This is a genomic window from Streptomyces africanus, from assembly GCF_002150735.1.
Taxonomy (GTDB): domain Bacteria; phylum Actinomycetota; class Actinomycetes; order Streptomycetales; family Streptomycetaceae; genus Streptomyces; species Streptomyces africanus.
In genome coordinates this window covers 1-49624 of record NZ_MUKA01000027.1, presented here as the reverse complement: position 1 = coordinate 49624, position 49624 = coordinate 1, and the positions used below count along the sequence as shown (strand labels likewise).

Genomic DNA, 49624 nt, shown 5'->3' with positions numbered 1-49624 from the left:
GCCGCCCGGCGCGCCTTCGACCAGGGGGACTGGGCCGACGCCGGCTCCCGTCACCGCGCCGACGTCCTGCTGCGCGTCCGTGACCTGCTGCTGCGCGACCAGGAGGACATCGCCCGCACCGAGACCCTCGACACCGGCAAGACGCTGGCCGAGGCCCGCATCGACGTCGAGGACGTGGCGAACGCCTTCCGCTACTACGCCGAACTCGCGGGCCAGGACGGCGGCCGGGTCGTCGACGTCGGCCCGGGCGTCCTCAGCCGCGTCGTCTACCAGCCGGTCGGGGTCTGCGCGCTCATCGCCCCCTGGAACTACCCGCTGCTCCAGGCCTCCTGGAAGGTCGCCCCGGCGCTGGCCGCCGGCAACACCTTCGTCCTCAAGCCCAGCGAGACCACCCCGCTCACCACGATCGCCATGATCCGGCTCATCGAGGAGGCCGGCGCACCGCCCGGCGTCGCCAACCTGGTGCTGGGCTCAGGGGCGACCGTCGGCGCGGCCCTGACCAGCCACCCGGAGGTCGACCTGGTGTCCTTCACCGGCGGCCTGACCACCGGACGGTCCATCATGGCGAGCGCCGCCGAGGGACCGCGGAACATCGCCCTCGAACTCGGCGGCAAGAACCCCAACATCGTCTTCGCGGACGCCGACTTCGACGCCGCCGTCGACTACGCGCTGGACGCCGCCTTCCTGCACTCCGGTCAGGTCTGCTCGGCCGGTTCGCGCCTGCTCGTCGAGGACGCGCTGCACGACCGGTTCGTCGATGCCTACGCCGAGCGCGCCCGGGCGATCCGGCTCGGCAACGGCCTGGAGGAGGGCACCGAGAGCGGCCCGCTCAGCTCCGCCGAGCACCGCGAGAAGGTCGAGCACTACATCGCCGTCGCCCAGCAGGAGGGCGCCCGGCTCGTCACCGGCGGCACCCGCCCCGACGACCCCGCCCTCAGCCGCGGCTTCTTCCTGCTGCCGACGATCTTCGCCGACTGCGACCGGTCCATGCGCATCGTCCAGGAGGAGGTCTTCGGCCCGGTCGTCACGGTCGAGCGCTTCCGCACCGAGGACGAGGCGGTGGACCTGGCCAACGACACGCGCTACGGCCTGGCCGGCGGGGTGTGGACCTCCGACGCGAGCCGCGCCCAGCGCGTCGCCCAGCGGCTGCGGCACGGCACCGTCTGGATCAACGACTTCCACCCCTACGTGCCGCAGGCCGAGTGGGGCGGCTTCGGCCGCTCCGGCGTCGGACGCGAACTCGGCCCCACCGGGCTGCGCGAGTACCAGGAGGCCAAGCACATCTACCAGAACCTCGCGCCCGCCCCCTCCGGCTGGTTCAAGGGCTGAACGACACAGAAAGCAGGACACCGCATGGCCCCCACACCCGCGCACGGCGCCGAATCCGCCTACGACTACGTCATCGTCGGCGGCGGCACCGCCGGCTGCGTGCTCGCCGCCCGCCTGAGCGAGGACCCCGACTGCCGCGTCTGCGTCGTCGAGGGCGGCCCCAGCGATGTCGGCGACGAGCGCATCCTGCGCCTGCGCAACTGGATCAACCTGCTCGGCTCGGAGTTCGACTACGGCTACACCACCGTCGAGCAGCCGCGCGGCAACTCCCACATCCTGCACTCACGGGCCCGCGTCCTCGGCGGCTGCTCCTCGCACAACACGCTGATCAGCTTCCTGCCGCTGCCGCAGGACCTCGACGACTGGGTGAGCCGGGGCTGCGCCGGCTGGGACCCGGCGACGATCCTGCCCTACCGCGACCGGCTGCTCACCGAGATCGTCCCGGTCGCCGAGGCCGACCGCAATCCCATCGCCGTGGACTTCGTCACCGCGGCCTCCCGCGCCCTCGGCGTCCCCGTCGTCGACGACTTCAACGCCGAGCCCTTCGCCGACGGCACCGGCTTCTTCTCGCTGGCCTACCAGCCCGAGGGCAACCTGCGCTCCTCCGCGTCCGTCGCCTACCTCCACCCCGTCCTGAACCGGCCCAACCTCACGCTCCTGCTGGAGACCTGGGCGCACCGGCTGATCCCGGACGAGTCGGGCCGGCTGACCCGCGTCGCCGTCCGGGGCGCCGACGGGGAACCCGCCACCGTGCGTGCCGAACGCGAACTCCTGCTGTGCGCGGGCGCCATCGACACCCCGCGCCTGCTGATGCTCTCCGGCATCGGCCCGGCCGACGACCTGCGGGCCCTGGGCATCGGCGTACGGGCCGACCTGCCCGGCGTGGGCGAGAACCTGCTGGACCACCCCGAGTCCGTGATCGTCTGGGAGACCGCGGGGCCGCTGCCGCCCAACTCCGCGATGGACTCCGACGCCGGCCTGTTCCTGCGCCGCGACAAGGACCAGCCGCGCCCGGACCTGATGTTCCACTTCTACCAGGTGCCGTTCACCGTCAACACCGAGCGCCTGGGCTACCCCGTGCCGGCGCACGGGGTGTGCATGACGCCGAACGTGCCGCGCGCCCGCTCCACCGGCCGCATGTGGCTGCGCAGCAACAACCCCGCCGAGCATCCCGCCCTGGACTTCCGGTACTTCACCGACCCCGAGGGCCACGACGAGCGCACCATCGTGGACGGGCTGAAGGTCGCCCGGGAGGTCGCCGCCACCGACCCGCTGCGCGACTGGCTCGTCCGCGAGGTCGCGCCCGGCCCGGACGTCGTCTCCGACGCCGGCCTGTCCGAGTACGGCCGCCGCGCGGCGCACACCGTCTACCACCCGGCGGGCACCTGCCGCATGGGCGCCCCGGACGACCGGATGGCCGTCCTTGACCCGGAGTTGAGACTGCTCGGTGCCGAGGGGGTACGGATCGTCGACGCGTCGGTGTTCCCGACGATGCCCACCATCAACCCGATGGTGACCGTCCTGCTCGCCGCCGAACGCGCCGCCGACCTGATCCTCGACCGACCCGGCCCCGCGGAACAGTCGAAACAGGAGGCCCGCCAGTGACCGGTCAACAGCCCCCCGCACCGGCGGCCGGGCCCCCCTCGGCCGAGCCCGGCTCGGAGTTCCGCAAGGACATGGGCCCCTGGGCCAACTTCGCCCTCGGCTTCACCTACCTCTCCCCGGTGGTGAGCACCTACACCCTCTTCGGCACCGCGATCGTCGAGGGCGGGCCGCCGATGATCTGGGCGTTCCTGCTCGCAGGCTGCGGCCAGTTCCTCGTCGCGCTGATCTTCGGCGAGATCGTCGCCCAGTACCCCATCGCGGGCGGTGTCTATCCCTGGGCCCGGCGGCTGTGGGGCAAGCGCTGGGCGTGGATGACCGGCTGGGTGTACATGTGGGCGCTGCTGGTGACCATCACCTCCGTCGCCTACGGCGCCGGCCCCTACATCGCCATCCTCTTCGGCTTCGACGCCACTGTGCACACCACCGTGCTGTGCACCGCCGTGCTCATCGTCGTCGCCATCCTCATCAACTACATGGGCACCAAGGCGCTCTCGCTGGCGGCCATCATCGGTTTCACCGGCGAGCTCATCGGTGCCCTCGTCGTCGGGATCTACCTGCTGGCCACCCACCGTCACCACGGCCTCGGCGTCATCTTCGACTCCTACGGCGCCGGGGGAGACGGCTCCTACCTGCCGGCGTTCCTGGCAGCCGCCATCATCGGCCTCTACCAGTACTACGGCTTCGAGGCGTGCGGCGACACCGCCGAGGAGGTCGCGCACCCGGGCCGTGTCATCCCGCGCGCGATGCGCCGCACCATCTACATCGGCGGTGCCGCGGCCACGTTCACCTGTATGTCGCTGCTGCTGTCGGTCACGGACTTCAACGCGATCATCTCCGGCGAGCAGGCCGACCCGGTGGTGGCCGTGCTGTACGACGCCATGGGGGAGACCGGGGCGCGGCTGGTGATGGCCGTGGTGCTGATCTCCTTCCTGTCCTGCACGATCAGCCTCCAGGCCGCCGCCGGGCGGCTCATCTACTCCTACGCCCGGGACGAGATGATCGTCGGACACCGGCTGCTGCGGCGGTTCGCCCACGCCCGCGCGGTGCCCGGCTACGCGCTGTTCGTGTCCGCGGCGGTGCCGCTGCTCATCGCCTTCGCCTCATTGTTCTCCGAAGACGCCCTCACCAACATCGTCTCGTTCGCGATCCTCGGCATCTACGGCTCGTTCCAGATGGTGGTGCTGGCCGCGCTGCGCGCCCGGCTCAAGGGCTGGCGTCCGGCGGGGGAGTTCACCCTGGGCCGCTGGGGTCTCGCGGTGAACGTCGCTGCGTTGGTCTACGGCATTCTCGCCATCATCAACATCTCCTGGGCCCGCACCCCAGAGAAGTCCTGGTGGGAGAACTGGATCGTCCTGCTGTGCGGTGCGGTGGTGGTGGGCGCCGGCGTGCTGTACATGTTCACGACCCACCACTACGGCCGTGGCGACGCGGCTGCCGGTGACGCCGTGCCGAAGGAGCGGGCCGAGGCGGCGCCGAAGCGCTGAGGGGCGATCCCCGCGTCAACGCCGGAGCAGAGCCTTCCGGGTGGCGCGGGCCAGCCGGCGGACCGGGCGTCGCGAGCGCGGCGCCGGTCCCGACCGCTCCAGCCACCACTCCCGCAGCTCTCGCCGCGCCGCCGCGTCCCCGGGCCGCCCGGCGGACAGCAGGTGCTCGGCGAAGGTGAGCGCGTCGAGCCGGTAGCCGCCGGTCATCGGCTGCGTCTGGGCGTACGCGAGGAAGGCCGTACGGTAGTCCGCCCCGAGGATCTCCGGCAGTTCGGGCGCGACCTTCGCCACGACGTCCGCCCGCTTCGCGGCGAGCGCCCGGGCCTGTACGCCGACCCGCACCCGGTCGAACCCCTCGGGCACGGGCGTCCCCGCGACCAGCGCCGACAGCAGCGCGGCCTGAGCGACCCCGAGCCGCTGGCGGGCCTCGTCGACGCCCCTGTGTTCGGGCCGGCCGGAGGCGCCCCGTGTCGCCCCGGCCGCCCCGGTCTCATGGCCCCGCGGCGTTCCGGCTGCCGCGAGCGGCTCGCGCTGCCCGCCCCGGGACCGCGCACCGGGCAGGTCCGGCGCCGGCGTGCCGACGGCCCCCGGCCGCCGGGTGGCGACCGCGTGGCCCGCCGCGCGTACCTGCGCCTTCACCCGCTCGACGGCCCCCGCCTCCACGGCCCGCCGGATCGAGGCCAGTTCGGCCTCCAGCTCCGCCGGTGCCGGGAAGTTCTCGTCGCGCTCCAGCAGGACCCCCGCAGGGGACACGCGGGAGGCGAGGTCGGTCAGGATGTCGAGGACCGGCCGGGGGACGGGGTGGGCGTGGCTGTCGTGCCAGACGCCGTCGCGTTCGAAACCGCCGGCGACATGGACGTAGGCGATGGCCTCCAGGGGCAGCTCGGCCAGGGCCTTGGCCGGGTCCTCGGCGCGGTTGACGTTGTTGGTGTGCAGGTTGGCCACGTCGATGAGGAGCCGGACGCCCGTGCGGTCGGCGAGCTCGTACAGGAACTGGCCCTCCGTCATCTCCTCGCCCGGCCAGGAGATCAGTGCGGCGATGTTCTCGACGGCCAGCGGCACCGGCAGCGCCTGCTGCGCGATGCGCACGTTCTCGCACAGCACGTCCAGCGCGTCCCGGGTCCGGGGGACGGGCAGCAGATGGCCCGCCTCCAGGTGCGGCGTCGCCGTCAGGGAACCACCGGCCCGTACGAACGCGATGTGCTCGGTGACCAGCGGTGAGCCGAGTGCCTCCACCCGCTCGGCCAGCGCGGCCAGACGGCCCTCGTCGGGCCGGTCCGCACCGCCGAGACCGAGCGAGACGCCGTGCGGCACCACGGTGACGCCGCGCTCGCGCAGCCGCCGCAGCGACTCGGGCAGATGCCCGGGGCAGACGTTCTCGGCCACGGTCTCGACCCAGTCGATGCCCGGCATGCGCTCCACGGCGTCCGCGATCTCCGGTCGCCAGCCGATGCCCGTCCCCAGTCGCTCCATCGTCCCCTCCTCCGCACAGCCGGTTCCTCGAACGTGAGGGAGGTATGGCCCAGCCGCCCGCCCTCGAACCCCGCCACGGGCGCCTTCAGAGGAATATTTGAGGTTCGGCCCCCGACGGTCCCGGCCCCACCGACGGAGGCACCAAAGTCGCGCCACCCCCCCGACAGGTCGTAGACCGGACGTATGCGCGATGGCAGCGAGCGGTGGGTGTGGGCCGCCGCCGGGGGACTGGTGGTCGCCGTCGGCACGGCCTATTTCCTGCTCCCGCTGGAGGGGCTCGGCGAGGACCGCGCCTGGCTGGGCTGGCCGCTGTTCGCCCTGTGCCTGGGGCTGCTGGCCGCGCTGCTGCTGCGCCAGGTGCGCGACGTCGTGCTGGAGAAGCCGCACACCCGGCCGGGCGTCATGATCCCGCTGCTGATGTGCCTGGCCGTGCTGGTCTTCTCGTCGGGGTACTACGCCCTCGCCCAGCGGCCGGGCCAGTTCACCGGTCTGAACACCCGTGTCGACGCGCTGTACTTCACCGTCGTCACGCTCGCGACGGTCGGCTACGGGGACATCACCCCGAGCGGGCAGGAGGCCCGCCTGGTCGCGGTCGCCCAGATCCTGTACACGTTCGTCTTCCTCACGGCGGCGGCCACCGCGCTCTCGCGCCGGCTGCACGCGGTGGTCGCCGCACGCGACCGGCGCCCGCCACCCTCCTGACCCGGAGGGCGTGTCACGCCGCGCGGGTGGAGCGACCCGGCCGTGACCGGCGCGCCTGCGGCTACTCCGAACGGGTGGCCGCCGGGCCGCCCGCCGCGTACGGCTCCCGGCGCAGCGCCGGGTGGTCCGCGACCACCGTGCACGAGCCGGGCGCGATCTCCGTGAACCCCGCGTCGCGGACCAACGGCAGTCCGCTGCCCGTCAGTCCGGGCCAGCGGGCCGGGTCGGCCGTCCGTACGGCGAGCGGGAAGCCCGCGTCGTGCCAGGCGGCCCGCTCCTCGTCGGGCAGCTCCCACCAGGCCAGTTGCGCGGCGTGTCCGGCCTGGGCCATCGCCTTGCCGGCCGACATGCCGAGGTCGGGGTTGAGCCACAGCACGGGAGCGGCCGGGTCCGCCGCCACCGGCGGTTCCGGGTCGTCCAGATCGGTGCCGGAGACCTGGAGGCGGGCCAGGTCCTTGGGCCAGCCGTCCAGCGGGACCGGCGGGAAGACGCGTACCTCGGCCGCCTTGCCCGTGACCGTGATGCCGGGCAGGGCCTCCGCCCGCCGCCACTCGGCGCCGCGCGCCCGCCGCACCACCTTGCGGATCCGCGCGTCCTGCCAGTCCCGCACCGCCTGTGCCCACGGGCCGTCGCCGGCCGACCGCTCGTCGCTGAGGATCGTCAGCACGGCCCGCGCCGCCGTCTCCAGCGCGTCCGTACGCGCCGGCGGGTCCGTCCGCTCGATGCGCACGACCAGCGGCAGCACGAACTGCGGTGCCGTGTCGCGGTCCGAGGGCTCGGAACGGAAGGGGCTGTCACTCACGGGCGTCGGGTCTTCGCTCACGAATCCCAGTGTGCCAGCCGGAAGATCGTGGAGGATGGGGCCCATGCGACCCGACCTGTGCCTGGAGAACGCGGGCCGCCGCTACGGCCTGCGCGGCCCCTGGGTGCTGCGCGGCGTCCATCTGACGGTGGCCCCGGGCCGGCTCGTCCGCGTCGAGGGCGCCAACGGCACCGGCAAGTCGACCCTGCTGCGGCTGCTCGCCGGCATCGACGCCCCCAGCGAGGGCCGGATCACCGGCCGCCCGCGCACCGCCTATGTCCCGGAGCGGTTCCCGCCGGCCCTGCCGTTCACCGCCGGCGGCTACCTCACCCACCTCGGCGCCGTGCACGGCCTGACCCGCGCGGCGGCCGCCCGTGCCGCCGCCGAGTGGCTGGAGCGCCTCGGGGCCGCCGCGTACGCCGATACGCCGATGGCCCGGCTGTCGAAGGGCAGCAGCCAGAAGGTCGCGGTCGCCCAGGCCCTTCTGGGGGAACCGGAGCTACTGGTGCTGGACGAGGCGTGGACGGGCCTGGACACCGACGCCCGCGCCGCGTTGGAGCGGGCGGTCGCCGAGCGCACGGCGGCCGGCGGATCCGTGGTGTTCGTCGACCACGACCCGCGCCGCCTGGCCGGACTGCCCGACGCGACGTACACCGTGCGCGACGGGAGCCTTGTCGAGCGGGCCGTGCCGGGACCGTCGCCGTCCGGACCGCAGGTCACCGTCGAGGTCCAGGGCCCGCCGGACGGACGGCTTCCCGACGACGTGCGGCGGACCGTCACCTCCGCCGAGGAGACCGCGCCGGGCAGCCACCGCCTCACCGTCCCCGCCCCGCACTCCGACGTCCTGCTCCGCGCCCTGCTCACGGCCCGCCCGCCCTGGCACGTGGTGCGTGTGGAGCGGCAGCCGGACACCCCCGGGAGCCTCCCATGACCGCCCTCCTGCGCTACCACGCCGCCCTGTTGCTGCGCTCCCAGCGCTGGCTGCCGCCGTTCCTGCTGTACGCCGCCTTCCTCGCGATCAGCGTCCAGGCCGGGCAGCCGGTGCTCGACTCGCTCGGCTACACGGCCGCCGCGCTGCTGCCCGTCACCGCCTGGCTGGCGCGGATCTGCGTCACGGCGGAGCCGCAGGCCGCGCGTGGCTGTGTGGCGGCGGCCGCCGGGCCCGCGCGCGCCCATGTGGCCTGCCTGCTGGTGGCGTTGTCCGGCGCGACGACCCTGGGCACGGTCGCGACCCTCGCCGTGACGCTGCTGAGCGCTCCGGTCGCCTCGGACCACCGCACCCCGGTGCCGCTCGCCCCCGCCTGCGGGGCAGGGCTGCTCGCCGCCGCGGCCTGCGCGCTGCTCGGCACGGCCGTCGGCGCGCTCACCAGCCGGCCGCTGCTGCGGTCGCGGGGCCGTGCCGTCCCGGCCCTGCTGCTCGCGGCGCTGCTGTCCCTCGTGGCCACCGGCTCTCCGGCCCAGGCGGCGGTGCAGGGCCTCGTCACCGGCTCGCGGTCGGGGACCGTCCCGCTGCCGCTGCTCCCCCTGGCCGCGGCAGCCCTGGTCACGGCCGCCGCGCTGGCCCTGGCCGGTGCGCTCGCCGCCCGCAGATCACCCTGAGCAGGCGGTGCGCTGCGCCTCCTGCCACTCGCAGACCGGGCAGAGGGTGATGCCCTTGTACGACTCCGGGTACTCCGTCGGCTCCCGGCACAGCACGCACTCCGCGTACGGCGGCCCCTCCGCCCTGGGAGGCCTGGTCGCGTCGATCAGGCAGTAGTCGTCCTCGCTCATACGTCCAGCGTAGGCCCGGGCGTCACCCGGCCGTCAGAGGTCCCGCTGCTCCAGCGGCTTGGTCGCCGGGCCCTGGATCACCTTGCCGTCGATGTCGAAGCGGGAGCCGTGGCAGGGGCACTCCCAGGCACGTTCGGCCGAGTTGAAGGCGACCAGGCAGCCCAGATGGGTGCAGCGGGCGGAGACGGAGTGCAGGTTCCCGTCGTCGTCCCGGTAGACGGCGAGGCGGTGGTGCCCGTCGGCGCGGACCACGGCACCCTCGCCGGGCGGCAGGGATTCCACCGGCGGCGAGGGCCGCAGCCGGTCCCCGACGAAGTGGCCGGCGACCTTGGCCTGGGTCTTCAGGAACGCCGGCGCCTCCCGCACGGCGGGCTTCAGCCGGCGCGGGTCGTACAGCCCGCTCCACTCGCGCTCCTCGCCGGTGATCTGCGCGGCGAGGAGGCTGCCCGCCATGATGCCGCCGGTCATGCCCCAGCCGCCGAAGCCCGTGGCCACATAGGCGTGCCGGGCGCCGGGGTGCAGGGGGCCGACCATCGGCACGGTGTCGGTCGGGGTGTTGTCCTGCGTGGCCCACCGGTTGGTGACGTCCAGGTCCGGGAAGTGCTCGACGGCCCAGGCGGTGAGGCGTTCGAAAGCGGCCCGCGGGTCGCCCGTGCCCGGTGTGAAGTGCTCACCGGTGACGATGAGCAGCCGCCGGTCCCCTTCGTACGGTGCCGTGCGCACCGAGCGGGTGTTCTCGTCCGGCGTGATGAACATGCCGTCCGGGTCCTGGTCCGCGGGGATCGTCCCGGCCACGACCAGTTCGCGCTTGGGCGTCAGCCGGGCGAACAGCAGGGCCCGGTCGAAGATCGGGTAGTGCGTCGCGACGACGACGTCCCGGGCCCGCACCGTCGCCCCGGTCGTGGTCGACAGCCGGCACGGCTCGCCCTCGTCCAAACCGAGGACCGTGGTGTCCTCGAAGATCCGCCCGCCGCGCTCGACCAGGTCGGCGGCGAGGGCCAGCAGGTACTTGCGGGGGTGGAACTGGGCCTGGCCGGTGACCCTGACCGCGCCCGCCACCGGGAAGGGCAGCCCGGTCTCCGTCACGAACGAGGCGGGCAATCCGGCCTCGGCGGCCGCCCGGGCCTCGGCGCGCAGTTCCTCCACCCGGCCCGCGTCGCAGGCGTACGTGTAGGCGCTCCGGGTCTCCCAGTCGCAGTCGATGCGCAGTTCCCCGGCGATCCCGGCCGCACGCTCGATCGCCTCGGCCTGCGAACGGGCGTACAGCCGCGCGCCCTCGGGGCCGCGGGTGCGGCGCAGCTTGTCGTAGACGAGCGTGTGCAGGGCGGTGACCTTGGCGGTGGTGTGCCCGGTGACCCCGGCCGCGACCTGCCCGGCCTCCAGTACCGCCACGCTGCGCCCGGCCCGCGTCAGCTCCCACGCCGTGCTCAGTCCGGCGATCCCGGCGCCGATCACCGCCACGTCGACGTCCAGGTCCTCCGTCAGGGCCGGATGGCGGCCGTCGGGTGCCGTCTCCATCCAGTACGAGCTGCTGACCTGCTGCTTCTCGCTCATGAGCCACCGAGTACCCCCGACTGCCCGCTTCAGTGTCCGGTGTGTCGCTTTACAGAAGGGGCCGGCAGGACTAACGTACAACCAAATGGTTGTAGAAGTTGATGAGCTGAACGACGAGACGGTGGACCGGCTGTTCCACGCCCTGGCGGACACCACCCGCCGGGACATACTGCGCCGCTGCGTGCGCGGGGAACTGTCGGTCTCCCGGCTGGCCGAGGCCTATCCGATGAGCTTCGCGGCAGTGCAGAAGCACGTCGCGGTGCTGGAACGGGCCGGCCTCGTGGCCAAGCAGCGCAGCGGACGGGAGCAGCTCGTGCGCACCGACCCCGACGCGGTGGGCCGCGCCCGCCAGGCCCTCGACGAGCTCGAGTCGGCATGGCGCGGGCGCGTGGACCGGATGGCCTGCCTGCTCGCGGAGGACCCCGGTAGCGAAGAGAACGACACCCCGGAAGGAACCGAGAGATGAGCGTCACCAGTGTCGACAAGGACCTCGACCACCTCACCCTCACGCTGATCGCCGACTTCGCCGCCCCGGTGGAGCGGGTGTGGCGGCTGTGGGCCGACCCCCGGCAGCTGGAGCGCTGGTGGGGCCCGCCGTCCTACCCGGCGACCGTGGAGGAGCACGACCTGACCCCCGGCGGAGAGGTCACGTACTTCATGACCGGCCCGGAGGGCGACCGGCACCGCGGCTGGTGGCGGGTCTCCTCGGTCACCGAGCCGACGGCCCTGGAGTTCACCGACGGCTTCGCCGACGACGACGGAAAGCCCAAGGACGACATGCCGACCATGTCCGTGACGGTGCGGCTCACCGAGCACGGCGGCGGCACCCGGATGGAGATGCGCTCCCTCTTCGACTCCCGTGAGCAGATGGAGCAGCTGGTCTCCATGGGCATGGAGGAGGGCCTGAAGGAGGCCGTCGGCCAGATCGACGCCCTGCTGGCCGCCTGACCTCCCCGATCAGGGCCGACCGCCCCGGATCAGGGCTGGCGCAGCAGCCGCTTCCGGCTCTCCGCCACATCGAAGTCCGGCTCCGGATACCGCGGATCCAGCTCCCGCAGGTGCTCCAGGAGCAGCGTGCTGACCGCCCAGTTGCGGTACCACTTGTGGTCGGCCGGGACCAGGTACCAGGGTGCGTACGAGGTGCCGCAGCGCTCCAGGGCCCTCTCGTACGCGTCCTGGTACGCGGGCCACAGGGCGCGGTCGTCGATGTCCGACGGGGCGAACTTCCAGCGCTTCTCCGGCTTGTCGAGGCGCCTGAGCAGACGGCGGCGCTGTTCGTCGTAGGAGAGGTGCAGGAAGCACTTGACCAGGGTCACGCCGTCGTCGGCGAGGGACCGCTCGAAACGGTTGATCCGCTCGTAGCGGCTTTCGATCACGGCGCGTGGCGCGAGGTCCCGGACGCGGGCGACCAGGACGTCCTCGTAGTGCGAGCGGTCGAAGATGCCCAGTTCGCCGGGGAGCGGGAGCGCCTTCTCCACACGCCACAGGAAGGAGTGCGCGCGCTCCTCGGCGGTCGGTGCCCCGAACGCCGTGATCCGGCAGCCGGCCGGGTTGAGCAGCCCGATGACGTGCTTGACCGTGCCGCCCTTGCCGCTGGTGTCCATGCCCTGCAGCACCAGCAGGACGCGGCGCCGGTCGCCCGCGGTGCTCGCCGCCCACAGCCGTTCCTGAAGTCCGGCGAGCCGCTCGCCGATCCGGGCCGTGGCGGCCTTGCCCGCGGCCTTGCCGTCCGGACCGCCGGGGGTGGCGGCGGCGTCGTGACGGGCCAGGTCGACCGGCTCGCCGCCGGTCAGGCGCAGCCGCTCCCGCAGCGAGGCCCCGCGCTCGTCCCCGTCCTGCTTCTTCTTGTCCTTCGCCGTCACCGGGCCCCCTTCCGGTCCTGTGCCTCGATCGTCCGCCGGGGCGCCGGGTCGCGCATCCGGCGCCCCGGACGGGAGCGGAGCGTGCCTACCGGCGCCAGGGGCCCGTCACCGCGAACGTGGTGCCGGGGGTGTAGCAGTTGACGTACATCGTGTCGCCGTCGGGCGAGAAGGTCACCCCGGCGAACTCGCCCCACTCGGGCTCCTCCGGGGAGCCGATGTTCTGCCTGCCGCGGGCCATCGCGTACACCTCGCCGCGCCGGGTCACGCCGAAGACGTGCTGGGCGCCGTTGCCGTCCTCGCAGACCATGAGGCCGCCGCTGGGCGCGAGGCAGATGTTGTCCGGCGACTCTCCCGGCAGCTGGACGTCGGTGTCCGGGCCGAAGACGATCACCAGGGTCAGCCGTCGCCGGTCCGGGTCGTAGCGCCAGATCTGCCCGAAGTGGTCGGCCGCCGACCCGTCCGCGCTGCGGGCGAACGACGACACGAAGTACACCGACCGGCCACCCCAGTAGCAGCCCTCCAGCTTCTGCGCGTGCGTGATGCCCCCGCGGCCGAAGTCCTGGAACCGGATCGGCGTCTGCGCCGCCTGCGGGTCCGGTACGTCCACCCACTCGATGCCGTCGAACTCCGCGCCGGTGTCCTGGATCGTGGACAGGTCCGGCACGCCGGGCACGCGCATGGCCTGGAGCCGGCCGCCCGCGCGCAGCGAACCCCGCCCGCCGAGCGGCCGGTTCGGCAGGAAGCGGTAGAACAGGCCGAAGGGCTTCTGGAAGGCGTCCTCCGTCTCGTACACCACGCCCCGCCGGGGATCGACGGCGATCGCCTCGTGCTGGAAGCGGCCCATGGCGGTCAGCGGTACCGCTCCCGTGCGGTGCGGGTCGACCGGGTCGACCTCGAAGATGAAGCCGTGGTCCTTGGTGTAGCCGTTGGTGCCCGCCCTGTCCTCGGTCTCCTCGCAGGTCAGCCAGGTGCCCCAGGGGGTGGGGCCGCCCGCGCAGTTCACGGCCGTGCCGGCGATCGCGACGCGTTCCGACAGGACGTTGTTGCGGGAGTCCAGCGTCAGGGCCGTGCAGCCGCCCTTGCCCGCCGGGTCGTAGGTGAGGCCCTCGACCGTCGGGACCGGGACCCTGCCGTCGGCGCGGTTCTCGTGGTTGCGGACCAGATGGACCCGGCCGCCTCTGCCCGCGAAGGCCGACATGCCGTCGTGGTTCGAGGGGACCTTGCCCTCGCCGGAGCGCAGCGGGTCTCCCTCGCGGGACAGGACCCGGTAGCGGAAGCCCTCCGGCAGGTCGAGGAGGCCCTTCGGGTCGGGGACGAGCGGGCCGTAGCCGCCGCCGTGGCCGAGGTCCTGGGCGGCGGCGGTGCCGGCGAAGAGTTCGGACAGGGCGCCGGAGAACGCGATCCCGGCGCCCAGGGCGCCCGTCCCGGCGAGCATCTGACGTCGTGTGGCGATACGACCGGATGTGGACATGCGGAAACCTTCCTGCTGGCGGACAGGAACTGTGATCCCGCTGTGTCTATCACCTGGTGCGGGTCGCGGGAACCACGCGCGTAGCGTGGCTCACTGCTCTACCGCCCGCCGCAGCTCGTCGATGGCCTGTTCGGCCGTGTCGACAGGGTGGTCCGCAGATGCCGGTGCCGGCCGGTCCCCTTCCTGATGAGCCCCTTCGGCCCCCTCTTGGTGACCCCTCTCCAGGAACCGCAGGAGCTCCACCGGGATGGGCAGCACCAGCGTGGAGTTCTTCTCCGCCGCCACGGCCATGACCGTCTGGAGCAGGCGGAGCTGGAGCGCCGAGGGCGTGTCGGCCATCTGCTGGGCGGCCTGGGACAGCTTCTTCGAGGCCTGGTACTCGGCGTCGGCGTTGATCACCCGGGCCCGCCGCTCGCGGTCGGCCTCGGCCTGGCGGGCCATGGAACGCTTCATCGTGTCCGGCAGGGACACGTCCTTGATCTCCACGCGGTCGATGGTCACGCCCCACTCCACGGCCGGGCTGTCGATCATCAGTTCCAGGCCCTGGTTGAGCTTCTCCCGGTTGGACAGGAGGTCGTCCAGTTCGCTCTTGCCGATGATCGAGCGCAGGGAGGTCTGTGCCATCTGGGAGACCGCGAAACGGTAGTCCTCGACGTTGACGACCGCGGCCGCCGGGTCCACGACCTTGAAGTACACGACCGCGTCGACCCGCACGGTCACGTTGTCGCGGGTGATGCCCTCCTGGGCGGGCACCGGCATGGTCACGATCTGCAGGTTGACCTTACGCATCCGCTCCGCCACGGGGAGGATGAGGTTGAACCCGGGCCGCCGCACCTCCCCGTGCAGCCGTCCGAGCCGGAACACGACCCCGCGCTCGTACTGCTTGACGACCCGCGCCGCCGAGGCCAGATACACCAGCCCCGCGGCTCCGGCCGCCGCCACCGCCCCGATCAGCTCTTCGACCATGCCGACCTCCCCGTCCAGAGGTCCGATTCGTCTGCTGATGTAACGATATGCCTTCAATCGGGGTCGGGGCCATGCCCAGGGAGCCGGGCCGGACACGCGAAGGTCCGGAGCGCGCCGCTGAGGCGCGCCCCGGACCAGTTGGCGCCGGACTTGGTTCCGGCTACGTCACTACGCGGCCGTGACCTTCTCGGTCTCCCGCGCCGGCTGCGGCTCCGTGAGCTTCACCGGCTCCGTGCCTGTCGCGCTGTGGCGTTCGGCCCAGCTCTCCAGGGCCGTGCGGCAGGCGTGGTCGAGGTGGTGCAGACCCGAGAGGTCCAGCTCGACCGGGCGGTCCTGGGGCAGGCTCTCCAGGCTGTCGAGGATCTTCGGCAGCCGCAGGAACGTCGCGTTGCCCGACAGGTACGCCTGGATCGGACCGGCGCCCTTGTCGATGACCTCCAGCTTGACGTGCGAGGCCTCCCAGGCGGTCTTGACGACCGACAGGGCCAGACCGATCAGGACGCCCTCGAACATGTTCACCGCGACGATCGACACAGCGGTGACGACGAGGATCAGCGCCTCGCCCTTGTGAGCCCGCCACAGGGCCACGACCTGGCGGAACGGGATCAGCTTCCAGCCCGCGTGCACCAGGATGCCGGCGAGGGCGGGCAGCGGGATCAGGGCCAGGGCCCACGGCATCGCGGCGGCGAACAGCAGCAGCCACACGCCGTGCAGCACCCGGGACGCCTTGGTCTTCGCACCCGCGTTGACATTCGCCGAGCTGCGGACGATCACCGCGGTCATGGGCAGCGCGCCGAGCAGACCGCACACGGTGTTGCCCGCGCCCTGGGCGATCATCTCCTTGTTGTACTGGGTGCGCGGACCGTCGTGCAGCCGGTCCACGGCCGCCGCGCTGAACAGGCTCTCCGCGGAGGCGATCAGCGCGAAGGCGATGATCGTGCCCCAGATGGCCGGGCCGGCCAGCTCACCGAGGGCCTCGGTGCCGGGCGGCTGGATGACGCCGAGGAGGCCCTCCACCTCGACCGTGGCGACCGGCAGGTTGAAGGCGAGTGTGGCGAGCGTGGCCAGGACCACCGCGGCGAGGGCGCCCGGCACGGACTGCACGGCCTTCGGCAGCTTCTTCCACAGCACGATGACGGCGATGGCGCCCGCGCCGATCGCGAGCGACGTCATGGCCTCGGTGCTGCCCAGGGCGTCGGTGAACGCCCCCGGCAGCCCCGCGATCTTGCCGATGCCGGACTCCGGCGCCTTCAGGCCCGCCGCCGCGTAGATCTGCCCGGCGATGATCACCAGGCCGATGCCGCAGAGCATGCCCTCGACGACGGAGACGGATATCGCCCTGAACCAGCGGCCTATCCCCAGGAAGCCCATGGCGAGCTGGAGCAGACCGGCCATCAGCACGATCACACCGAGTGAGGCCACCCCGAACTCACTGACCGCCTCGAAGACCAGCACGGTCATACCGGCGGCAGGCCCGGACACCTGGAGGCTGCTGCCGCGCATGAGGCCGGTGACGAGGCCGCCCACGATGCCGGTGATCAGGCCGAGTTCGGCCGGGACACCGGAGGCGACGGCCACGCCGATGCAGAGCGGCACGGCGACGAGGAAGACGACGATGGAGGCGAGGAAGTCCTGCCTCAGGTAAGGGAACTTGGTCATGGTGTCCCTCACAGGGTCTCGAAGGTGTCGGTCTCCGCGTGGTGCTGCCACACGGTTCCGGTGTGCACTTCGTAGAACCAGGCGTGCAGGCCGAGCCGGCCCTCCGCCAGCCGGCGCTCGACGCACGGGTACGACCGCAGCCGCAGCACCTGGGTGAGGACGTGGTTCTGCACGGCTTCGGCGACCGTCGGGTCGGCCGGGTCCTCGCACTTGGGCTCTTCGGCGGCGTGCGCGAGCCAGTCGCGCACCGCCGGTACGGCGGCGAGGTCGTCGCCCCGGACCACCGCGCCCACGGCACCGCAGTGCGAGTGGCCGCAGACCACGATGTCCTTGACGCCGAGCACTTCCACGGCGTACTCGATGGTGGCCGCCTCGGACGTGGGGTGCTCCAAGGCGTACGGGGGGACGATGTTGCCCGCGGTGCGCAGCTCGAAGAGCTCGCCGGGCCGGGCGCCCGTGATCAGGGCCGGTACGACCCTGGAGTCGGAACAGGTGATGAACAGGACGTCGGGGGACTGGCCCTCGGCGAGGCGGGCGAACTCCTCAGGGCGCTGTCCGAACGTGCGGGCGTTGTCGATGAGGGGTTGCATAAGCGGTGATTCCTCCTGGCGCGCAGTGGGGGCGCGTCGGACGGGCATGACAGAGGTGGGGGATGGAACTGCTCTGTTCCTCAGCAGCGGAAGACCTGAAGCGCTGCCGGAGTATGGGACGCCGAGGATCTCGACGTGCGTTCGTGCGCGACGCCGGGGGTGACCCGGTCCGCTGCTGCCGGCGGGATGTGCCTCAGCAGGTGCCGATCGGGCGCCGAGGGCGCCGAGTCGGTGCCGTGGAACCGGTCGCGGGTCCGCAGGGGGCCGGTCGGGCCCCCGTGGTGTCCGGCGCGGCAGGTCGCGATCTCATCGCGCAGAGCCTTCCCGGAGAACTTGGCTCCGGCGCGGGAAGACATGCCGGAAGGTTCAGTCCCGGGTTGAGCCTTGGCCTCAACTTCACTGGGCGTGTGCGCGGATGCGAAGGACGCCGTAGGTGCGAAGAACTGGAGGGCGAGCAGGACGGCGGCGAGGATCGAAACCACGGTCCGTGCCGTCGTACCTCGGTACATGCGCCCCCCTTCAGGTGATTCGCACATCTAGCGTTGACCATCACTTGGTCAATGGCTGGTCAAGAAACACGTTAACCCTGCAAAGTCATTTGCAGGGTTAACTTAACGTTTCAAGCTGAAGAGAGCCTGAAAATCGTAGGTGCGCTGGCTTGAACCAGGCCTGATTACCGAGGGTTTGTCAGGTTGCCCGCGTCGCGGGCCAGGGCGGTGAGCCGGGAGATGGCCCGGAAGTACTTCTTGCGGTAGCCGCCGTTCAGCATCTCCTCGCTGAAGAGCTGGTCGAAGGGCACGCCGGAGGCCAGTACGGGCACTTCACGGTCGTAGAGCCGGTCCGCGAGGACGACGAGCCGGAGGGCCGTCGACTGGTCGGGAACCGGCAGCACGCCGGTGAGGCAGACGGCCTTGATCCCGTCGGTCAGGGCGCCGTACCGGCTGGGGTGGACCCGGGCCAGGTGTTCCAGTAGGGGCGGGAACGCGTCGAGGGACGCGCCCTCGGTGGCGTGCGCCGCCTTGGTCACCTGTTCGTCGGAGTGCGGCGGCGGTGCCTCGGGCAGGCCGCGGTGGCGGTAGTCCTCGCCGTCGATGCGCAGGGCGCGGAAGTGGGCCGACAGGCCCTGGATCTCGCGCAGGAAGTCGGCCGCGGCGAACCGGCCCTCACCGAGCTTGCCGGGCAGTGTGTTGGACGTGGCGGCGAGCGCGACGCCCGCGTCGACGAGCTTGCCGAGCAGGGTGGAGACCAGGACGGTGTCCCCGGGGTCGTCGAGCTCGAACTCGTCGATGCACAGCAGGCGGTGGCCGGACAGGGTCTGGACGGTCTGCTGGAACCCGAGGGCGCCGACCAGGTTGGTCAGCTCCACGAAGGTGCCGAACGCCTTGAGCGCGGGCTCGGCCGGGGTGGCGTGCCAGAGGGACGCCAGCAGATGGGTCTTGCCGACGCCGTAACCGCCGTCGAGGTAGACACCGCGCGGGCCGGCCGGGGCCTTCTTCGGCGCCCTGCCGAATCCGAACAGCCGCCGCCTGCCCGAGTCGGCCGTCCCGCCCAGCCCCGCCGCGAAGCCCTCCAGGACCCGGACGGCCTCCGTCTGGCTGGGCTGGTTCGGGTCCGGGATGTACGTGCTGAACCGCACGGAGTCGAACCGCGGCGGCGGCACCATCTCGGCCACCAGCCGATCCGCGGGCACGTGCGGCTCACGGGCGCACAGGGAGAGCGGGGCCGCGTCGGTTATCGGGCCGGTTCCGGAAGGGGCGGGAGAAGGAGACACGGTTCACCATGCTAGAGCCTGTCCGGCGGACCAAGNNNNCTTGGTCCGCCGGACAGGCTCGCAGGCGCGTGGAACACTGCACGGCATGCGACGTCTGTTCCCTGTGACCGATGAAACAGCAGTTCCGGACTCGGGTGAGAGGCCCGGGGAAGAGGATCGCGGCGCGGCCGGGCGGGAGTGGAGTCTGGCCGAGCTGGCCGCCGCGTACGCCTATCCCGCGGCGGGGCCCGGCGGGCCGCTGCCGTGGCTGCGCGCCAACATGGTGTCCACGCTGGACGGGGCCGCCCAGCACGACGGCCGTTCGCAGCCCATCTCCAGCGCCACCGACATGCGGATCTTCGGCACGCTGCGAGCGCTGGCGGACGTCGTGGTCGTCGGCGCGCAGACGGTGCGCCAGGAGGGCTACCGGCCGGCACGCGCGCGTGCCGAGTTCGCGGAGCAGAGGGAAGCGGCCGGGCAGGGCCCCGCGCCCGCGATCGCGGTGGTCTCCGCCAGCCTGGACCTGGACTTCTCGCTGCCGCTGTTCACCTCGCCCCTGGTGCCCACCCTGATCCTCACGGGAGCCTCGGCCGCCCCGGACCGGGTCGCCGCCGCCGAGAAGGCGGGCGCCCGCGTGGTCACCGCCGGGGACGGCATCGGCGTGGACCCGGCCCGTGCCGTCCAGGCCCTCGCCGGCCTCGGCCACACCCGGCTGCTGACCGAGGGCGGCCCGCGGCTGCTCGGGCAGCTGGTGGCGGCCGGCGTGCTGGACGAGCTGTGCCTGACCGTCTCCCCGATGCTCACCGCGGGCGACGCGCAGCGCATCGCCGGAGGGCCCGCCGTCACGGTGCCGCAGCGCTTCAGGCTGGTGTCGATGCTGGAGGAGGACGGCTTCCTGTACACGCGGTACGGGCGGTCCTGACGTACTGAACCGCCCGGCACGGGGTACCGGTGTCGGCGGCCGGAAACCGGACCGGTCGGTAGGTCCGGAAGCGGTGCGATGATCGTCGCCGGTCCGGTCATCGGCGGAATGTACCGTTCCGTTTGGTTTCCGGAGGGCACACTGGATCCGGCAGTGCCCGTGCGACTACGGGGCAGGATGGTTTCCGCAGGGCCCGGGGCGGCCCACGGAGGAGTGGGGCCGCGGGCCCCGGGGAGCAGAAGGGGCGCCTGGTGTTCACAAGCGTATTGATGATCGAGAAGGCCCTGACGTCCGCCGACGTGGAGTTCGTCACGACCTTGCACGGGGAGGAGCCGGTCTCCTTCCAGGTGCTGCTCCAGCCGCGCGGCGAGCAGGCGGACCGGCTGCTGCGGGCCATCGACGACGTCGCGCTCGGCGAGCTCGACGAGGCCGTACGCGAGGGGGAGACGCCGGAGGGCGAGGACGCGCTGAGCGTCGGGCAGCGGGCGCTGGAGGTCTCGCTCGCGGCGTTGCGGACGTCCGGGAGCGGAGCCGAGGGGCGGCTGATCGAGGATCATCCGCTGGACGCGCTGAAGTCCCTGGTGGAGGAGGTCGGCGCGGATGAGGTCATCGTGCTGACCGACCCCCATTACGTGGAGGAGTTCTTCCACCGGGACTGGGCTTCCCGGGCGCGGCACAAGGTGGGGGTGCCGGTGCTGAAGCTGTTCTCGCACAGCAAGGCGTAGGACACCCCCTGCTTGGCACAGTGCCGCGCGCTCCTGAAATAGGCTGTGGGCGCTAACCGTCCTTGAACGCTCTTGGAGATCCGCATGGCACCCGGCCTTCCCACCGCCATGGACCGACCGCACTTCATCGGCATCGGCGGGGCCGGGATGTCGGGGATCGCGAAGATCCTCGCGCAGCGCGGGGCCGTCGTGGCGGGCAGTGACGCCAGGGAGTCCGCGACGGCCGAGGCGCTGCGGGCGCTGGGCGTGACCGTGCGCATCGGGCACGCCGCCGAGCACCTGGCCGACGACGCCAGCTGTGTGGTCGTGTCGTCGGCGATCCGGCAGGACAACCCCGAGCTGGCCCGCGCGGCCGAGCTCGGCATCCCCGTCGTGCACCGCTCCGACGCGCTCGCCGCCCTGATGGAGGGCCTGCGCCCGATCGCGGTCGCCGGTACGCACGGCAAGACGACCACGACCTCGATGCTGGCGGTGTCGCTCGGCGAACTGGGCCTGAAGCCGTCGTACGCGATCGGCGGGGACCTGGACGCGCCCGGCTCCAACGCGCTGCACGGCGAGGGCGAGATCTTCGTCGCCGAGGCGGACGAGTCGGACCGCAGCTTCCACAAGTACGCGCCCGAGGTCGCGATCGTCCTCAACGTCGAGCTCGACCACCACGCCAACTACGCGTCGATGGACGAGATCTACCAGTCGTTCGAGACGTTCGTGGACCGCGTCACCGAGGGCGGCACGCTGGTGATCGCGGCCGATCACGAGGGCGCGCGCGAGCTGACCCGCCGGGTCGCGGGACGCGGCGTGCGGGTGGTGACGTACGGCGAGTCGAAGGACGCCGGCGTGCGCATCCTGTCGGTCGTGCCGCAGGGCCTGAAGAGCGAGGTCACCGTGGTGCTGGAGGGCAAGGAGCTGACCTTCACGGTCTCCGTGCCCGGCCGCCACTACGCGCACAACGCGGTGGCCGCGCTCGCGGCGGGCGTGGCGCTCGGCGTCCCCGCCGAGGAGCTGGCCCCGGCGCTGGCGGCGTACACGGGCGTGAAGCGACGGCTCCAGCTCAAGGGCGAGGCCGCGGGCGTGCAGGTCATCGACTCCTACGCGCACCACCCCACCGAGATGACCGCCGACCTGGAAGCCATGCGCGGGGCGGCGGGCGACGCCCGGATCCTGGTCGTCTTCCAGCCGCACCTGTTCTCGCGGACCCAGGAGCTGGGCAAGGAGATGGGCCAGTCCCTGGCCCTGGCGGACGCCTCGGTCGTGCTGGACATCTACCCGGCCCGTGAGGACCCGATCCCCGGCGTGACCAGCGAGCTGATCATCGAGGCGGCCCGGGCGGCGGGCGCGGACGTGACGCCGGTGCACGACAAGGCGGACGTGCCCGCCGTGGTCGCGGGAATGGCGAAGGCCGGGGATCTCGTTCTCACCATGGGAGCGGGCGACGTCACCGACCTCGGCCCGCGCATCCTGGACCGTCTGTCGAACTGAGGGGCTGGAGGCTCATGCCGTACGACGTCGAGAAGCCGGACGAGCAGTGGCGCGCGGAGCTGACCCCGGGCGAGTACGCGGTGCTGCGCCAGGCGGCCACGGAACCCGCCTTCACCGGTGAGTACACCGACACCAAGACCCGGGGCGTCTACTCCTGCCGCGCCTGCGGGGCGGAGCTGTTCACCTCCGACACGAAGTTCGAGTCCCACTGCGGCTGGCCGTCCTTCTTCGACCCGAAGGACACCGACGCGGTGGAGCTGATCGAGGACCGTTCCCACGGCATGGTCCGCACCGAGGTGCGCTGCGCCCGCTGCGGCTCCCACCTCGGGCACGTGTTCGAGGGTGAGGGGTATCCGACCCCCACCGACCAGCGGTACTGCATCAACAGCATCGCGCTGCGGCTGGCGCCCGGCGAGGGCTGAGGCGGGCCGCGCCGTCACCGGATCCGGCACTCCTTCCGCGTGAGGGGCCGGGTGTCCCCCGCGGTGCGGCTGCACAGCACGCGGGACTCGGCGGTGCCGTCGCCGGCGCGGCGGACCCGCTTGAGGACGATGCTGTGGCCGGTGCGGTCGTCGTACAGCGGGGCCCGGGTGAAGTCGATGGTGCCGGTGGCCATGCCCTCGATCTTGACGCTGCGCAGGTTCACCCAGGTCGAGGCGCGGCTCTGCGGCCGGTCGTCGCGGGTGGCCGCCCAGTACAGGGCGCGGGTCGCGTCGTGGGACAGGGCGGTCTGGCCGCTGGCCAGGGCGGGGCTGTCGTAGCGCAGGCGCCGGTCGTCCAGACCGGGCAGGTACGCGGCGGCCGAGAGGTAGAAGGTCGTCCTGGTGGCGGCCGCCTTCAGCTCGGCCAGGGCCGCGTGGTACAGCGTGACCTTCGGTGCGACGGACTGCCCGCCGGCGGTGAAGTCGGCCTTGGACAGGTCGTCGCCCGTGAAGATGGACAGGGGCTTTCCGGCGCAGCCCGGCTCGGTGCCCAGCTGGGTCATCAGGGGATCGACGTCCTCCACCCGGCCCGCGAAATAGATCACGGACGGGACCCGGCCGCCCCGGCAGATCTCCTGGGCGTGCGAGCGGAGTTCGGGCTTGCCCCCGCTGAGGACGTAGCGGCGCGCCTTGAGCGGGGTGAAGCCCTGCCGGCGCAGCATCCGCTGGCCGTAGCGGGCCTGTTCGTCGGTGTACAGGTCGTCGGTCCGCGCCGTGTCGCGGGCCAGGACGAGGGCGTACTGCCGTTTGCCCGGGGTGCGCAACTGGGCCGCGATCAGGCCGAGTTGCTCGGTCTGCCACTCGTCGGTGGCGGCCAGGCTGAACCAGTTGGCGAACTCGCGGGGCAGATACGTGGCGGAGTTGGTGCCGGAGACGACCGGCAGACCGGCCTGAAGCAGGGTGCGCGTCGTCGCCCTGCTCGACTCCAGGTCGCGGCCGGTGCCGACGACCCCCACCACGGTCGGGTCGTCGGCGGCGTACGCGGCGATGGCCTCGGCCATCTCCTCCTGGTGGCCGAGGTCCACGCCGCCGTTGGCGACCAGGACGCGCAGCTTCACACTGGAGTTCTTGTTGATGACGGCCTGCGCCAGATAGACACCCGCCAGCTCCTCGATGCCCTTGACGAACGACGAGCCGGCCGCCGGATCGGCGCTCAGCGGCCCGGCGTAGACGACGGTGACGTACTTGCCGGAGTGGTGTGCGAGGACGTCCGCGTTCTGTCCGGCGATGCGGTCCTCCAGTTCGTCCACCGTCCACGGCGTTTCCTCGTCGGCCGTCAGTGTCCCGACCTCGTCGGAGGGCTCGGGCGTGTGCAGCCAGTCGGCGAAGCGGACGCCGCCTGTCGCTATGCCGATGCACTCCGTGCCGCCGCCGGGTGCCCGGGCGAGCCGGGTGTCCCGGTTGGCGGTCAGTACGGATGCCGAGCAGTACCGGTCGTGGAGCGAGTCGGCCCGCATGACGGTGCCGGCGGCCAGCAGGACGATCACCAGGACCAGGGTGTGCAGGGCCCACACCAGCCGGGCGAGCGTCGGCCGGGTGGCGGCCCGCAGATGGCGGCGGCGTTCCTCGACGGGACCGAGCTGGTCGTGCGGCAGCGGGATCTTCATCACCCAGGGCAGGACGGACCGCTCCCGGCTGGGCGACTGCTCCGCGCGCAGATTGCGTGCCCACTCCCGGTGCCAGGCGCGCAGCCGCTCGCCGAACCGGGGCGGTGCGGGGTCCGGGTCGGGCGCCGTCCGGACCACACCGCGCTCCAGGAGCGGCACGTCGTGGGAGCGGACCGCCGCGACCACCAGCAGCGGATCGAGCTCGCTGCGCCGGCTGCGGACGTCGCTGATGGCGCGGATCAGTTCGATGCCGCCGTTGCGATCGTCCGCGTGCGGCAGGAACAGCATGGGCGGGCGCGGCCGTTTGAAGCCGCGCAGGTCCCAGCTCCAGCGGCGGTGGTTGTCCCGCAGGTCCTCCCGCAACGCCAGCACGCACAGCTGGAGGTGGAAGTCGCCGCCCGCCGTGAGGGCCTCGGCCACGTCGTACGCCCGGGCCGCGATCGCCTTCCAGGAGCGCACCGGCCGCAGCAGCGACACCTCGGTGGGATCGTCCTGGTCGGCCGCCCTGAGGAAGGTCGTCGTCATGAACCAGCGGCTCTCCCGCCGCAGCCACAGGAAGATCGGCGCCCGTCCCGGCAGGACGTAGTTGAGGACGGTCAGCAGCAGCAGGAAGGCGAGACCGGCCGCCACCGCCACGAACCAGTCGCTGCGGGCGAGGAGCGCGGCCAGCACGGTCACGAGGCTCGCGGGCAGGATGTGCGCCATGTCGAACAGCGGCAGGCCCGAGCGCCAGCGGGCGGTGCCCTCGGGGCGCCAGCGCTGCCGGGCCAGCCGGTCGAGCAGCCGCTGCCGCTGGTCCTGCCCGGCCTCGGGGGTGCCCGGGGCGGGCGCCGGCCAGGTGTCGCCGAGTGCCGCGACCGCGTCGTCGATGGCGTGCACCAGCCGCAGCCGCGGGAACGCGTAGCGCCGGTAGACCGCCTTCGGGCCGCCCCACTTCTTCGGGTCGCTCAGCGCCCGCACCATGGCCGCGGCCCGGCGCACCTCCGTGGGGCCCTCGTAGAGGTCCTGCGCCACCGCGCAGCGCGTGCCGTGCGCCTCCTGGCCCGCGTACAGCTGCCGGACCAGGCCGGCCACGGCGTCGTCGTCCGCGCTGTCCTGCGGGTGCACGACGAACACCGGCATCGGCGGCTCGGCGCTCGTGCGGAAGTCCTGGATGAGGATTTCGAGCTGATCCTGGAGGTGGACCCCGGCGCCGCTCTCCGGCATGCCGTCATGTCCCCCAGGGCACTCCGGCGGCGTGCGATCAGCGTTCACCATGGGCAACCCCCGTTCACCTTCGGTGACTTACGAGGCTAGCGGCTGCGGGTGGGGTGCGAGTGGGTGACGGACGAACTTCAGGAACGTTTCGGCAGGTCCGCCCGACAGAGGGCCTTGGGTGAGCCACAGGATTCCCGGGGTGACCCACTCAGCGCCCCTGCCTGCCGGCCTCGACGAGGCCGCCCACCGCTGCCTCGTCGCCGGTTTCGCCGGCACCACGAGCGTGCCCGACACCCTCAAGCGGCTCATCGACCCGACGTGGCCGCCGCCGCGGACCTGGTCGCCGAGTGCGTCCGCGCGGAGGGCGTCGTCCAGGCCTTCGGCACCGGCCACTCGCAGGCCCTCGTCCTCGAACTCGCCGGCCGTGCGGGCGGACTGGTCTCCACCAACCGGCTGAGCATCGCCGACCTCGTCCTCTACGGCGGCGAGGACCCGGCCGTCCTCGACGACCCCCTCCTCGAACGCCGGGCCGGGGTGGCCGCCCGGCTCTACGAGCTGGCCGCGCCGCATCCCCAGGACCTGTTCGTCGTCATCTCCAACTCCGGCGTCAACAACGTCATCGTGGAGATGGCCCTGCACGCCAAGGAACACGGCCACCGCGTCCTGGCCCTCACCTCCCTCGCCCACACCCGGGCCGTCCCCGCCGCCCATCCCAGCGGCCGGAAGCTGGCCGACATCGCCGACGTCGTCCTCGACAGCGCGGCCCCGCGCGGCGACAGTCTGCTCGAACTCCCCGGCGGCGGCTCGGTCTGCGCCCTGTCCACGCTCACCGGCGTGATGCTGGTCCAGATGACGGTCGCCGAGGCCGCCGGCCGCCTCCTCGCCGCCGGCGAGCGCCCCCCGGTCTACGTCTCGGCCAACGTGCCCGGCGGCTTCGAGGGCAACCTGGCGCTGGAGAAGAAGTACGCGGGCCGGATCCGCCGCACGGCGAGCTGAACGGTGGTGACGCACGCCGCGCCGCCGTTCCGGTCCAGGGCGACGTCGAAGGCCGACCCGCCGACCGTCAGCGCCCCCTGCCGGGGTGCCGGTGACCGTGTCGACGGACTGGACCGTGCCGTCCCCGAAGGGCGCCCAGGTCCCGGAGAGACGCTTCACGGCCGGGCGATCTCGAACCAGACGACCTTGCCGGTGCTGAGCCGGGTCGCGCCCCAGCGCCGGGCCAGCCGGTTCACCAGGTACAGCCCGCGTCCGCCCTCGTCCGTGGCGCGGGCGTGCCGCAGCCGCGGCAACTGCGGGACGTCGTCGCCCACCTCGCACCGCAGGACGTCCGTGCGCAGCAGCCGGAGTGTGACCGGCCGGGAGGCGTGCCGCACGGCGTTGGTGACGACCTCGCTGACCAGCAGCTCGACCGAGTCGCTGAGTTCCTCCAGGCCCCAGCGGGACAGGGCGCGCCGGGTCAGGCGGCGGGCCCGGCCGGGGGCGGTGTCCTCCGGCTCCAGGAACCAGTACGCCACGTCGTCGGGTGCGATGCCGTCGAAGCGGGCGGCGAGGAGCGCGATGTCGTCGTCCCGGTCGCCCGGTCCGAGCATGTCGAGCACCTCTTCGCACAGTGCTTCCAGGGGCGGCGGCTCGTCGGGGCCGGTGAGCAGGGCGGTGACCTCCACCCTCGCGCGCAGCTGCTCGATGCCGGTCCACACGTCCCGCAGCCGCGACTCGACCAGGCCGTCGGTGTACAGCAGCAGGGACGCGTTGGAGGGTGCGTCGAGTTCGACCGGCTCGAAGTCGACACCGCCGACTCCGATGGGAGCATTGGGCGGCACGCGCAGCACCTCGGCACGGCCGCCCAGGTGGAGCAGGACGGGCGGCGGATGACCGGCGTTGGCGATGGTGATGCGGTGCGACACCGGGTCGTAGACCGCGTACAGGCAGGTCGCCATATGCTCGGAACCGAGGCGCTGGGCCTGTTCGTCGAGGTGGTGCAGGACCTCCTGCGGCGGCAGGTCGAGACCGGCGAGGGTCTGGGCGGTGGTGCGCAGCTGGCCCATGATGGCGGCCGACGTCATGGAGTGGCCCATCACGTCGCCGACGACCAGGGCGACCCGGTTGCCCGGCAGCGGGATGGCGTCGTACCAGTCGCCGCCGACGCGAGCCGATTCGGCGGCGGGCAGATAGCGGGCGGCGAGGCGGACACCGGCCGGGCTGGGCAGGGTCTCGGGCAGCATGGTGCGCTGCAGTTCGTCCGCGATGTAGGCCTCGCGGCCGTAGAGGACCGCCTTGTCGATACCGAGGGCACTGTGCGTGGCGAGCTGGGCGGCGACGAGGAGGTCGTTGGCCTCGAACGGCACGCGCTCGGGGCGGCGCAGGAACACGGCCGCGCCGATGACCCGGCGCCGGCCGCGCAGCGGCGCGAGGATCGCGCGTTCTCCCTCCGGAACCGTGGACTCGACGTCGTCACCGAGCAGTTCGGACAGGGCGGCACGAGCTGCGGGGGCGTCGGTGAAAACCGGGCGCACGCCCCGCAGTACTTCGGCGAGCGCGCCACCGTTCCGCACCTGGCGCGGGTCGGCGGCTCGGGGGTCCGCGAACAGGACGGCGTCCGGGTCTTCCTCCGCCGGCAACCGCTCGTCGCGGACCAGCCGCAGCGCCATGGGGCCGGCCGGCCGCTCGTCGCCGACCGGCAGCGGCTCACGCAGATGGACGAGGACCGCGTCCGCGAAGGTGGGCACCACGGCCCGGCACAGCCCGGTGAGGATCTCGTCGAGCTCCATGGCCCGGCTGATCCGCCGGGTCGCGGCACCCACGAACCGCAGCCGGTCCCCCTCCTGCCGCGGCGGCGTGCCGGCCGCTGCTCGGGATGGAGCGGTGCGCGGGGCCGACGACGTCCCCGTCACACCGAGCGCCGCATGGGCCGACAGCTCGCCGAGCACCTGCTTGTCCTCCGCACGGAAGACGTCCCGGTCCGGCCGTCGCAGGAAGAGGGCGGCACCCACCACTCCGCGTGGGCCGACCAGGGGGACGAGCAGGACCCGGTCCCCCCTCGGCAGCCGGGGGTTCGGCCCGAGCAGTTCACGCAGGGCCGGATCCAGGTCGTTGCTGTCCCTGCCCAGCGGCTCGCCCGTCTGCAGGACCTTCGCCAGGACGCCGGACTCCGCCATCGGCACGGTGACGCGCAACGCCCCGCCCATCGCACCGCCGAGCCCCTCCCGGGGGCCGGGCTGCCACACCTCACCGGCATCGGGCGACACATCGGCCGGGAGGTACTGTGCGACGGCGGCAGCCCGGGCCGGGCGCGGCGCGGCGGTCCGCCGGGGGCGGTACCCGGTGCCGCTCAGGCGCAGCCGCGCCCGGGAGGCCGCAGGATCCGCGGAGTCCGGAGCGGCGTCGAGATACACGACGAGGGCGTCCGCGACGGACGGCACCGTCGTCCCGCAGAGTTCCTGGAGCACCTGCGCCGGATGCTCGGCGCGCGCGACACGACGGACCGCGTGGGTGAGGAAGCGTCTGGGGTCGGGCCGCATCGCCCACATCCTGCGCGAGGCCGGGGGTTCTGTCCAGCCATGGCCGGCAGCCAACCCGTCAGACGCTCCGCCCAGTTGGCGGGCTGGGTCCGGCGCCGCCGGATCGGCTACCTTCGGACGTGTGAGCTCAGGCACGCCCGCCGTCCAGCCCCCTCCGCGCCCCGGCCCGCGCCGCCGGCTGCTGCGCTGGTGGCGGTCGCGGGACGCACTGTCACGGCTGCACCGCTGGCTCCTGCTGCGCGCGCTGCCCGTCCTGCTGGTCTTCCTCGGCCTGTACGTCCTCAACGGGGCGCTGATGGGCTGGACCGACGCGTACAACGTGCTCGTCGGTATCGACTCGCCGGGGGACGCCCGTCCCACGTGGGCGGCGTGGCCGCTGTCGATCGTGGGATGGGCTGCGATCCCGGCCTTCGTGGGAGGAGCCGTCGGCTACGTGGTGAGCGCCCAGATCCAGGCCCACCGCACACGGGAGTTGTCCGAGATACTCGAAGAGCTGAGGCGGAGTTCCACGGTGGCGTCGAACTCCGACGGGCGATGAGCGTGCGGTCCCTTCACGAGCTCCACGAAGAGGGCGGCGCTCCCGCCGAGTTCGTCGAGAAGTTCGCCGCCGCCTGGCACGACGGCGACTGGAACACGGCTGAGGACCACTGGCAGCTCCTCGTCAACAGGCTGCTGCGCAGCAGGGACATGGAAGGGCTCAAACGGCGGGACGCGCTGCGCACCGCCGAACGGGAGGTGCAGAACCTGGGGTTGTCGCTCCTGCGGTCGGGCGCCCCCACCCGGTGCCCCGAGTGCGCGGTCGCGCCGCCGCAGAGACCGCCCGACCCGCCACGGCCCATGATGGAGCCACGATGACGAAGAGGACTTCGGAGCAGCTGCTGCGAGAACTTCTCTACCTGGCCTCGCCGGACAGCCCGGAGGAGGGCCGGGCCGCCGCCGCGGAGGCCATCGCCCGTCATGGTGACGAAGCGCTGCCCGACAGCGAGGTGGACCGGCTCGCGCAGGCCCTGCGGCCCGGCGGGCCGGACGAGGAGGGCGGCGAGCAGCGCGTGCGTCTGCGCGGGGCCGACCTGGCCGGCGGCAATCTCTACCAGGTGCGGCTGCCCGGCGCAGATCTCCGGACTGCGAACCTGAGCCGGACCGACCTGGGTTTCTCGGACCTGCGCGGGGCGGATCTCGGCGGGGCGGTGCTGACCGGGGCCGGTCTCACCGGGGCGGATCTGACGGAAGCCGAGCTGACCGACGCCGACCTCGGCGGGGCGGTCCTCGACGACGCGCGTCTCGTCATGGCGGACCTCTTCCGGGCCCGGCTCGCGGCGGCGTCCCTGCGGCAGGCGGACCTGTCCGACGCCGATCTGCGGCGTGCCGTTCTCACGGACGCCGACCTGAGCGGGGCGACGCTGCGCGGCACGGCGATCGACGCCACCGACCTGCGTAACTGCGACCTCACCGGCACGGACCTGAGTACCGCCTCCGGCCCGCTGAGCCTGGACGACCTCGCGGGCGCCCGATGGTCCACGGGAACCCGGTGGCCCGAGTCGCAACCGGGCCTCGGCCGCGCGGTCCGGGACAACTCCGTCAGCATCGCCCCCGGTGTCTACCGGGTGGGCGACGACGACAGCCGGGACCGCGCCACGGCCCTCGCGCCGAGCCCGCGCACACCGAGCCCCGTGCGCTGAGAAAGCGGTTCCGCACGAACCATTGACGCGCCGGTGGGGCGCCCTGACACTGGCGTGACTACGTAGTCATGCCCGACCCGTTCATCCACGGCGTCATCTTTGACTACGTAGTCGACCCTCTTTGTCACTCCCGGGAGCAACGCATGACCACGAGCGGAGCCGAACGCCCCCCGGCCGCCGGCGGGCGCCGGCGGCGTGGCCCCGGGATGACCGAGGTCGCACGGGCCGCCGGGGTCTCGCAGAAGACCGTGTCGCGGGTCGTCAACGGCGAACCGCACGTCAGCCCCGAGGTGCGCGACCGCGTCCTGAGGGCCGTCCGCGACCTGGACTACCGTCCCAACACCGCCGCCCGGGCCCTGCTCCTCGGCCGCTACCGCCGGATCGGCGTGGTCTCGCTGGGCAGTTCGCTCTACGGCCCCTCGACCCTGCTCATCGCCCTGGAGCGGGCGATGCAACGCGCCGGCTACTCCGTCGCCCTGGCCACCACCCTCGAAGGGCAGAAAGTCTCGGCCGCCGTGGACGCGCTGCTGGAACAGGGCGTGGACGGGATCGTGCTGTCCGAACCCATCGACGACGGCACGCCGCTCAGACTGAGCGCCGAACTGCCCGTGGTGAGTCTCGGCGAGGGCGTGGAGCTGACGCCGGGCACGAGTGCCGTGGTCGGCGCCGACGGGGTCGCGGCCGCCCGGCTCGCCACCGAGCACCTGCTCTCCCTGGGCCACCGCACCGTCTGGCACCTGCCCGGCCCGCAGGACTGGTGGGCCGCCCGCGACCGCCTGCGCGGCTGGCGCGAGGCCCTCGCCGCCGCCGGCGCACCCGAACCGCCCCTGCCGTCACCGGGCGACTGGAGCCCGGCCTCCGGCTACGCCGCCGGACGGCAGCTCGCCGAACTCTCCGACGTCACGGCCGTGTTCGCCGCCAACGACGACATGGCCATCGGCGCCCTGCGCGCGTTCGCCGACGCGGGCCGCGCCGTCCCCGGCGACGTGAGTGTCATCGGCTACGACGACATCCCCGCCGCCGCCTACCTCTTCCCGCCGCTGACCACCGTCCGGCAGAACTTCGCCGCCGTCGCCGACCGCGCCGTCGACGTACTGATCGCCCTGATCGAGGGCCGCCCCGCCCCGGCCGAACAACCCGGCCGGGCAGTCGAGTTGATCGTACGGGCCTCCACCGGGCCGGTACGCGACCAAGGGCCCGCGCACCCCCGCCCGCAGCCGTAACCGCACCACGTGAGGAGTCACGTGTGTCCACCCCCCTGTCCTCCAGCCCTCCGACCCGTCGCGCCCTGCTGCGCGGTGCCCTCGGCCTCGGTACGGCCGCCGCACTCTCCGCCTGCGGCGACGCCGGTACCACGCCCCGCACCTCCGGCGACGTCACCCTCTCCCTGTGGACCCACGACCCGGGCTACGAGGAGTTCTTCGTCAAGGGCGTCCCGGAGGCCGACCGTGCCACCGACTTCCGCTACCACCTGAAGGTGACCCGCTCCGGCCCCGCGGACATCGTCACCAAGCTGCTCGCCCAGGCCGTCGCCGGACGCGGCACACCCGACCTGGTGGGCTTCGAGATCGGCAGCTTCCCGCGCCTGCTGCGCGGCGACATCTCCGAACGGCTGCTGCACGACTTCACCCCCGACATCGAGGCCGTACCCGGCCTCAAGGACGACCTGCTGCCGGCCCGCACCGCCCCCTTCAGCAAGGACGGCCGCGTCTACGCCTTCGACTCGGACACCCCGATGGTCGTCTACTTCTACCGCGGCGACCTCTTCGACCGGTACAAGATCCCTGCCGACGTCGGCACGTGGGAGGAGTTCGCCGAGACCGGCGCCCGGGTGTACAAGGACCACCGCGCCTCGTTGTGCGTCGTCTCCACGGTGGGCAGCGACCCCGGCCAGGTCGTGCAGTCCTTCCAGATGCTGCTCTACCAGCGCGGCGGCGCCTTCTTCGACGCCGGCGGCAAGCTGCTCCTGGACTCGCCGGAGGCCGAGGAGGTGCTGCGGTTCCTGTGCGAGGGCCTGCGCAGCGGCTTCGTCATCGACGTCGCCGACTACTACGGGGCCGCCATGCAGACCGCCCTGAAACAGGGCCGGGTCATCGGCCTGCCCATGGCCATCTGGTACAAGAACTACGGCCTGGTGCCCAACGTGCCCGAGCAGAAGGGCAAGTGGCGGGTGCGCGATCTGCCCCGGTTCACCAGGGGCGGCGGGGTGACCGCCGCGCTCGGCGGCACCGGCTTCGGCGTCGTCAGGGACAAGGCCAACACCCGCGCGGCCACCGAGTTCCTCTTCAAGACCTGGCTCACCCACGACGGCCAGGTCCGCCGCTTCACCGAGACCGGCTACCTCCCCACCCGCCGGTCCGTCTACGACGATCCGCGCCTGGGCGGCTACACGGACGACTTCTGCGGCGGGCAGCGGCTCTTCCGCCTCTACCGCGACCTGCTGCCGGACGTACCGCCGTTCCACCAGAGCCCCGACCAGTCGATCCTCTACGACGTCCTCGCCGGCAACCTGCTGCGCGCCTACCGCGGCGCGCTGTCGCCGCGGGAGGCGCTGCGGCAGACCGCGGCGGACTTCCATGACCAGGCCGGGCGGTGACGCGTCCGCGGCGCCGCTGTGGCTTGTCGCGCAGTTCCCCGCGCCCCTGAGGGCGCTGCCGAACTCGGCGGATCAGGAGTGACCCACCATGACCACCACCGTTGCCGGGCCGCCCGGCACCGCACGCCCGCACAACGCCCCGGGCCGGGAAGAACACCGCCCCCGCAAGTCCTGGGCCCCCTACCTCTTCATCTCGCCCTTCTACCTCCTCTACGTCCTGTTCATGCTGGTCCCGGTCGGCGCCTCGCTGTGGCTGAGTCTCACCGAGTGGGTGGGGCTCGGCAGCCCGCACTGGGTGGGGCTGCGCAACTACCGGCTGCTCGCCACCGACATCAGCTTCCACCGGGCCCTCGGCAACACCGCCGTGTTCGTGCTGGTCGCCGTGTGCGTCGTCGTGCCGCTGGCGCTGCTGATCGCGCAGGCCCTCAACGCCCGGGGCCTGCGCGTGCGGGACCTGTGGCGCACCGCCTACTTCGTGCCGATCGTGGTCTCGCCCATCCTCGTCGCCCTCGTCTTCGGCCTGATCTTCGACCGGCAGTTCGGGCTCGCGAACGCGGTGCTGCGCGCCCTGTTCGGCACCGGCGGTGTCGACTGGCTCGGCGATCCGAGCCTGGCGAAGGTGAGCATCGCCCTGGTGATGCTGTGGCGCTGGACCGGCTACCTCACCGTCTTCTTCCTCGCCGGACTCCAGAACGTGCCCCGGGAGCTGTACGAGGCCGCCGCCCTCGACGGCGCCGGGCGGCTGCGCACCTTCACCACCGTCACCCTGCCGGCACTGAAGCCGGTGACGGCGTTCGTCGTCGTCACGTCCTTCATCGGCGCGGCCCAGATCTTCGAGGAGCCGTACCTGCTGACCGGCGGCGGACCGGCCGAGTCCACCCTCTCCGTGACCATGTTCATCTACCGGGCGGCCTTCCAGCGCCAGCAGTTCGGCTACGCCGCCGCCGCGGCCGTCGTCCTCTTCGTCCTCGTCTTCGGCCTCAGCCGGCTCTTCAACCGTCTCCTCGGCATCGGGAGGGCCGCCTGATGACCCGCGCCCGCGTACCTCTCTACGGCGCACTGGTCCTGCTGCTCCTGGGCTTCCTCGCCCCGCTGCTGTGGGCGCTGAGCGGCTCGTTCAAACCGCGCGGCGACATCTTCGGCTACCCGCCGAAGCTCGTCCCCGACCCGTTCACCCTCGACAACTACCGCACCCTGCTCACCGACCAGCCCTTCGGCCGCTGGTTCCTGATGAGCACGGTCGTCGCCGTCGTCGCCACCACCGTGTCCGTCTTCGTGTGCGCGCTGGCCGGCTACGGCTTCGCCAAGTTCCGCTTCGCCGGGAAGCGGCTGCTGTTCAACGTGATGTTCAGCTCGCTGTCGATCCCGTTCGCGGTGATCCTCGTGCCGCTGTTCGTGATCCTCGTCAAGACCGGGCTCGGCAGCCCGTGGTTCGCGCTGATCGTGCCCTGGGTCGCGCCCGCGTTCGGGATCTTCATGATGCAGCAGTACATCGTGCAGTCCATTCCGGACTCGGTGCTGGAGGCCGCCCGGATCGACGGGGCGAGCGAGTTCGGCATCTTCCGGACCATCGTCCTGCCGCTGCTGCGGCCCGCGCTGGGCGCCCTGGCCGTCTGGCAGTTCCTCCAGAGCTACAACAGTTTCCTGTGGCCGCTGGTGCTGGTCTCCGACAGCTCCCAGTACACCCTGCCGCTCGGCCTGCAGACCCTGTTCGTGTCGGAGCAACGGCAGTACGACCTCGTGCTCGCCGGAGCCGTCCTCGCCGTCCTGCCCGCCGTCGTCCTCTTCGTGCTGCTGCGCAAACAGCTCCTCGAAGGCCTGTCCACGGGCGCGGTCAAGGGCTGAACCACCGTCATACCACTTGAAGGAGAAGCATGTTCGAGCTGCCCCGGCGCGTCCTGTTCGGTGCCGCCTACTACCACGAGTACCAGCCGTACGAGCGCCTCAAGGACGACCTCGACCTGATGGCCGAGGCCCGCTTCTCGGTGATCCGGGTCGGCGAGTCCGTCTGGTCCACCTGGGAGCCCGAGAACGGCCGCTTCGACCTCGACTGGCTCCAGCCGGTCCTGGACGGCGCCCACGAGCGGGGCATCTCCGTCATCCTCGGGACGCCCACGTACGCGGTACCGCCCTGGCTGGCCCGGCAGTACCCGGAGATCGCGGGGGAGCACCGCACCGGCGAGCGCATCGGCTGGGGCGCCCGGCAGGAGGTCGACTTCACCCACCCGGCGTTCCGCTTCCACGCCGAGCGGATCATCCGCAAGGTCGTCGGCCGGTACGCCGCCCACCCGGCGGTCATCGGCTACCAGGTCGACAACGAACCGGGCCTGCACCTCTTCCACAACCACGGCGTCTTCCAGCGCTTCACCGACGAACTGCGCGAGAAATACGGCGACGTGGAGACCCTCAACCGCGAGTGGGGCCTGGTCTACTGGTCGCACCGGCTGTCCACCTGGGCCGACCTGTGGACCCCGGACGGCAACGCCCAGCCGCAGTACGACCTGGCCTGGCGGCGCTTCCAGGCCCGCCTCACCACCGAGTTCATCGCCTGGCAGGCGGACATCGTCCGCGAGTACGCCCGGCCCGGCCAGTTCGTCACGACCTGCATCTCCTACGACCGTCAGGGTGTCGAGGACGACCGGCTCACCGAGCGCCTCGACGTCACCGCGGGCAACCCGTACTACACGATGCAGGACGCCCTCGCCCTGCCCGACACCGGTGCCGCCGGACAGAACTGGACGACCAACGGCACCTGGGCGCTGTACCGCAGCGCCGACCGCATGTACTCCTCCCGCCAGGAGCCGTTCCTGGTCACCGAGACCAACGCGCAGGCCATCGGCGGGCCGTGGGACAACCGCCCCGCCTACGACGGCCAGTGGCGGCAGGCGGCCTGGGCGCTGATCTCCCGAGGCGCTTCGATGATCGAGTACTGGCACTGGCACACCCTGCACTTCGGCACCGAGACCTACTGGGGCGGCATCCTCCCGCACAACGGGCGGCCCGGCCGTGTCTACCGCGAACTGGCCACTCTGGGAGGCGAGTTGGAGAAGGCCGGTGATCTGGTCGCGTCCCTCACCCCGGACGCCGACGTGGCCTTCCTCTACGACGGACCCAGCAAATGGGCGCTCCAGGGCCAGCCGCCGCTCGCCGGCGCCGGCGGAGACCCGGACGGGCGGTCGTACGAGAGGATCTTCGACGCCTTCTATCGCGGTGCCTTCGACGCGGGCCTCCAGGCGCGCGTCCTGCACCCCGGCCGGCTCCCGGACGCCGATCTGCCGCCGCTCCTGGTCGTCCCCGCCTACTACGCGGCCGACGACAGCGTCCTGGACCGGCTCCGCGCCTACGCCGAGGCCGGCGGCCATCTCGTGCTCGGGCCCCGCACCGGCTACGGCGACACCGAGGCCAGGGCCCGCACCGACCTCCAGCCGGGCGGGCTGGCCGAGGCGGCCGGGGTGACGTACGACGAGTTCAGCAACCTGGGCGAACCGCTGCCCGTCACCGGCACGGACTCCCTCCCCCTCCCGGCCGACGCGCACGCTCTGCACTGGGCGGACGGGCTGCTGCCGCAGGGCGCCGAGACGCTGGCGGCGTACGTGCATCCGCACTTCGGACGCTGGTCGGCGGCCACCACGCACCGCCACGGCGCCGGGCGCATCACCTACGTCGGCACCGTCCCCGACCCCGTCTTCGCCCGTGCCCTGTTCGACCGGTACGGCCCGCAGGGCACCTGGCGCCCCGCCCACCCGAGCGTCACGGCCACCTCGGCGACCACCCGGGACGGCCGCCGCGTGCGCTTCCTGCACAACTGGTCCTGGCAGGAGGTGTCCGTGCCGGTGCCCACAGCCCTGCGGGACGTGCTGTCGGAGACCATGTACGGCGAGGCGGTACCGCTCGGGCCGTGGGACGTGAAGGTGCTGGTGGAGGAGCCGGCCGAGACGGACGTCTGACCGGGGGATGCCGCGCCGCCGGAGGAAGCGCAGGGTGCCGGTGTACGCCCGATGCCCGCCGACAGCACCTGGTTCGCGGCACCGGCGGCGAACTGCGAGGCCACCAGCGGCAGGGCGGCAGCCGCTACGCCGCGACGCCCTGCGCCCCGGCCACCGGAAACCCCGGGCTCCGGAGCACGCGCCTCGCCGCGTCCACCGCGAACACCTCGCAGTTCTCGCGGGCCGCCGCCCACTCGACGCCCTGGGCGCCCAGGGCGAACGCCGCGGTGGCGACCGTGTCCGCCTCGGTCAGGGTGGGGGCCACGACGGTCATGCTGAGCAGGCCGGTCGCCGGGCGGCCCGTGCGAGCGTCGAGGATGTGGTCGCCGCGTTCGTAGCGGGCGGAGGTCGCGACGGCCCGGTCCGTGAGGTCCAGGACCGTGCAGAGCCGGTCGGCGTGTTCGGGGTGGCGGACGCCGACGCGCCAGGGGCCGCCGGAGGCGATCACGTCGCCGCCCGCGTTGAGGCAGAAGCGCCGCGCCCCGGCCGCCGACAGCAGTTCCGCTCCCTTCTGCACCGACCAGCCCTTCACCACGGCGCAGGGGTCGAGGCCGCGGCCGGGCAGCCGGACGTCGAAGGCGCCGCCGGTCGCGATGCGGTACTCCTCGCACAGGGCCAGGACCTCGCGCAGCGCCGGGCCGGGGGCCGGGACCTCGCCCCGGTCCAGCCGGGACACCTCGCTGTCCGGGCGGAACGGGCTGAACCGCGCGTCGACCTCGCGCAGCCAGGCGAAGAAGCCGTCCACCGGCGCCTCTGGGAAGCCCTCGTCGTCGATCCGTACCGACACCGGGAACCCCATCACGTGCTCGACGCGCCGCATGCCGTCAGCCCCTCGCGTCGATCGCGGCCTGGAGCGACTCCTTGTAGCCGTCGCTGGTGATCGTGGCACCGGACACCGTGTCGATGTCGGCGCTCTGCGCCTGGAGGGTCTCCTCGATCAGCTTCGGCACGGCGGCCCTGGTCTGCGGATGGTCCGGCTGCCGCAGCATCCGCACCGAGGCGATCCGGTCGCCGGAGAAGGTGACCTCGACCTGCACCGGACCCTTCTCGGTGTCGAGCGTCGAGCCCGGCACGACCGTGGTCGTGGTGCCGCCCGACGAGGAGACCGAGGGTGTCGACGCGGGTGCGGCGGCCTGTGTGGCGGACGACGACCCGGTGTCGTGCGACGGCGCGTACCGCCAGACGGGGATCAGGCCCGCGACGCTCAGGACGAGGACGGGGATGGCTCGCTTCACGGTGTTCTCCTCGTTCCCGTCAGCCGGCCAGGCTGAAGCGCTCGAAGTGGGTCTGCGTCCGGGGCACGCCCAGCTCGCGCAGGCTGCCGAGCACCGCGTTCATCATCGGCGGCGGGCCGCACAGGTACACGTCCCGGTCGGCGATGTCCGGCACCAGACGCGCCAGCTCCTTCGGCGCCAGCCGGTCGGGCACGGGCGGCCCGGTGACCAGGTGCAGCTCGGCCCCCTTGGCGAGCGCGAGTTCGCGCAGTTCGTCGTGGAGGACGGCGTCCCGGTCCGTCGCCACCCGGTAGATCACGACCGCGTGGCCGTGCAGTTCCTCCAGCAGGGCGCGGATCGGGGTGACACCGACGCCACCGGCGATGAGCAGGGCGTCCGGGCGGGTGCGGTGCAGGGTGGTGAAGGCGCCGTAGGGGCCCTCGGCGAACACCCGCGTGCCGACCTTGAGGTGCCGCAGGGCCGCGCTGCCGTCGCCCGCCCGCTTGACGGTCAGGCGCAGGGAGCGGCCGTCCGGCGCGGCGGACAGCGAGAACGGGTTGGCCTGCCACCAGCGGTCCCTCGTCAGGAACCGCCACAGGAAGAACTGTCCGGCCCGGGCGGGCAGCCGGTCCAGGTCGCGGCCCGTGACGTAGACCGAGACCACGTCGTCGTTCTCCGGGACCACGGCCGTCACACGCAGCTGGTGGCGGAGGTTGCGCCACAGCGGCAGTACCACCCGGCCCGTGAACACCGCGGCGAGGGCCACGCCCCACACGGCGTACCAGTACGTCTTCGCCACCGCCGACGAGGTGAACGTCGTCCCCGCCGCGACCTGGTGCGTGAACGCCAGCACCACCGCCACGTAGGTGTACAGGTGGATGAAGTGCCAGGTCTCGTACGCCAGCCGGCGCCGGGCGGAGCGGGCCGAGACCACCCCGACCACGATGATGACCGCCAGGGCGGTGATCGCGCGCAGCACGCCCTCGACGGTCTCCGCGAGATCCACCAGCTGGTTCACCGGGTCCAGGGACGAGGACTGCGCGTAGCCGAAGACGATGAACACGGCGTGCGCCAGCAGCAGCCACAGCACCGAGAAGCCCGTCCAGCGGTGCCAGGACGTCAGCCGGTCCATGCCGATCCGCCGGTCGAACCACGGCAGCCGCGCCACCAGCAGCAGCTGGAACGCCATGAGCAGCGCCCCGTACAGCCCCGCCAGCCGCCCCAGCACGATCAGCGTGTTCGAGGCGAAACCGGCCTGGACGAAGAAGACGGTCACCACGACCGCGTTGGCCAGCAGCACCGCGTACAGGCCGGTGCGGCCCACCACTCCGGGGCGTACACCCGGGCGGGGCGCGGCGGGGCGTTCTTGGAGGGTCGTCACGATCGGCAGCTCCTTGATCGGATCCTGGGACACCGAGCTTGGCGCGGGGGAGCTGTCGGAATACTGTCGCTCCACTTTCAAGTGTTTATCGATCCGGCGGCGAAGGTTCGGGCGGCTAGGGCTGAACGGGACACGTGCAGCACTATGAGCGGGTGGAAAAAGTACGACTCCTCGTCGTCGACGACGACCCGCCCATCGCCGACCTCGTCGCGACCGTCGCCCGCTACGAGGGCTGGGAGGCGGTCACGGCGTACTCCGGCGAGGACGCGCTCCAGCGGGCCGCCGAGTTCCACCCGGACATCGTGGTGCTCGACCTCATGCTGCCCGGCGTCGACGGCTTCGGCGTCCTGGACCGGCTGCGGGCCTCCGGCACGATGGTGCCGGTGGTGTTCCTCACCGCGCGCGACGGCGTCGCCGACCGGGTCGCGGGTCTGACCCGGGGCGGCGACGACTACCTGGTCAAGCCGTTCGCCGTGGAGGAGCTGATGGCCCGGCTGCGGACCGTGCTGCGGCGCAGCGCCGGGCCCGCCTTCCAGCGGTCCGTGCTCCAGGTCGGCGACCTCACCATGGACGAGGACACCCGCGAGGTGCGGCGCGGCGAGAAGCTGCTGTCGCTGACCCCGACCGAGTACGAGGTGCTGCGCTACCTGATGCGGAAGTCGCCCACCGTGCTCACCAAGGCGCAGATCCTCGACCACGTGTGGGAGTACGGCTTCGGCGGCCGCTCCAACGTCGTCGAACTGGTCATCAGCCGGCTGCGCCGCAAGCTCGACGAGACGGACGACGGCGGCGGCGCCCCGCTGATCCACACCGTGCGGGGATTCGGGTACGTCCTGCGGCAGGCCTCCGAGTGATCGCCCGGCTGCGGCGGGCCTACCGCGGGATGCGCCTGGGCACCCGGCTGGCCCTGGGCCTCGGCGCCCTGGCGCTGGTCGTGTTCGCCGTCGTCGGCACGGCCCTCACCACGTACATGCGCGACTACCTGTCGGCCCAGCTCGACACCCAGCTGGCGCAGGCCCAGATCGCCCAGTCCAAGAGCATCGCGGACTACGGCACGCTGTCGGGCAAGAAGTACTACAGCTGGTTCTACGCCGTGTACGACGTCTCCGAGGGCACGCCCGAGCTGCGCAGGCCCGAGGACCCCGCCGACCTGCCGAAGGACGTCGACGACTTCACCGCGCTGGCCGCGGCGCAGACCGCCGCGCACCAGGAACTCCTGCGCACCGAGCACCTCAGGGGCGCGGGCACCTACCGGCTGCGCGCCTGCGAGGTCGAGCCCGGGGTGGTCCTGGTCAGCGCCGCGCCCATGGAGGACATCGAGGACACGGTCGGGCAGCTCATCACCATCCAGGTCGTCACCTTCGCGCTCGCCCTGCTCGCCCTGGTCGTCTTCGGCCGCCGCATGCTGCGCCGCGGGCTGAAGCCGCTCAGCGACATGGCGTCCACCGCGCACGGCATCGCCTCGCACGACCTGACCGAGTCGGCGGCCCGGCTGCCGCTGCGCGCCGACGGCCGGGACGGCGGCCCGGAGGTGGACGAACTGCGCACCGCCTTCAACACGATGCTGGAGCACATCGACGACTCCCTCGCCGTGCGCGCGGAGGCCGAGCAGCGGCTGCGCCGCTTCGTCGCGGACGCCTCGCACGAACTGCGCACCCCGCTGATGTCGGTACGCGGCTACGCCGACCTCTTCCAGTACGCCGCCGCCAACGCCCCCGAGGAACGCGACCGGCACCTGGCCCGGCTGCGCGCCGAGGCCGCCCGCATGGGCATCCTCCTGGACGACCTGCTGCTGCTCGCCCGGCTGGACGCGGCGGAGGTGGAGGCGCCGCTGCGGCTGGAGGACGCCGACCTCGCGGAGCTGGTCCGGCAGGCCGCCGACGCCTTCCGGGCCGGCCGGCCGGACCACCCGCTGACGGTGACCACCGGCCCGGAGGCGCTCACGGTGCGCCTGGACCCGCAGCGCGTCCGGCAGGTCCTGGACAACCTGCTCGCCAACGCCGCCGTGCACACCCCGCCCGGAACGCCGGTGTCCGTGGACGTCGCTGTCGCCTCCCACGCCGCCCTGGTCCGGATCGCCGACGCGGGTCCCGGCATCCCGCCCGAGGACCAGGAGCGCGTCTTCGACCGCTTCTACCGCGTCGACAAGGCCCGCAGCCGCGACCGCGGCGGCAGCGGCCTCGGCCTGGCGGTCGCCCAGTCCCTGGTCCGGGCCCACGGCGGCCGCATCGAGCTGAACAGCGCACCGGGGGCGACGGTGTTCACCGTGCGGCTGCCGCTGGACGGGGCGGGGGTTCCGGCCGCCCGGGGGCCGGAAACGACCGCGGTCTAGACTCGACCGGCAACAGCCCGTACGACCATGGCCAACGTCTCCGCCAACCGAAGGGCCCCGGCGTCTTGATACGGATCGATTCAGTCACCAAGCGGTACCCGGACGGCACGGTGGCGGTCGACCGGCTCTCCCTGGAGATACCCGACCGCTCGATCACCGTCCTCGTCGGACCGTCGGGCTGCGGCAAGACGACCACCCTGCGGATGATCAACAGGATGGTCGAACCGAGCGAGGGAACGATCCTCCTCGACGGCGAGGACATCCAGCGGCAGCCCGTCACGACCCTGCGCCGGTCCATGGGGTACGTCATCCAGAACGCCGGCCTCTTCCAGCACCGCACGATCGTCGACAACATCGCGACCGTGCCCCGCATGCTCGGCTGGGGCAAGCAGAAGGCCCGGGCGCGGGCCGCGGAGCTGATGGAGCGGGTCGGGCTCGACGCCGCGCTCGCCAAGCGGTACCCGTACCAGCTGTCCGGCGGCCAGCAGCAGCGCGTCGGCGTGGCCCGGGCGCTGGCCGCCGACCCGCCCGTACTGCTCATGGACGAGCCGTTCTCGGCGGTCGACCCGGTCGTGCGCAAGGGACTCCAGGACGAACTGCTGCGCATCCAGGACGAGTTGGGCAAGACCATCGTCTTCGTCACCCACGACATCGACGAGGCGATCAAGCTCGGCACGATGGTCGCCGTGATGCGCACCGGCGGCCACCTCGCCCAGTACGCACCCCCGGCCGAGCTGCTGTCCGGCCCCGCCGACGCCTTCGTCGAGGACTTCCTCGGCGGCGACCGCGGCATCCGGCGGCTGTCGTTCTTCCCGTCCGCGCGGCTGGAGCTGACGAGCGACCCGGTGATCCCGCTCGACGCCACCGCCGAGCAGATCGCCGCCCCCGACGCCCCCTACCTCCTGGTGACCGACGCGGACGGCCGGCCCCTCGGCTGGAGCGCGCCGCGGGACCTGGTCGCGGGCGACATCCGGCCGGAGCGGCTGCTGTCCCACGGGCGGCCGTTCGTGCCCGGCACCGACTCGCTGCGCGTCGCCCTCGACTGCGCGGTGCTGTCGCCGACCGGCTGGGCCGTCGCCGTGGACACCGGCGGGCGGGTGACCGGCGTCGTCTCGCAAGCGACCATCGGCGAGGCCATCCGCAGCGCCCACGCGGCGGGGCGCGACGACGAGAAGGTCGCCGGATGAACGGCTTCCTCCACGACTTCTTCGACATCCCGAGCGACCTCCAGCACAGCTGGATCGGTCTGGTCGGACTGCACCTGAGAGAGGCCCTGCTGCCGGTCGCGGCCGGACTGCTCCTGGCACTGCCGATCGCCCAGCTCTGCATCCGCTTCCGCTGGCTCTACCCGCCCGTCCTCGGCATCACGACCGTGCTGTACGCCGTCCCGTCGCTGGCGTTCTTCGTCGTCCTCATCAACTACACCGGGCAGACCGAACTCACCGTGATGATCCCGCTGGCGGTGTACAGCCTGGTGGTGCTCGTCCCGGCGATCGTCGACGGGGTGCGCTCGGTGCCGCAGGAGACCCTGTCCGCGGCCACCGCCATGGGCTTCGGACCCCTGCGGCGGTACTTCCAGGTGCAGTTGCCGATCGCTGTCCCGGCGATCATCGCCGGCCTGCGGGTGGCGACCGTGTCGAGCATCTCCCTCGTCAGCGTCGGCATGCTGATCGGCAACCAGGGCGCGCTCGGCAACCTGCTCCACGACGCGCAGATCTACAACCGGCCCGAACTGACCTGGAACTCCGTGATCACCACGGCCCTCCTGGCGATCCTCGTCGACGCCCTGCTGGTCCTCGTGCGTGTGCTGCTGACGCCCTGGATGCCCAGCGGGACGGCCGGTCGCAAGCAGGCGCCCGCTCTCAAGGACGCAGCCCGGTGAACGTACTGAACTTCGTCAACGCCTTCTTCAGCGACAGCGCCCACTGGCAGGGCTACGACGGCATCCCGGCCCGCCTCGGGGAACACGTGCGGTACACCCTGGAGGCGCTCGCCCTCGCCGCCGCCATCGGGCTGCCGGTCGGCCTGGTCACCGGTCACTACGGGCGCGGCGGGAACGCCCTGTCCCTGGTCGCCACCGCCGGGCGGGCCCTGCCCAGCTTCGGCCTGCTGGTGCTGATGACGACCCTGCTGGGGTTCGGGATGCTGCCCGTGATGATCCCGCTGGTCGTCCTCGCCGTCCCGCCGATCCTGGTCACCACCTACGAGGCGATGCGCTCCGTCGACCCCTCGCCGGTGGACGCCGCCCGCGGCATGGGCATGCACGAGTCCCGGATCCTCTTCCAGGTGGAACTGCCGGTCGCGCTGCCGCTGATCCTGAGCGGCCTGCGCTCGGCAGCCATCCAGATCGTGTCGACGGCGACCATCGCCGCGTACGTCAGCCTGGGCGGCCTCGGGCGGTACATCGTCGACGGCCTCTACCAGCGCAACTACGAGAAGGTGGTGGGCGGCGCGACGCTGGTCGCCGTCCTGGCGCTGGTCACCCTCGCGCTGTTCTGGGCGGCGGCGCGGGCGGCGGTGTCGCCGGGCGTACGCAGGAGTTGAGAGCCCGGATTGCGGCGGTTTGTCGCACATCGACGCCGATTGGTAACCGGGCTGCTCTTGACTGACCGAATACCGGCTGGCTTGGATCAGTGGGTGATTACTACGGCGAAGAGCAGCACCCGGTCCATCACCAGGCACCCCGGCGCGGCCGCGGTCGCGCTCGCCGCGGCGGCGGCTCTTCTCGGAGGCTGTTCCTCCGGCGGCACCTCCGACGACCCGCTCAAGGGCGGCGGAGCGGAGAGCGGCACCGTCGTGGTCGGCTCCAACAACTTCGCCGAGAGCATCCTGCTCGCCGACATCTACGGCGAGGCCCTCAAGGCCAAGGGCATCAAGGTCAGTTACAAGCCCAACATCGGCAGCCGTGAGACCACGTACGGTCTGATGAAGAACGGCGCCATCACCCTGCTGCCCGAGTACAACGGCTCCCTGCTGGCGTACCTCGGCTCCAAGGCCAAGACGAAGACGGTCGAGGAGACCACGACCGCGATCAACGGCAAGCTCGACTCCAAGCTGGAGCTGCTGAAGCCGTCGGCCGCGCAGAGCAAGGACTCCGTGACCCTCAACGCTCAGACGGCGAAGAAGTACAAGCTCACCTCGGACTCCTCCATAAGCGACCTCAAGGGCATAGCCAAGGACCTGGTCTTCGGCGGCTCACCGGAGTTCCAGACCCGGTACCAGGGCCTGGCGGGCCTGAAGTCCGTGTACGGCCTGGAGTTCAAGTCCTTCAAGTCGCTCGACGCGGGCGGGCCGCTGACCCAGGCGGCGCTGAAGAAGAACACCGTGCAGGCCGCGGACGTCTTCACCACCGACCCGACCATCACCCGGGAGAAGTTCGTCGTCCTGAAGGACCCGGAGAACCTCTTCGGCTTCCAGAACGTGCAGCCGCTGGTCCGCAAGGGCGAGCTGTCCAAGGAGGGCGCCGCGGCGCTCGACGCGGTCTCGGCCAAGCTCGACACGAAGGCGCTCCTCGAACTGGACGCGCAGGTGCAGCTGGAGAAGAAGGACCCACTGGACGTGGCCAAGGCGTGGCTGAAGTCGGCGGGCCTGAGCTGACACCCCTGGGGGGTGCCCGCAGCACCCCGGACACCCCCTAGGTCTGCACCGCCGTCGCGATCAGCTGGTCGAGCAGGGCGATCAGCACGTCCCGGCACGACTCCCTCTCGCGCGCGTCGCACAGCAGCACCTGTACGTGCTCCGGCACCGCGAGGGCGTCCCGGATGTCCTCGGGCGGATACGGGTGGTCCCCGTGGAAGCCGTTGACCCCGACGACGAACGGGATGCCCCGGCGTTCGAAGAAGTCGATCGCGGCGAAGCTGGACTCGGGTCGGCGGACGTCGACCAGGACCACGGCACCGAGCGCGCCGAGGGCCAGGTCGTTCCACATGAACCAGAACCGCTGCTGCCCCGGCGTGCCGAACAGGTACAGCACCAGGTCCCGGCTGATGGTGATGCGGCCGAAGTCCAGGGCCACGGTGGTGGCCCGCTTCTCCTCGATACCGTCCAGGTCGTCGACGCCCAGACCGGCCATGGTCAGGGGTTCCTCGGTGCGCAGCGGGGCGATCTCGCTGACCGACCCGACCATGGTGGTCTTGCCCACGCCGAAGCCGCCGGCGATGAGGATCTTGACCGTGTCGGGTGCCGAGGACGCGTCGGTGGCGACGTCAGAGCCGGCCAAGGCCGTCCCTCACTTTCTTCAGCAGGTCCAGGTCCGGAGTGGTACGGGAAACCAGGCGCGGCGGACGGACGGTGATCCGGCCCGCCTCCAGCAGGTCGCAGAGCAGGATGACGACCACGCTCACCGGCAGGTCGAGCCGGGCGGCCAGCTCCGCCACGGCCAGCGGCTCGGCGCACAACCGGAGGATCCGGGTGTACTCGGGCTGAACGGGGGCCGCCGCGACGGGCTGCGGATCGACCGCGGTCACCGTCGCGATGAGCGTGAAGTCGGCGCGGCTGGGCCGCGTCCGGCCACCGGTCAGCGCGAACGGCCGTACGAGCCGCCCCGCCGAGTCGCCTCCGCCCACCTCACACGCCGGGGTCGACGACGGGCCCGGCCATGCCCCGCGGTGCCGCGCTGAGGTGCTCGCCGATCTTCTTCACCAGCATGTTCATCTGGTACGCCACCACACCGACGTCCGCGCCCGGCCCGGTGAGCACGACCAGGTGGGCACCGGGGCCGGCGGAGGTGAGGATCAGATAGCTGTTGGCCATCTCGATGAGCGCCTGGCGCACCGGACCGCCCCGGAAGTCCATGCTGACGCCCTTGCTGAGGCTCATCAGGCCGGAGGCGGTCGCCGCGAGCCGCTCGGCGTCGTCACGCAGGAATCCGGTGGACTTGCTGACCACCAGGCCGTCCTCCGACAGCACCACGGCCTGGTTCACGTCGGCGACCCGCTCCACGAGTCCGGTCAGCAGCTGGTCGAGCTGGGTGTGGGTGGCGGGGATGGGGCGTGTCATTGCGGTGTCCTTCGTCAGCGGTCGGCGGGCGGAGTCGAGGGGACGGGGTCGGCGGCGGCCTGCCGGGGTGGTGCGGCCGCCTCCTCGTCGTACGGCGGCTCGGTGTCGCCGTCACGGGCCCGGAGCGTGCCGCGCTGGAAGCCGGCCAGGGACGAGGCGGCGGCTTCCGCGGTGAAGTCGTCGGGGGAGCCGTCGTCTTCGGCGGGCGTGGACTCCTCGCGCAGTTCCTCCACCAGGCTGGTCTGCGGCACCCGGCGGGGGAGCGGGGCGAGACCGTCCCGGCGGGGGATGACCTCGCGGGCGGCGGGCGCGGCGGCGGGGGCGGTTGCGGCGGTGGTGGTGGCCGTGGCGGTGGCGGTGGCGGTCCGGGCCGAGGTGAGCGGCCGGGGCTCGCGGGCGGCCCCGACGGCCCGGGCAGCATCGGCGGCACCCTCCGGCTCCTCGGCGGGCATGGAGTTGTCGGCGGTCTTGGCGCTCTTGGTGTCCATCGGGCTCTGCCCGTTCTCCGGGACCTCCCGCACCACGATGTCGTGCGGGATCAGCACGATCGCCGTGGTCCCGCCGTACGGCGACGCGCGCAGGGTGACGGCGATGCCGTGCCGGTGGGCCAGCTGGGCGATCACGAACATGCCGAGCCGCAGGTCGTCGGCGAGCGCCACCACGTCGAACTGCGGGGGCACCGCGAGCTGTTCGTTGAAGGAGATGTAGTCCTCCTCCGACATGCCGAGGCCGCGGTCCTCCACCTCGACGGCCAGGCCCTTGGCGACCATCCCGGCCCGCACCGTGACGGGGCTCGGGGCGGGCGAGTACGCGGTCGCGTTGTCGATGAGCTCGGCCAGCAGATGGATGACGTCGGCCACCGCGGGCGGCGCGACGCACACCTCCTCCTCGGTGTGCACCTCCACCCGCTGGTACTCGGCGACCTCGCCGACCGCACTGCGCAGGATGTCGACCAGCGCGACCGGATCGGTCCAGCTGCGGCCGGGCCGTTCGCCGCTGACGATGACGAGGTTCTCCTCGTAGCGGCGCAACTGGCTGGCCGTGGAGTCCAGTTCGTACAGGCCCTTGAGGATGTCCGGGTCGGTGTGCTCGCGTTCCAGCGTGTCGAGCCTGCTGAGCTGGAGGTTGACCAGGTTCTGGCTCTGCCGGGCGATGCCCAGGATGACCTTCTGGAAGCCGCGCCGGGTGTCGGCGAGTTCGACCGCGGTGTGCACGGCCGTGCGCTGGGCGGTGTTGAACGCCTGTGCCACCTGGCCGAGTTCGTCGTGACCGTAGTCCAGCGGGGTCGTCGCGGACTCCGGGTCGACGGTCTCGCCCCGCTCGAGGCGGGCCACCACGTCGGGCAGCCGCTCCTGCGCGAGGCTGACGGCGGCCCGGCGCAGGCCGCGCAGCCGCCGGGACAGCGAGCGGGTGATCCGCCAGGACATGCCGACGCACACCAGCAGCGCGAGCAGCCCTCCGGCGCTCAGGATCCCCGCCTTGATCAGCAGCCCGTCCGCCTTGTCGGCGCTGCGTTCGAGCAGGTCCGTCGTCTGGCGCTGGATCAGCCCGGCGTAGTGCGCGGACAGTTTGTCCATGGCGGCGTTCCACCGCTTCTGGGTGTCCGGCAGGGCGATCCGGTCCGCGTCGGCGCCGGAGTTGCGGGCCGCCAGCACCTGGTCCTCGATGGACTGGAGCGTCCGCCACTCCGGGCTCGCCAGGATCTGCTCGGTCTGCGCCTTGGCGCTGCCGGTCAGCTGGGGCACGACCTGGTCCTGGACGAGCCAGCGCCGGGTGTTCACCAGCTCCGTGAACTGCACCCAGGCCTTGTCGTCGAGGTGCCCGGACGGCCAGGCCAGGGTCAGCTGCGCGTCCTCCCGGGAGACCAGCTCCGCCGCGTGCTCCAGGGCGACCAGGGGGCCGGCCTGCGAGGTGAGGTCGCCGTCGTCGACCTGGGAGAGCTCCTGGAAGGCGTGGATCTGGTCGTCGATGATCGAGGAGTACTGGTCCAGCGCCTGCTGCGCGGTGATGTCGGTCGGGTGGTCCACCTGGTCCCGGTAGTACTCCAGGCTGCCCACCGAGCCCAGCACCGAGTACAGCCGGTCCGATACGCGGGAGGGCGCCTTCTCGATCGCGTCCGCCTGCCCGACCAGCTTCGAGACCGCCGCGTCGGTCTGCTCGCGCTGTGTGTCGAGGGCGGCCCGGGAGCCGTGCGGTGAGGCCAGCCAGGCCGCCGACAGGCTGCGTTCCCGTTGCAGGGCGAGTGTCGCGTCGGTGCCCATGGCGCCCGTCGACCGGCTCAGCTCCGTCTGGTCACGCAGCCGGAGCCCCTCCGAGAACATCTGGATGGTCGTCACGCCCCACATGGCGGCGAGGGTGACGCTGGGCACCAGGGCCAGAAGCACCAGGGAGAGGCGTATGGAACCGAGACGGCGCCGGGCACCTGTCCGTCGAGACATCGTCGTCCTAGGGCGATCAGCGGGGAGCGAGGAACGGGGAGGCGGAACGGTCGGGG

Annotated in this window: 46 protein-coding genes; 27 read left to right on the top strand and 19 right to left on the bottom strand. The window is 72.4% G+C overall.

Annotated elements, in window-relative coordinates:
- From CCL05_RS04570 to CCL05_RS04560, 3 genes are all read left to right on the top strand, one after another.
- Window positions 1-1329, top strand: a 1329-nt coding sequence (locus tag CCL05_RS04570) for an aldehyde dehydrogenase family protein (protein ID WP_086559180.1), incomplete at its 5' end; no start/stop codon positions are given.
- 24 nt (window positions 1330-1353) lie between these two features.
- The gene (locus CCL05_RS04565) at window positions 1354-2934 is read left to right on the top strand and encodes a GMC family oxidoreductase (RefSeq protein ID WP_086559179.1); all 1581 of its coding nucleotides are present in this window, start codon (window positions 1354-1356) and stop codon (window positions 2932-2934) included.
- A complete protein-coding gene (locus CCL05_RS04560; protein WP_086559178.1) occupies window positions 2931-4418 on the top strand; it encodes an APC family permease in 1488 nt (495 codons plus the stop codon). Before CCL05_RS04565 ends, CCL05_RS04560 begins: the two co-directional genes overlap by 4 nt.
- A gap of 15 nt (window positions 4419-4433) precedes the next feature.
- Here the strand turns inward: CCL05_RS04560 and CCL05_RS04555 are convergent, their stop codons facing one another.
- Window positions 4434-5891, bottom strand: coding sequence for an MbnB/TglH/ChrH family RiPP precursor modification enzyme (locus tag CCL05_RS04555; RefSeq protein WP_086559177.1), 1458 nt, complete (start codon window positions 5889-5891; stop codon window positions 4434-4436).
- Between the two features lie 183 nt (window positions 5892-6074).
- On the opposite strand from CCL05_RS04555, the gene CCL05_RS04550 reads away from it, so the two are divergent.
- On the top strand, window positions 6075-6593 hold the full coding sequence (locus tag CCL05_RS04550; RefSeq protein ID WP_107400419.1) for a potassium channel family protein: 519 nt from the start codon (window positions 6075-6077) through the stop codon (window positions 6591-6593).
- A 61-nt stretch (window positions 6594-6654) separates the two neighbouring features.
- Here the strand turns inward: CCL05_RS04550 and CCL05_RS04545 are convergent, their stop codons facing one another.
- On the bottom strand, window positions 6655-7416 hold the full coding sequence (locus CCL05_RS04545) for an aminoacyl-tRNA hydrolase (RefSeq protein WP_167409506.1): 762 nt from the start codon (window positions 7414-7416) through the stop codon (window positions 6655-6657).
- Between the two features lie 43 nt (window positions 7417-7459).
- Here CCL05_RS04545 and CCL05_RS04540 point away from each other — a divergent pair, with 43 nt between their 5' ends.
- The gene (locus CCL05_RS04540) at window positions 7460-8326 is read left to right on the top strand and encodes an ABC transporter ATP-binding protein (protein WP_086559175.1); all 867 of its coding nucleotides are present in this window, start codon (window positions 7460-7462) and stop codon (window positions 8324-8326) included.
- Window positions 8323-8994: an ABC transporter gene (locus CCL05_RS04535; RefSeq protein WP_086559174.1), complete on the top strand. Its 672-nt coding sequence runs from the start codon at window positions 8323-8325 to the stop codon at window positions 8992-8994. Before CCL05_RS04540 ends, CCL05_RS04535 begins: the two co-directional genes overlap by 4 nt.
- Here the strand turns inward: CCL05_RS04535 and CCL05_RS04530 are convergent.
- The gene (locus tag CCL05_RS04530) at window positions 8986-9165 is read right to left on the bottom strand and encodes a hypothetical protein (protein WP_086559173.1); all 180 of its coding nucleotides are present in this window, start codon (window positions 9163-9165) and stop codon (window positions 8986-8988) included. The two genes, CCL05_RS04535 and CCL05_RS04530, sit on opposite strands and share 9 nt — an antisense overlap.
- Window positions 9166-9198: 33 nt before the next feature.
- Entirely contained in the window at window positions 9199-10719 is a 1521-nt protein-coding gene (locus CCL05_RS04525) for an FAD-dependent oxidoreductase (protein WP_086559172.1), read from the bottom strand.
- A gap of 85 nt (window positions 10720-10804) precedes the next feature.
- Here CCL05_RS04525 and CCL05_RS04520 point away from each other — a divergent pair, with 85 nt between their 5' ends.
- Window positions 10805-11185: an ArsR/SmtB family transcription factor gene (locus CCL05_RS04520; RefSeq protein WP_086559171.1), complete on the top strand. Its 381-nt coding sequence runs from the start codon at window positions 10805-10807 to the stop codon at window positions 11183-11185.
- Window positions 11182-11667, top strand: coding sequence for an SRPBCC family protein (locus CCL05_RS04515; RefSeq protein ID WP_086559170.1), 486 nt, complete (start codon window positions 11182-11184; stop codon window positions 11665-11667). The genes CCL05_RS04520 and CCL05_RS04515 overlap by 4 nt, the downstream gene beginning before the upstream one ends.
- A 29-nt stretch (window positions 11668-11696) precedes the next feature.
- Here the strand turns inward: CCL05_RS04515 and CCL05_RS04510 are convergent, their stop codons facing one another.
- The 6 genes from CCL05_RS04510 to zapE form a co-directional block, all read right to left on the bottom strand.
- The gene (locus CCL05_RS04510) at window positions 11697-12581 is read right to left on the bottom strand and encodes a PPK2 family polyphosphate kinase (RefSeq protein ID WP_086559169.1); all 885 of its coding nucleotides are present in this window, start codon (window positions 12579-12581) and stop codon (window positions 11697-11699) included.
- A gap of 85 nt (window positions 12582-12666) precedes the next feature.
- Window positions 12667-14052 carry a PhoX family protein gene (locus tag CCL05_RS04505; RefSeq protein ID WP_086559168.1) on the bottom strand — a complete coding sequence of 462 codons (1386 nt, stop codon included), beginning with the start codon at window positions 14050-14052 and terminating at the stop codon, window positions 12667-12669.
- 90 nt (window positions 14053-14142) lie between these two features.
- Window positions 14143-15018, bottom strand: coding sequence for a slipin family protein (locus tag CCL05_RS04500; protein WP_086559167.1), 876 nt, complete (start codon window positions 15016-15018; stop codon window positions 14143-14145).
- Window positions 15019-15186: 168 nt separating this feature from the next.
- A complete protein-coding gene (locus tag CCL05_RS04495; RefSeq protein WP_086559188.1) occupies window positions 15187-16677 on the bottom strand; it encodes a SulP family inorganic anion transporter in 1491 nt (496 codons plus the stop codon).
- A gap of 8 nt (window positions 16678-16685) precedes the next feature.
- Entirely contained in the window at window positions 16686-17267 is a 582-nt protein-coding gene (locus tag CCL05_RS04490) for a carbonic anhydrase (protein ID WP_086559166.1), read from the bottom strand.
- 673 nt (window positions 17268-17940) lie between these two features.
- Complete coding sequence (gene zapE / locus CCL05_RS04480) at window positions 17941-19038, bottom strand: cell division protein ZapE (RefSeq protein WP_086559164.1); 1098 nt, start codon at window positions 19036-19038, stop codon at window positions 17941-17943.
- Between the two features lie 85 nt (window positions 19039-19123).
- Here zapE and CCL05_RS04475 point away from each other — a divergent pair, with 85 nt between their 5' ends.
- The 4 genes from CCL05_RS04475 (at window position 19124) to msrB (ending at window position 22562) form a co-directional block, all read left to right on the top strand.
- Entirely contained in the window at window positions 19124-19939 is an 816-nt protein-coding gene (locus CCL05_RS04475; protein WP_086559163.1) for a pyrimidine reductase family protein, read from the top strand.
- Window positions 19940-20190: 251 nt separating this feature from the next.
- Window positions 20191-20664, top strand: a complete 474-nt coding sequence (locus CCL05_RS04470) for an indole-3-glycerol phosphate synthase (protein WP_208641359.1) — start codon at window positions 20191-20193, stop codon at window positions 20662-20664.
- 84 nt (window positions 20665-20748) lie between these two features.
- Window positions 20749-22140, top strand: coding sequence for a UDP-N-acetylmuramate--L-alanine ligase (gene murC / locus CCL05_RS04465; RefSeq protein ID WP_086559187.1), 1392 nt, complete (start codon window positions 20749-20751; stop codon window positions 22138-22140).
- Window positions 22141-22154: 14 nt separating this feature from the next.
- The gene (gene msrB, locus CCL05_RS04460) at window positions 22155-22562 is read left to right on the top strand and encodes a peptide-methionine (R)-S-oxide reductase MsrB (RefSeq protein WP_086559161.1); all 408 of its coding nucleotides are present in this window, start codon (window positions 22155-22157) and stop codon (window positions 22560-22562) included.
- A gap of 14 nt (window positions 22563-22576) precedes the next feature.
- On the opposite strand, the gene CCL05_RS04455 is transcribed toward msrB, so the two are convergent.
- Entirely contained in the window at window positions 22577-25435 is a 2859-nt protein-coding gene (locus tag CCL05_RS04455) for an ABC transporter substrate-binding protein (protein WP_167409505.1), read from the bottom strand.
- A 240-nt stretch (window positions 25436-25675) separates the two neighbouring features.
- Here CCL05_RS04455 and CCL05_RS04450 point away from each other — a divergent pair, with 240 nt between their 5' ends.
- Entirely contained in the window at window positions 25676-26422 is a 747-nt protein-coding gene (locus tag CCL05_RS04450; protein ID WP_086559186.1) for a sugar isomerase domain-containing protein, read from the top strand.
- 155 nt (window positions 26423-26577) lie between these two features.
- On the opposite strand, the gene CCL05_RS04445 is transcribed toward CCL05_RS04450, so the two are convergent.
- Window positions 26578-28611: a SpoIIE family protein phosphatase gene (locus CCL05_RS04445; protein WP_107400420.1), complete on the bottom strand. Its 2034-nt coding sequence runs from the start codon at window positions 28609-28611 to the stop codon at window positions 26578-26580.
- A 454-nt stretch (window positions 28612-29065) separates the two neighbouring features.
- Between CCL05_RS04445 and CCL05_RS47075 the strand changes: the two genes are divergently transcribed.
- The 8 genes from CCL05_RS47075 to CCL05_RS04405 all read left to right on the top strand — a co-directional run bounded on the left by CCL05_RS47075 (window position 29066) and on the right by CCL05_RS04405 (window position 37166).
- Entirely contained in the window at window positions 29066-29482 is a 417-nt protein-coding gene (locus tag CCL05_RS47075) for a DUF6313 family protein (RefSeq protein ID WP_086559159.1), read from the top strand.
- On the top strand, window positions 29479-29799 hold the full coding sequence (locus CCL05_RS47070; RefSeq protein ID WP_086559158.1) for a DUF6313 family protein: 321 nt from the start codon (window positions 29479-29481) through the stop codon (window positions 29797-29799). Before CCL05_RS47075 ends, CCL05_RS47070 begins: the two co-directional genes overlap by 4 nt.
- Window positions 29796-30623, top strand: coding sequence for a pentapeptide repeat-containing protein (locus CCL05_RS04430; RefSeq protein ID WP_086559157.1), 828 nt, complete (start codon window positions 29796-29798; stop codon window positions 30621-30623). The genes CCL05_RS47070 and CCL05_RS04430 overlap by 4 nt, the downstream gene beginning before the upstream one ends.
- A 206-nt stretch (window positions 30624-30829) precedes the next feature.
- Complete coding sequence (locus CCL05_RS04425; RefSeq protein ID WP_086559184.1) at window positions 30830-31846, top strand: LacI family DNA-binding transcriptional regulator; 1017 nt, start codon at window positions 30830-30832, stop codon at window positions 31844-31846.
- A 23-nt stretch (window positions 31847-31869) separates the two neighbouring features.
- Window positions 31870-33219, top strand: coding sequence for an ABC transporter substrate-binding protein (locus CCL05_RS04420; protein WP_086559156.1), 1350 nt, complete (start codon window positions 31870-31872; stop codon window positions 33217-33219).
- An 88-nt stretch (window positions 33220-33307) separates the two neighbouring features.
- Complete coding sequence (locus tag CCL05_RS04415) at window positions 33308-34246, top strand: carbohydrate ABC transporter permease (RefSeq protein WP_086559155.1); 939 nt, start codon at window positions 33308-33310, stop codon at window positions 34244-34246.
- Window positions 34246-35064 (top strand): carbohydrate ABC transporter permease, encoded by an 819-nt coding sequence (locus CCL05_RS04410; RefSeq protein WP_086559154.1) that lies wholly within the window; start codon window positions 34246-34248, stop codon window positions 35062-35064. The genes CCL05_RS04415 and CCL05_RS04410 overlap by 1 nt, the downstream gene beginning before the upstream one ends.
- Before the next feature lie 29 nt (window positions 35065-35093).
- Window positions 35094-37166: a beta-galactosidase gene (locus CCL05_RS04405; RefSeq protein WP_086559153.1), complete on the top strand. Its 2073-nt coding sequence runs from the start codon at window positions 35094-35096 to the stop codon at window positions 37164-37166.
- A gap of 124 nt (window positions 37167-37290) precedes the next feature.
- Here the strand turns inward: CCL05_RS04405 and CCL05_RS04400 are convergent, their stop codons facing one another.
- Genes CCL05_RS04400 through CCL05_RS04390 form a run of 3 tightly spaced genes read right to left on the bottom strand, consistent with a single transcriptional unit; the run spans window position 37291 to window position 39800 of the window.
- Window positions 37291-38025 (bottom strand): FAD:protein FMN transferase, encoded by a 735-nt coding sequence (locus CCL05_RS04400; RefSeq protein WP_086559152.1) that lies wholly within the window; start codon window positions 38023-38025, stop codon window positions 37291-37293.
- Window positions 38026-38029: 4 nt separating this feature from the next.
- Window positions 38030-38440: an FMN-binding protein gene (locus CCL05_RS04395; protein ID WP_086559151.1), complete on the bottom strand. Its 411-nt coding sequence runs from the start codon at window positions 38438-38440 to the stop codon at window positions 38030-38032.
- Between the two features lie 19 nt (window positions 38441-38459).
- Entirely contained in the window at window positions 38460-39800 is a 1341-nt protein-coding gene (locus CCL05_RS04390) for a ferredoxin reductase family protein (protein ID WP_208641358.1), read from the bottom strand.
- Between the two features lie 152 nt (window positions 39801-39952).
- On the opposite strand from CCL05_RS04390, the gene CCL05_RS04385 reads away from it, so the two are divergent.
- The 6 genes from CCL05_RS04385 (at window position 39953) to CCL05_RS04360 (ending at window position 45729) form a co-directional block, all read left to right on the top strand.
- Window positions 39953-40654 (top strand): response regulator transcription factor, encoded by a 702-nt coding sequence (locus tag CCL05_RS04385; RefSeq protein ID WP_086559183.1) that lies wholly within the window; start codon window positions 39953-39955, stop codon window positions 40652-40654.
- Window positions 40651-42132: a sensor histidine kinase gene (locus CCL05_RS04380; RefSeq protein ID WP_086559150.1), complete on the top strand. Its 1482-nt coding sequence runs from the start codon at window positions 40651-40653 to the stop codon at window positions 42130-42132. Before CCL05_RS04385 ends, CCL05_RS04380 begins: the two co-directional genes overlap by 4 nt.
- A gap of 65 nt (window positions 42133-42197) precedes the next feature.
- On the top strand, window positions 42198-43319 hold the full coding sequence (locus tag CCL05_RS04375; protein ID WP_167409504.1) for an ABC transporter ATP-binding protein: 1122 nt from the start codon (window positions 42198-42200) through the stop codon (window positions 43317-43319).
- The gene (locus tag CCL05_RS04370; RefSeq protein WP_086559149.1) at window positions 43316-44014 is read left to right on the top strand and encodes an ABC transporter permease; all 699 of its coding nucleotides are present in this window, start codon (window positions 43316-43318) and stop codon (window positions 44012-44014) included. The genes CCL05_RS04375 and CCL05_RS04370 overlap by 4 nt, the downstream gene beginning before the upstream one ends.
- Entirely contained in the window at window positions 44011-44676 is a 666-nt protein-coding gene (locus CCL05_RS04365; RefSeq protein WP_086559148.1) for an ABC transporter permease, read from the top strand. The genes CCL05_RS04370 and CCL05_RS04365 overlap by 4 nt, the downstream gene beginning before the upstream one ends.
- A 93-nt stretch (window positions 44677-44769) precedes the next feature.
- The gene (locus tag CCL05_RS04360) at window positions 44770-45729 is read left to right on the top strand and encodes an ABC transporter substrate-binding protein (protein ID WP_086559147.1); all 960 of its coding nucleotides are present in this window, start codon (window positions 44770-44772) and stop codon (window positions 45727-45729) included.
- A 37-nt stretch (window positions 45730-45766) separates the two neighbouring features.
- Here the strand turns inward: CCL05_RS04360 and CCL05_RS04355 are convergent, their stop codons facing one another.
- From CCL05_RS04355 to CCL05_RS04340, 4 genes are read right to left on the bottom strand one after another with little or no spacing between them, the layout of a single operon-like run.
- Window positions 45767-46351 carry a GTP-binding protein gene (locus CCL05_RS04355; protein WP_086559146.1) on the bottom strand — a complete coding sequence of 195 codons (585 nt, stop codon included), beginning with the start codon at window positions 46349-46351 and terminating at the stop codon, window positions 45767-45769.
- Window positions 46338-46697: a DUF742 domain-containing protein gene (locus CCL05_RS04350; protein ID WP_086559145.1), complete on the bottom strand. Its 360-nt coding sequence runs from the start codon at window positions 46695-46697 to the stop codon at window positions 46338-46340. Before CCL05_RS04350 ends, CCL05_RS04355 begins: the two co-directional genes overlap by 14 nt.
- A 1-nt stretch (window position 46698) precedes the next feature.
- A complete protein-coding gene (locus tag CCL05_RS04345; RefSeq protein ID WP_020271575.1) occupies window positions 46699-47130 on the bottom strand; it encodes a roadblock/LC7 domain-containing protein in 432 nt (143 codons plus the stop codon).
- 14 nt (window positions 47131-47144) lie between these two features.
- Window positions 47145-49568 (bottom strand): sensor histidine kinase, encoded by a 2424-nt coding sequence (locus CCL05_RS04340; protein WP_086559144.1) that lies wholly within the window; start codon window positions 49566-49568, stop codon window positions 47145-47147.
- Window positions 49569-49624: the final 56 nt, after the last annotated feature.

Bases quoted from the DNA above. Each gene is read 5' to 3' on its own strand.
- CCL05_RS04565 (WP_086559179.1), top strand. From the start codon at position 1,354: ATGGCCCCCACACCCGCGCACGGCGCCGAATCCGCCTACGACTACGTC.
- CCL05_RS04555 (WP_086559177.1), bottom strand. From the start codon at position 5,891: ATGGAGCGACTGGGGACGGGCATCGGCTGGCGACCGGAGATCGCGGAC.
- CCL05_RS04550 (WP_107400419.1), top strand. From the start codon at position 6,075: ATGCGCGATGGCAGCGAGCGGTGGGTGTGGGCCGCCGCCGGGGGACTG.
- CCL05_RS04540 (WP_086559175.1), top strand. From the start codon at position 7,460: ATGCGACCCGACCTGTGCCTGGAGAACGCGGGCCGCCGCTACGGCCTG.
- CCL05_RS04535 (WP_086559174.1), top strand. From the start codon at position 8,323: ATGACCGCCCTCCTGCGCTACCACGCCGCCCTGTTGCTGCGCTCCCAG.
- CCL05_RS04530 (WP_086559173.1), bottom strand. From the start codon at position 9,165: ATGAGCGAGGACGACTACTGCCTGATCGACGCGACCAGGCCTCCCAGG.
- CCL05_RS04525 (WP_086559172.1), bottom strand. From the start codon at position 10,719: ATGAGCGAGAAGCAGCAGGTCAGCAGCTCGTACTGGATGGAGACGGCA.
- CCL05_RS04520 (WP_086559171.1), top strand. From the start codon at position 10,805: ATGGTTGTAGAAGTTGATGAGCTGAACGACGAGACGGTGGACCGGCTG.
- CCL05_RS04515 (WP_086559170.1), top strand. From the start codon at position 11,182: ATGAGCGTCACCAGTGTCGACAAGGACCTCGACCACCTCACCCTCACG.
- CCL05_RS04505 (WP_086559168.1), bottom strand. From the start codon at position 14,052: ATGTCCACATCCGGTCGTATCGCCACACGACGTCAGATGCTCGCCGGG.
- CCL05_RS04500 (WP_086559167.1), bottom strand. From the start codon at position 15,018: ATGGTCGAAGAGCTGATCGGGGCGGTGGCGGCGGCCGGAGCCGCGGGG.
- CCL05_RS04495 (WP_086559188.1), bottom strand. From the start codon at position 16,677: ATGACCAAGTTCCCTTACCTGAGGCAGGACTTCCTCGCCTCCATCGTC.
- CCL05_RS04490 (WP_086559166.1), bottom strand. From the start codon at position 17,267: ATGCAACCCCTCATCGACAACGCCCGCACGTTCGGACAGCGCCCTGAG.
- CCL05_RS04475 (WP_086559163.1), top strand. From the start codon at position 19,124: ATGCGACGTCTGTTCCCTGTGACCGATGAAACAGCAGTTCCGGACTCG.
- murC (WP_086559187.1), top strand. From the start codon at position 20,749: ATGGCACCCGGCCTTCCCACCGCCATGGACCGACCGCACTTCATCGGC.
- msrB (WP_086559161.1), top strand. From the start codon at position 22,155: ATGCCGTACGACGTCGAGAAGCCGGACGAGCAGTGGCGCGCGGAGCTG.
- CCL05_RS04455 (WP_167409505.1), bottom strand. From the start codon at position 25,435: ATGCCGGAGAGCGGCGCCGGGGTCCACCTCCAGGATCAGCTCGAAATC.
- CCL05_RS04445 (WP_107400420.1), bottom strand. From the start codon at position 28,611: ATGGGCGGGGCGTTGCGCGTCACCGTGCCGATGGCGGAGTCCGGCGTC.
- CCL05_RS47070 (WP_086559158.1), top strand. From the start codon at position 29,479: ATGAGCGTGCGGTCCCTTCACGAGCTCCACGAAGAGGGCGGCGCTCCC.
- CCL05_RS04430 (WP_086559157.1), top strand. From the start codon at position 29,796: ATGACGAAGAGGACTTCGGAGCAGCTGCTGCGAGAACTTCTCTACCTG.
- CCL05_RS04425 (WP_086559184.1), top strand. From the start codon at position 30,830: ATGACCGAGGTCGCACGGGCCGCCGGGGTCTCGCAGAAGACCGTGTCG.
- CCL05_RS04415 (WP_086559155.1), top strand. From the start codon at position 33,308: ATGACCACCACCGTTGCCGGGCCGCCCGGCACCGCACGCCCGCACAAC.
- CCL05_RS04410 (WP_086559154.1), top strand. From the start codon at position 34,246: ATGACCCGCGCCCGCGTACCTCTCTACGGCGCACTGGTCCTGCTGCTC.
- CCL05_RS04405 (WP_086559153.1), top strand. From the start codon at position 35,094: ATGTTCGAGCTGCCCCGGCGCGTCCTGTTCGGTGCCGCCTACTACCAC.
- CCL05_RS04400 (WP_086559152.1), bottom strand. From the start codon at position 38,025: ATGCGGCGCGTCGAGCACGTGATGGGGTTCCCGGTGTCGGTACGGATC.
- CCL05_RS04370 (WP_086559149.1), top strand. From the start codon at position 43,316: ATGAACGGCTTCCTCCACGACTTCTTCGACATCCCGAGCGACCTCCAG.
- CCL05_RS04345 (WP_020271575.1), bottom strand. From the start codon at position 47,130: ATGACACGCCCCATCCCCGCCACCCACACCCAGCTCGACCAGCTGCTG.
- CCL05_RS04340 (WP_086559144.1), bottom strand. From the start codon at position 49,568: ATGTCTCGACGGACAGGTGCCCGGCGCCGTCTCGGTTCCATACGCCTC.